Origin of the sequence: Eubacterium sp. 1001713B170207_170306_E7, assembly GCF_015547515.1 — a bacterium.
In the GTDB taxonomy this organism is placed as follows: Bacteria; Bacillota; Clostridia; order Eubacteriales; family Eubacteriaceae; genus Eubacterium.
In genome coordinates this window covers 346030-387634 of sequence record NZ_JADMVE010000005.1, presented here as the reverse complement: position 1 = coordinate 387634, position 41605 = coordinate 346030, and the positions used below count along the sequence as shown (strand labels likewise).

The window sequence follows — 41605 nt, the reverse complement described above, 5'->3', positions numbered from 1 at the left end:
GCGTTTTTTATCCTTTGCTGATTTGCATCAGCTGGAATTTCAGGTTTTATGGTACTATTCTCTTTTCTATGACCCTTTTCCAAACCGTGTTTCTTTTTGGAAAATTATATGTTTTCCCGCAAGTACTTTTCTCACGAGAGAACTTTTATAGTATACCATCAATCGTTTTTGTTTGTCAAGCTTTTTCTAAAATTTATTTTTTAAATTTCATTTTGCTGAAACTTTAAAAACGTTGTGGCTGCTGCTCTCTCAAGACAGCTTAATTATTATAGCGCTCACCACACTTAGTGTCAAGCACTTTTTTTATTTTTATACTTTTTAATTTCTGTTGAAAATCAAAGGCATAAAAAAGCCCCGCGATGTCCTATCCTCCCAGGCAGTTGCCCACCAAGTACTTTCAGCGCTAAAGGGCTTTACTTCTGTGTTCGGTATGTAAACAGGTGTTTCCCCTTTGCCATCATCACGAGACTTTTATTATTATAGTTTTCCAGCGCAGTTTTGTCAAGCATTTTTTAATTTTTTTTATTTATATTTTAAACCGGTATCCTGCTCCCCAGACTGTTTCAATATAACGGGGTTCCCGGTTGTCTTCTTCAATTTTCTCGCGAAGCCGGTTTACATGAACGGTGACGGTTGTGGTATCACCAAGCGCATCCATCCCCCATATTCTTTCAAAAAGGGTTTCTTTATTAAATACAATGTTGGGGTTCTCAGCCATAAACAGAAGAAGATCAAATTCCTTATTAGCCAGCGTTATTTCATTGTCCTTTAGATAAACCCTTCTGGCGTTCTTATCGATTTTAAGCCCGTTTATTTCGATTATATAGTGGTTGGCTTTTTGCCCCTGGCTGGTCAGTCGTTCAAATCTGGTGATATGCGCCTTGACCCGGGCTACCAGTTCCGCTGGGCTGAAGGGCTTAACCATATAATCATCTGCGCCCAAGCCAAGTCCCCGTATCTTATCAACGTCATCCCTTTTTGCTGAGACCATTATAATTGGCGTCTCCTTTTTTTCACGGATCTTTCTGCAGATCGTAAAGCCGTCTGTGCCAGGCAGCATTAAATCCAATACAATCAAATCAAAGCTGCCCTTCACGGCAGAGGTTAGTCCGGCATCGCCGTCGCTGGCAAGCTCGACCTGAAAATCGCTGATTTCCAGATAATCTCTTTCGAGCTCTGCGATTTTCCGATCATCCTCTATAATCAGAATCTTCTTCATCTTGGTCCTCCGTTATCGGTAAATGTATGATCATTGCCAGACCGCCCAACGCTGATGGTTCTGCGTAAATGCTGCCGCCAAAGCCCTTAATAATCTCCCGGGTAATGGACAGTCCCAGGCCGCTGCCTTTTTTCTGGCTGCTTCTGGCGGGGTCGGTCCGGTAGAAGCTGTCAAATATCTTCTCAAGCGCATCCTTTTCCACACCGGGGCCATTGTCCTCGAAACGCAGCACTGCTACTCCGGCTTCTTCCGTCAGGCTTATTTTTATTTTTGTGTTTTCTTCCCCGGCGTATTTGAGGCTGTTTTCAAACAGGTTCCAGAGCACCCGTCCAAACTGTGCCAGGTCGATGGTCACCAGTCTTTCATATTCTATCTGGCTGTCCAATTGAATTTCGACAGCTCGGTTCTTTACCTTTAGGCGTGCATCCTCGCAGAAATTTTCGACACAGGCTCTGGCCGAGAGGATTTCCAGTTGAAAATCCATTTTCCCCATGTCCAGCTTTGAGAACAAAAACAGGCTGTCTACCAGCTCTTCCATATCACAGGCAGTGTCGTAAATGGTGTGCAGGTAACGCTGCTGCTTTTCCGGGGTATTGGCCACACCATCGAGAAGACCGCTGGTATATCCTTTAATGGAGGTGAGGGGTGTCGAAAGATCATGGGAAATCCCTGCTATCAGTTCTTTCCTGGAGTTCTCGTAGCGCTGCTGCAGTTCAACTGATTCTTTAAGACGGATACGCATTTCTTCAAAGTCACCACATACCTCGCCAAGCTCATCCTTACTGTAAACCTCCACAGGCTGATCCAGCACGCCGTCACGGATCTCCCGGGCGCCTTTCTGAATACGCTTTATCGAATGAATCATGGTTTTGTAAAGCTTTCCTGCCAGCAGCAGCCCGGTCAGCACCACAATAATCACCGCGGCACCGGCTATCCCTGCCGCGCTGATCTTAATGGTTCGTTTAATATTGTCCCAGGTATCCCAGATCGCGTATGAGCTCTCCCCAAACTCCATCTCACCACTGACAACAAGCAGACGGATTGTCTCGCCTTCCTGATTGGTAACAGGCATCAGATAGACAAGCCCCCTGTCATTCCTGAGAAATATCGGTTGATTCTCAAGCCCCGGCGTTCCGGCAATCTCACGGGCCTCTGCCTCGATTTCATTAACCGTAACACCTTTGGTAAGATAGGGCATTTCTCCCCCTGTTACGGCAATCGACGCTCCGAGCTTTTCCAAAGCGTCCGCCAGGGCAGTCAGGTCGGTCTTATCTTCCTTATCCTTTCCGGAAATTTTTTCGCACATGGAATCAAAGGCCAGCTGCAGCTGATAGGTCGAAACAGTGCCATCCACCTTAAACAGCATATCAGCCTGGTTTTCGGGCAATATGACCATGAGAAAGCCAAACACTGTACCGCCAACAATGGCCAGAATTAAAACGACCGGAATGACGATCATCATCATATTTGAAAGAATCAGCTTTTTTCGTATGGACCAGTCTCTCAGCCCCATGGTGTGTCTCCTTTATTTAAAACGCAACGTTGGTTTGGTGGCGTTCCACTTCAAAACGCTCGATAACCAGACGCTCGAAATCATCCTCCATATCAATAATACCGGCTTTTTCCTTGGCGATTTCCACCTGCTGCCCGGGCGTTTCAATGCCGGGCAGATCCGGCAGCAAGAGCGCACGGTTCACGCCTTTTTCTACAACAATGCCATAAACACGCGGATCCAGTTCCTTTAAGTCTTGGATGTACTCTGGTTTTCCCAAAATATCCACGGAGATTTCCAGTTGATAAAGCTCCTGTGGTTCGACCGGAAGAAAACGCGGATCATAGGCGCAGGCTTCGATGGCATTGCGCACAATTTCCTCTGCGATATTTTCTGTCACGGCCTGGGAGGTCCCCATGCATCCCCGCAGCTCGCCCGCTTTATAGATGGAGACAAAAACACCGGCCTGCTGGTTTTGAAGCGCGGCTTTTGCCTCCTGATCCATGGTCTCATCCAGGTATTTTTTCCAGTTAAACTTGCGACCCTCCTCTACCCAGGTATCAATGGTCAGCCGGGCCAGCGCCAAATACGTATCTTCTGCCTTGAGCCGTTCCTCATGCTGCCTGACCATATCCTGCTCATACCGGGTAATGAGGCTTTCATTGATCGGATCCTTTTCCTCCAGCGCAAAATCAATAAAAGCGCTCAGGTAACCGACCCCAAAGGGCCCTTCATAGGAAAAGAGATGCGAATGGGTTTTTATACTGTCGGTTGCTCCCAGAGCCATGACAATCGGCCGCAGTCCGCACTGGCCGGCCGGCTCATAAATTTTAGGCGGCAGGATTAATATGGAATAATAATCTTTTTTCTCTAGGCCCTGTGTAATCTTTTCGTCAAATACCGGACCCATGGCGTTAAACTGATACGGGCCTTCATCTTTAAGACAATGGGATAAATCTGCGCTTGACAAAATGACAGCATCCTTTCCGTAAGCTTCAATGGCTTCGCGCAGAACACGCCCGGTTCTGAACAGCTCAATAAGGCTGAGTTCTCCAATGGTAATGTGCACCAGTTTATAATCCTGATAATATTTTTCGATATAGTAAAGCGGAACCATACATCCGTGGTCCAGCTTCCGCTCAATGTCGAACTCCTCAGCTGTTTTCTGGTTCAAAAAAATACTTTGACAGTCTGACTGGGCAAAACGACGGTTTATTTCCTCCAGAAGGCCCATGTCGCAGCGCTTTTCCAGCCGGATTTCCGGCGCGCCGTAATCTGCCATATCCCCTTCGAGCCTGGTTTCATAAATGACACTGACGCCATCCTGAAAGACATTTCCGTGGGGCGTGATGCAGATAATCACTTTTGGTTTGATTTCCGCTATCTTTAACGCCAGATCACGCATACCGCGGACGGTCTTTTCCGCCATCAGTTCTCTGCCGCCGCCAATCTCAGGTATAAGCGCCGGCGGATGCGATGCGATTCCGATTCCTTTTAAATACATATGATGGTTCTCCTTCTATGATTATTTTACAGATTCTCTTTATTTATAAAAACATTATAACCAACCCGCCATCTCCCTACAACTCTTTATTTTTATCAAGGAATTTTAATGCTGCTTATGGTAGAATAACTTTATTAAAATGATCAACAAGGAGGTTAAACCTTTTATGTCAGATATGCTGAACCATTACTGCTGCGGACGCAAGGCACTAAACGCGCTTCCAGACCACAGCGACATGAACGCCATTATTCTTAACCATTACGACGCATACCGTCTGGGTACTCAAGGCCCGGACTTCTTTTATTACCACCATCCCATGCCCTGGAAAGGTACAAAACCCTTACACCGCTACGGTAATCTGATCCATAAGAAAAGGGTCGACGCTTTTTTCTATTACGGTTTTAAATATGCTTTTACCAACGAACGGGACCGGGACGTTATCCTGAGTTATCTTGCGGGCTTCAGCTGCCACCATTCTCTGGACGTGGCGACCCATCCCTATATCTTTTATAAAACCGGCCATTGTGACAGCACTCTCCCGGGGAGCCGGATCTATTCTTATTACCACAAATATTTTGAGGTTCTGCTGGATGTTGCCCATTACCAATATGAGTACCAGAAGCTCGGCTGTTTCTTTTCTCTGGAAAAGCTCTTTACGCCAAGTCCAAGAACCCTCAATGCTCTGGAACAGTTTTTTACCTTTATTATGAAGTATATCTACGGTGAAACCACACCCCGTGACTGTATCAAGGACACGGTAGCAGACACCGCTCAGCTGGCCAGACTTTTTTCTGACCCCAATAACCGGAAAAAGCATTTTCTTCAGCCTGTCGAAAGGCTGATTCAGGAGGAACGGCTGGTTACCCGTGTCTTTTATCCGCTTTATACAAATGAGTACCTTGTACTTAATGTCGCAGAGGAGCCCTGGAAGCATCCCTGTACTGGGGAAACTTTTACGGACAGTTATCCACAGCTTTTCAAACAAGCCGTAGGCGACACTGTGCGCAAGATCAAGATGATGGACGCCTTCCTGGCCAATGACAAGGTCACTGTCTCCGAGGTTCATGAAATGTACGGAAACAAATGCTATGACCGGGCGCTTCCATGCGGGTCTGATTTGGAAATGACACATTTTGATATCATTTTTGAAAAGCACCCACAGCTTTAGCCCAAGTTATGCACAGATTGTGCATAACCCAAAGAGGACATCCTGCACAGCTTATCCACAAATACAGCGTAAATTGTGGATAAGCTGTGGGCAATTCTTCAGCAGAACACAAAAGGCCGGGAATTACAATTTTGTAATTCCCGGCCTTGTTCTGTCGCTATTCGATTGTTCTTGTAAAAGAGAGGGGGATTCTCTTACAATGCTTATGATACGCCCCTGCCCTTAATTCTAACTTAAACATTTTTCAAATTATAGAAAGAGTTGATCCCGCCGTAAATGGCTGTCTGTCCCAAATATTCCTCGATCCGGAGCAGCTGGTTATATTTTGCCACACGGTCTGTCCGGGACGGCGCGCCGGTTTTTATCTGGCCGGCATTCATGGCAACTACCAGATCCGCAATGGTCACATCCTCTGTTTCACCGGAGCGGTGTGAGACGATAGCCGTATAGCCTGCGCGTTTTGCCATTTCGATGGCGTCCAGCGTTTCTGTCAGAGTACCGATCTGGTTAACTTTAATGAGAATCGAATTGGCAACGCCAAGATCAATCCCTTTTTTCAACCGTTCGGTATTTGTGACAAAGAGGTCATCGCCAACCAGCTGAATCTTTTTGCCAAGGCGTTCGGTCATAATTTTCCAGCCTTCCCAATCTTCCTCATCGAGGCCATCCTCAATGGAGATGATGGGGTATTTGGTGATCAGGCGTTCATAGAAGTCAATCATTTCTTCAGTGGTCAGCTCCTTGCCTTCACCTTTTAATATGTATTTTCCATTTTCCTTATTGTACATTTCAGAAGCCGCAACGTCCATGGCCAGACGCACATCGTCTCCCGGACGATAGCCGGCGGCCTGGATACCTTCAATAATAGCTTCAAGGGCTTCCTCATTGGATTCAAGGTTTGGCGCAAATCCGCCTTCATCACCAACGCTGGTGACCAGTCCTTTTTTCTGCAGCACTTTTTTCAGATTATGGAATATTTCTGAACCCATGCGCAGCGCTTCAGAAAAGTTTTTTGCGCCCACTGGCATGATCATAAATTCCTGAATATCCACATTATTGTCGGCGTGTTCTCCGCCGTTCAGAATGTTCATCATCGGGGTCGGCAGTATCTTGCCGTTGACGCCGCCCAAATATCTGAACAGCGGCAGCCCCAGAGATTCGGCGGCTGCGTAAGCATTGGCCATGGAAATACCCAGGATTGCATTTGCGCCCATTTTCCCTTTATTCGGGGTACCGTCAATGGCGATCATGGCTTCATCCAGAGCGACCTGGTCCAAAGCGTCCATTCCCACCAGATGTTCGGCCATATAATTAACATTTTTAACGGCTTTTAAAACGCCCTTTCCCATATAACGGCTGTTATCACCATCACGCAGTTCCACCGCTTCAAAAGCGCCGGTTGAGGCGCCGGATGGCACCATGCTTCTGCCCATGGAGCCGTCTTCCAGATAAACATCCACCTCAATCGTGGGATTTCCTCTTGAATCCAGCACCTCACGTGCCATAATATCTTCAATATATGTACTCATTCTTTTTCCTCCTGTGTTAGTTTCCTATTTCGCTATCTTTAATTATACCCACTTTTCCTTTGATTATCATTAAAATTGTTATTTTTGACTAACTCTTTACACAAAAAAATCCTCCTGCCCATACAGGAGGATCGTCTATTTAAAATATATCTGTTATCTTTCAGGGGCCACGGCGGGTTCGCCTTCTTCATCCAGCAGGACCGTTAACCCTGCGCCGCCTTCACCATAACAGTAAAGATAAGTAATACCAGTCTCTGTATCTTCTATGATCTTCGTTCCCGCGCCATCGTCGGATACTTCATGTAAAATAACCTTAAAACGGTTTGACTTATTCTTTTTATTTTTCATCTTGAGTTTTGTGCACACTCCTTACATTTTTTAATATTATATCAGAGTCTCTATGCTTTTTCGAGATTTTTCTGAAATTTTACTGGTTATTCACTGATGTTTAAGCGAAACTTAAACCTGAAAAGCCTATTCAAACCGGTTATCGATGATTCTGACAGATTTCTTTTCTGACCGCGGCAGCGAGCCGATAAAGCCTGCCTCCGGGATAACCGTGATGCCAATTTTAGATTTGAACTGGTAATTGACCTCTCTCTGGATATCCTCCTTATCCACCCCGTTCTCGACTTCAAACCGCAGATGAACCACATCCTTGCCGTTTTCATTCGCCACAATGGCCTGGTATTCTGAACTGACGCCATCAATCTCCTTTAACAGTTCGTCGATCTGTCCCGGATAAATGTTGACGGCCTTTACCTTGACCATATCATCGGTTCTGCCCACAATACGGTCGTGTCTCGGATGCTCCGAGCCGCAAGGACATGGGCCTGGGATAAAGCGGGTGATATCATGGGTGCGGTAGCGCAGCAGCGGTCCGCCTTCTTTGTGCAGAGTCGTGAGCACCATCTCGCCATAAGCGCCTTCCTCCACCGGCTCCAGTGTGTCGGGATCAATGATTTCCATAAAGAGGTAATCATCCCAATAATGCATGCCGCAGTGGTGATGGCAGTCAATGGAAATACCCGGCCCATAGATTTCGGTCAGACCATAAATATCAAAGATTTCAATCCCCAGCTCATCTACGATGCGCTTACGCATTTTATCGCCCCAGCGTTCTGAGCCGATGATGCCCCGCTTCAGCCTGATCTGATCCTGAAGCCCCTGTTTCGCCACTTCCTCCGCCAGCACCAGCGCGTATGAGGAGGTGCTGGCCAGAACCGTGGTCTGCATATCCACCAGCATCTTCAGCTGCTTCTGGGTATTGCCCGGCCCCATGGGGATAACCATGGCGCCAAGGCGCTCCGCCCCTGCCTGAAAGCCGATGCCCGCTGTCCACAGGCCATAGCCCGGCGTAATCTGGATGCGGTCTTTATTGTCCATACCTGCGTAGCGGTAGCAGCGTTCAAACATAATGGCCCAATCCTCCACATCCTTTCTGGTATAAGGAATGATGACAGGTTGTCCTGTGGTACCGGAGGAGGAATGAATCCGGACCACCTCTTCATCCGGTACAGCCTGAATTCCAAGGGGATACGCCTTTCTGAGCTCATCCTTATCGCTGAAGGGCAGCTTTCTGAAATCCTCCATGGTTTTAATGTCTCCGGCCGCAATGCCGTTTTCTTTGAATTTTCTCTGGTAAAAGGGGCTGGAAGCCTCCAGCCGGCTGACTAAGCTTTTTAATTCTTCTAACGGTTCTCTGATCATCTCTATCTCCTTGCTCGTTCTACAAATAAAAAAGACACATCCTTCTCTGTATAAAGGATGCGTCTGTTATGACCCACGGTACCACCTTTTTTCGCATTGCTGCGCACTTTATCCAAGGTGCCAACACACCTTCTCCGGTTAACGCCCTCGAAACGTTGTGAAATACTCGATTGCTCTTTCATCACACCCTCAGATGCCCATTATGCCCTGCTCGTTTATTACCGGTTTCCACCATTCCGGCTCTCTGTTAACACGTCACACGCTTTACTCCATCTTCAACGGTTTTACATTTGTTTACAGTATACCGTTCGGCCTGTTTCTTGTCAAGTTTAATCCTGCAATCGGATGATTTTGTTGGTGACACATACCCTCAGGTTCAGTTTTTTTCGGCCGCAGCCCTCGAAATCAATGGTTGCCATGTCTTTTTTTATTTCCAGAATAACGCCGCCGCCAAAGCCCTGGTGTACAACCGCCGCACCGGGCGTATAAGCCGAGCAGTCCACTTCCTTCAGTTCTGCCTTTCGGACAATGGCGACGTCAAAAATACCAAAGCCTTTCCCCTGGCCGGAGGGCCTTTTTCCAATAACACCACCCGTGATTTTTTCGCGCTGCGCATCCGGGGCTTTTTCCCCCAGAAAAACACGGACAAACTGTGATACCGGCCGACGGTTGTGCCGGCTGTTCTTTTTTCCCACCGAGATAAATTCTAGCTCGCGCCTAGCGCGGGTCACGCCCACATAAAAAAGACGGACCTCCTCACAGAAAAGGCGCCGGCCCTCCTCGCTGTCATCGAGCGCTGCCATTGATGGAAATTCCCCTTCCACCGCGTCGATGATAAAGACCTTTTCAAACTCCAGCCCCTTGCTGGAGTGAATCGTCGAAAAAGTCACATCGGTCTTTTGATGAGAGGATGCTCCCCGCAGCGCCTCCTGCAGGGTATCCAGCCGCTTTAAAAAGCCGTCCATGGTGGGTTCCCTTGCCGCCAGTGTTTTTAAAATATCCAGCTTCTGGTTCAACTGCTCCTCACGGTAGCCGCAGGAAACGCGGTAATCCAGATGTTCCCGGTAGCCCATCTTCCAGACAATAAAATCCAGCCCCTCCTGGGCGTTCATTGCGGCCAGCCGTTTAAAGGCCTCCCGGATATTTTCCACCTTTTCCGCGAGCCATTCGGGAATTTCGTCGAGGGACAGCAAGGCCTCAAAGACGTCCTGCCCCGGTTCTCTAAACCTTCCAACCTCCGTCACATTCCTTCTGGAGATGTTGCAGTTCATTTTGTAATAAATTTTTTCAAAGGTCTCATAGTCTGTTGGATCTGCGGCAAGGGCTGCAAAGCTTCGGATATCCTGCACGATGAAATGTGTAAAAAACAAAGGATTATGCTCCTTGACTGCATAAGGCACCCCCTCCCGCTCGAAGAGGTCTACCAGCGGGATAACCGACTCGTTATTGCGGTAGAGCACCGCGGTTTCCTTCCCCTCATTCTTAACCGATTTGAGAATGAACCAGTATTGCTCCTCCACAGATTTTACATACTCATGAACCGCGGGCACGCCCTTTTCGTTGTCTGTCCGCATATTTTTGACATAGCGTTCCTTGTTGAGCTTGATGAAGCGGTTGGCCGCATTCACAATCTGCTGTGTGCTGCGGTGGTTGGTTTCCATGAGCAGCACCTCCCCATGAGGATAGGTTTCCTTAAAGCTCAGCAGCCCGTCTGGATAAGCGCCGCGGAAGCCGTAGATGCTCTGATCCTCATCACCGACCATAAAGACGTTGCCGTCCGCTCCTGCCAGAAGGCGGATAATTTCATATTGGATTTTAGAGGTATCCTGGGCTTCATCGATATTGATATATTTATACTGACTGGTAAAGAGCTTCAGGAGCTCGGGATTTTTCTTAAGGAGAAGCCAGGCATATTTGAGCATATCATCAAAATCCATGAGATGCCGCCTGCGTTTATGGTCTTCATAAGCCTTAAACAGCTTTGCAAAATCCACATCGCCTACCTTCATTTTTTCGATTTCTTCCTCAGAAAGCAGCATATTCTTACAGTAGGTGATCGCCGACACAATGTCCACAATGTCGTTTTCAGCTGGGTAGCTCTTGAACAGCTCCTGAAAAAGCTCTCTGATAATGCTGCCGGTATTCTCGACAATCTGAAAGGCCCGGCGGTGGTATAAGCGCTCATAATTTCGGATAACTGACAGCGTAAAGCTGTGAATTGTGCTGAAGCGCAGCCCTTCGGCCCCTTTTTCTCCAAAAATATTCAGATAACGACGGCTCAGGTCACGGGCGCCTGCCTTGCTGAAGGTCAGCGTCAGGATGGACTCTGGCGGGATCTTCTTTACCCGGATCATATAGGCGATGCGGCAGATGACCACTGTGGTTTTTCCGCTGCCCGGCACAGCCAGCAGCAGCGTTGCTCCGGAGGTTCTGCCAACAGCCTCGCGCTGCTGGGCGTTAAGCTGCAATTTGTATTTTTTCATAAAGGCTTCCAGATTTTCCATGGCTAACTGATTTTCTCAAGCAGCTCAATAACCGCTTCTGCCGCCTGGCGCATCTGCTCAGTATTTGAAACCGCCGCCGGGTTATCGCCCTTCTGTGCCCCATAATCGCCAAAGCCTGCGTGGTTTCCCCCAGCAATCTCGGCCATGACAGGTCTTCCCGGATAGATTTCTTCCGCTGCCTGTACCTTGCCCAGATCCGCTACACCGTCATCGCTGCCCCAGAGCGAGACCACTTGGACATCTGCGTCCTTGATGCTGTCATCCGCCGGATAGGCGGCCAGAAAAAAAACACCCTTTACCTGCGTTTCTCTCTCTGCCAGCTCAGGCGCCATGGCTCCTCCCAGAGAATGTCCGCCGACTGCCCAGTTTTCGATTTCCGGGTGCAGAGCCATAATCCTGCTTCCCTGCTCCGGTGAGAGTACCGCCAGATTCATGGGCATTCTGGCTATATATACCGGATAACCCTGCTCCGCGATTTCCAAAGCCAATGGCGCGTAGGCCTCAGGCGCTACAAAGGCTCCGGGATAAAGAATGACCCCAGCTGCACCTTTCCGGCTTTCAGGCTCAAAAGCAACGGTCCCGTTATCTTCTACCGTGACACGGCTGTTTCCCTTCAGGGCTTCACGGGCTTCCGCCTCTGGCTGGTAGGTCATGCGGTTGACCGCGATTCCGCCGGCCGGCAATAAGAACAGCAGTGCTGCCGCCACACCGGCGAGCGTTTGTTTTAATCTTTTATGCTTCATATGATTTCCTTTTGTGACTTTAAAATTTCTTAACTTGACAACTTTTTTTGTCAATGATATACTTTTTGACAAGAATTCTTGTCAAATTAATTCTCTGGTTTCTCTATTATACCCGATATCCAAATCGCTGACAAACCGGAACCGAAAGGAAACAACCATGATCACAATAAACAACGTCACAAAAGCCTACGGAAAAAACAAAGCCAACAATGACCTCAACTTTACCGTTAATGACGGCGAAATCGCCATATTGCTGGGACCAAACGGCGCTGGAAAATCTACGATTATCAAATGTATCTGCGGGCTGCTCCGGTTCGAGGGAACCATCGAAATTAACGGGGCACCCTGCCGCTCCCTGGACGCCAAGCGCCAGCTGGGTTATATCCCGGAGCTTCCCGCCCTTTACGATATGCTGACGGTCGAGGAGCATCTGGAATTTATCGCCCGGGCTTACAGCCTCTCTGACTGGAAAGCAAAAGCTGACGCCCTCATCGAACGCTTTGAGCTTGACGACAAACGCAAAAAGCTGGGTAAGGAGCTGTCAAAGGGCATGCAGCAAAAGGTCAGCATCTGCTGCGCCCTGCTCTTTAGCCCCAGTGTTATCATCTTTGACGAGCCCATGGTAGGCCTTGACCCTCATGCGATCAAGGAGTTAAAGCTGCTTTTCTCTGAGCTCAGGGATCAGGGCGTTTCTCTGCTCATCAGCACACACATGATCGACTCGGTGGAGGATTATTGGGATGTGGCTCACATTATGATGAACGGCGAGATCCGGGCGACCCGGAGAGCCGAAGCTCTCGCTGAAGCCGGCGAATCTCTGGAGGCACTTTTCTTCAGCATTACCGAAGGCGAGGCTTAAAATGTCGAGTATTTTTTATCTTTGGAAAACAACTTTTAAAAACAGACTCCTCGACCTGAAAAACCATCCCAGCCATCTGGTTTTAGTGATTCTCGCGGTTCTGTTCTTTGGGTTCGCCCTTGTGACCACAGTGTTTACCCCCGGGGACAGCATCCCCCTCGCGGAAAGCCAGAATCTTCCCCTGATGGGCGCTGTTCTCATTGGTCTCTTTCTGTTCCTGCTGGTCACCCAGATACAAAAGGGCCTGTCCTCCGGGGGCAGTTTCTTTACCATGGCAGACGTCAACCTGCTCTTTCTGGCACCGGTTTCTCCAAGAAAGATTCTGGCCTACGGTTTGGCTAAGCAGGTCGGCATGTCGCTGCTGCTGGGCTTTTTTATCCTGTTTCAGGGGACAACGCTGCGGACCATGTTCGGCGTCGGCACGCCCGGCCTCATCGCCCTGTTTGCGGGCTACTGTTTATTTCTGGTAGTCGGGGAAATTCTGGCGCTCGCCATCTACTCCTACACCAGAGGCGATGATAAACGACGACGCGTGGTGAGAGCCGTGCTCTACTGCTTCGGTTTCCTGATCGCGGCGCTCTTCCTAAACGCCCTTTTTGAAACTCAGAATTTCTATACGGCGCTGCTGAACACAGCGGACTCAAGCCTGATGGAATACATCCCGGTTCTCGGGTGGACCAAGGGCTTCACCATGGGACTGATCGCCGGCGACTTTTTAAGGGCTCTGATCTTTCTGGTTCTGCTCATCGCCCTGATCGGCCTGATCATTCTGTACATCTGCCGCAGTGAATCGGACTATTACGAGGATGTGCTTCAATCGGCCGAAAAGACCTACACCACTAAGACCGCCGCCAAGGACGGACGCATCAGCGACACGAAGGACGCGTCCAAGATCAGCCGGAAAAAGACCGGTATCGGCCGCGGCCACGGTGCTTCTGTTTTCTTTTTCAAGCATCTGCTCGAAAACCGCCGCTCGGGTTACCTGTTTTTAAACCAGTTTACCCTGATCTGCACCGTGATCGCTATCCTGGCCAGCCTGCTGGCAAGGGAACATATCAGCCTGATGCTGATCTTTGGCATGCTGTGCTATCTCCAGGTTTTAACCGGAGCCATGGGACGCTGGGTTAAAGAGGTAACCCTGCCCTACATTTATATGATTCCACAGAGCCCGTTTAAAAAGCTGGTCTTTGCCAGTCTGGAATCTCTGGTGGACAGCTTTGTCAGCGGTCTGATTATCTTTATCCCCTGCGGTTTGATTCTGGGTGCTCCGGCAGCTGAAATCGCCGCGGTCATTGCGGCCCGGTTGGGGCTGGCCGCCCTTTTATCCGCTGGGAACATTCTGATCGAGCGTATTCTCGGCAATATGCACAGCAAAGTGCTGGTCGTAATGCTCTATTACCTGATCCTCGTTATCCTGCTGATTCCCGGCGCCATCGCCGGTGTAGCCGTCGGCTTTATCGCTGGAAGCCTGGCTGCCGGATTGTTTACAGACTGCGTGGTCAACGTGCTGATCGCTCTGATCATTCTGGCGCTCTGCCGCAATCTGCTGCACACCATGGAAATGAATATTCAATAGAACATAAAAAAAGATGTGCTTTTCAGCACATCTTTTTTTGCATTAATGAGAACATTGTCACTGGCACCGTGGCGCTCGGTATCCAGTGGTACTACTTGGTTTGTGTAGTTCTTTGGAGAGCTCATTGATACATTCGGCTTCTTTATTATAGCGCCCGCGCCCTGCTTTTTAAACCCATTATCGCAAGAATCACGTTTTAAAATTGATGTCACTGTGACACTTAAAGCTTTTCCCCGCTGATTTTGCTGATCTGGTCATAGACCCACTCTTTGTTTTTGCTGTCATAGGGGAGCTGTTCCCAGTATTTATCCACCATGGAATAGAAGGTGTTCACCGCTGCAAACTCCTCTGTAACGATTCGTTTGGAGAGGTCGTTATCAAAATGGAAATACGCTGCTGCGCCGTCCTTTACCCATATATTCAGGTTTTCGATCAACTCTGCAGACGCAGGCGGACGCAGGGCGATCTGAACCTTCGGGTCATTCTTAACAAACTTCAGGAAGGAGACCAGCTCCTTAATGACGTGCTTGCCCGAGACCTCTACCTTACGTTTCAGCAGCGCGGAGAAAACCGGTACTTCAATCACCGGATGCTGCCCCAAATTTTGGATATAGTCAAGACTTAAGATTATCCGAGTGTATCTTTCCTTAGATAAAAACTGACCAAGACCTATCCGGCAATTATCATAGTAGTCGATAAGCCGGCGTTCCTCATCGCCGCTCAGACAGAGGTCCATCAGAATCCCCTCAATAATTTTTTTCCCTGAAGAGAGAAAGGACATGGATGTGGCGATTACATACTGATCGGTATCGTTTCGGTTAAAACCCTCCATGTTTTCCCGCTTGAAATCATTGCAGACCACCCGGCTTCCCAGGTTCTTCGTCAGAGGCTGGAAGCGCTCGAGATGCCTTTCCAGAAAATTATCAAACTGAATCTGGCTCATGGGGTCGGTATAAATGGCAGAATAGGTATCGCCGTTTACATCGTTTATCCCCGCCAGGGTCTGTTTGCCCTTAATGCTGAAGATATAATCGTAAAAGGGCCTTTCCGCATCGTAACTGTAGTAAGCTTCAGCGTTTGTGGACAGCAGTATGGGCAGCCAGTATTCAAACATATTATAGACTTCTTCCTGGGGACGGTTTAAATAAATCATGGTAATGAGCTTTGTCTTATTTTTATCCGCGTCCAGAAAACGCTTCTGCACCTTTCGTGTATCGTTATTGCTTTGTCTGAAAATACGCGAATCCGCATCATATCCCCAAAAGGTCTCCCCCTTAGGCAGCGATGCCAGCGTATTAAACATATCATCCAGAGCATCCATTTTTCCAGTGACACCCTTATAAATTTTGTAGGTTGCAGTGTACAGGCTGTTGCCGCTTTCCTTATCCATGTATTTTGCTTCAAACTCTTTATCCACCAGCCACCGTGAGATACAGTTTTTGATATCCTGTTCTGTATCTACGGCTACGCCTGGTTCCAAAGAGGCGAAGAAGCGTTCCAGCGTGTGCAGACCCCGTTTGTCGTTAAACTTCATAATTGCCTGGACAATTTCCTCAAAATAAGGCGATTTTGGACTCAGCTCAACACGTCCATTTTTCCACCGGCTGATAATGGTTCTGTCGACGTGGACAGCCCGTGCAAGCTGTGCCCCCTGAATGTAGAGCATATCCATCAGATAAGCCAATGGTGTGGCGGGTTTCCTTGCCATTTCCCTGCCTCCTTTATTTATTATTAATTTACTTATTTATATACACTAAATGGCCATTTTAAAACAAAATGACGACATATTCTCCATTTAAGTCATTTTTAATTTTAATTTTTTCAACAAATGCACCATCTTCTCTATTTTAATCCATTGCATCCAAAAGTGCAAGCGTAATTCATGTACTAAAAAAAGAGCACCCGGAAGGGTACTCTTGGATTTATCTGTCTATGCGCCGTAATAAATCTGATCCAGAAGCTCGCTGAACTGTTCTCTGGTCGGTGACAGCGGGTTGGTCTGAGTACAGACATCCTTCATGGCTTTTCCGATAATAATATCCTTGCTTGCCTTAAAGTCTGCCTCGTCAATGCCCTGCTCCTTGAGTGATGTGGGAATCTTGATTTCCTTGCAAAGGGTGATGATGCTGTTGTACAGCATTTCCGCTGCGTCGCCGCTGACATTTGGAATACCAATGGCACTCAGGAGACGGTTATAAAGATGCTGCGCTCTGCCGCACTGTCCGTTGAAGCGGACAACATAGGGCAGTCCGATGGCATTGGCCAAACCGTGCGGTAAATGCCACTGCGCGCCGACAGCGTGGGCAATACTGTGGGTAATCCCCAGGCCTGCGCTGTTAAAGGCAATCCCAGCCATACAGGACGCGATCTGCATACTGGCCTTGGCTTCCAGATTGCCGCCGTTCACATAGCATTCGTACAGGCTTTTAAAGACCAGCTCGGCTGCCTTGGCCGCATAGCAGCGTGAAAACGGGTTGTTATTGGTGGAAACATAGGCTTCGACCGCATGGGTTAAAACGTCCATGCCTGTCGCCGCTGTGGCTCCTGGCGGAACGCTCTCGATTAATTTGGGTTCAAGAATCGCGGCGTCCGGCATCATGAGAATATCGGTAAGCGGAATCTTGGTGTTGTTTTTCTTGTCGGTAATAACCGCATACTCCGTTACTTCGGAGCCGGTACCGGCCGTTGTCGGCATGGCGATGAAGTATGGTTTTTTTATGTAGTCTTCCTCAAAGAACATTTTTTTGAAATTATAGCAGTAATAGATAATGGCCTTTGCCGAGTCGATGGCAGACCCACCGCCAAGGGCAATCAAAGCATCTGGCTTTTCCATCAGGATGTGTGTCAGTCCCTTTTCCACGATTTCTGTAGACGGGTCTGGTTCAACGTCGGAGAAAACATGGTATTTAATGTTATGCTTATCTAAAACATCTGTCAGCATTTTCAGCAGGCCAAATTTAACCATCCCCTCATCCGTTACGATGCAGACCTGTTTAAAGTCATGATTTCCAACCTGTTCTATGGCGCCAATACCGTAGTAGATGGCCGGCTTTACCTGAAAAAACCGTATATCGTTCAATTTGCTCATATTACCCTCCTTAGTATATTCGCTCAATAGTTTGCATAATTCGTCAATTTGTATTATATCAAGTTTTTTGATGAGCGGAAAGACGATCACAAAATTTTGTTGTAAATGAACCAGTATGTATCCGTCCGCCAAAAGTTTAACAAAGTTTTTTCTTTAAGCTTTTATCCTGAAAACCTTTTTGGTTTTACTTGACATTGATTTTTTATTTCGATACACTGAGATTACCCTTATTTCCGGCTTGAAAAAGCAGGAAATAAGGGTATGTACCAGGTATCAATACTACTGATTAAAAGGAGCATCCCATGATTAAACACCTAAAGCCCTATCTCGTAAAATACCGGCTTCCGTCACTTCTGGCGCCAGTCACGGTTATCGTCGAGGTTCTTCTGGAAATCCAGATTCCTTTTTTAATGGCTAAAATCGTGGATCAGGGCATCACGACGCGTGATCTGAGCTACGTTTTTCAAATCGGTGCCATCATGGTGCTGGTGGCCCTCTGTTCATTGCTTTTTGGCGTTCTCTCCGGGCGTTTTGCCGCCAGGGGGGCCATGGGCTTTGGCAGTGAGATCCGCAAGGCAGTTTTTGACAAGATTCAGGAATTTTCTTTTGCGAATATCGACCGTTTCAGCACCCCGTCGCTGGTCACCCGCCTGACGACCGATATTACCAACACGCAGATGGCTTACATGATGGTTATCCGCGTGCTGGTGCGCGCACCAGTTATGCTGGTCAGCGCCACCATCATGGCCGCGGCCATCAACGGCGATCTCGTCCGTGTTTTTCTCATTGTTATTCCCATTCTGGCCGTTGCCCTGGCAGCGATGTCCACCCTGGCCTTTCCGCGTTTTAATGCCATGCTCAAAAAATACGACGGGCTCAACGCGCAGGTCCAGGAAAATCTCATCGCCATCCGTGTCGTCAAGGCCTTTGTGCGGGCGCGGTACGAAAAAGAAAAATTTGCCGAAGCCAACAACAGCTTGATGCGGGCATCCCTGGCCGCTGAAAAAATTATCATCCTCGGCATGCCCATCATGATGCTGACCATGTACGCCACCATCATCGCGATCCTATGGTTTGGGGGCAATATGATCATCGGCGGCACTCTGCTGACCGGAGAACTCATCAGCTTTATTTCCTATGTGACGCAGATTCTCATGTCCTTAATGATGATCGCCCAGGTTTTTATCATGATCGTCCTCTCCCGCTCCTCGGTCGCCCGCATTGTTGAGGTACTGGAAGAGCCCATCAGCATTACCGATGAAAATGCCGCGCCGTCTCTTACAGCCGTGGACGGCAGCATCCAATACAAAAATGTTTCTTTCAAATACCAGGAGGACGCGGCTGAAAACATTTTGTCCGGCATCAGTTTCTCCATCGCCTCCGGCGAGACTGTCGGTATCATCGGAGGAACCGGCTCGGCAAAAACAACGCTGGTTCAGCTCATCCCAAGGCTTTATGACGTAACCGGCGGACAGGTCTTGGTCGGCGGCCATGACGTTCGGGATTATACCCTGGACCACCTGCGTTCAGCTGTCGCCATGGTGCTCCAGAAAAACGTTCTGTTTTCAGGGACAATCAGGGACAACCTAAAATGGGGCGATGAAAACGCCACAGACGAAGAGGTCATCGCTGCCGCCAAAGCGGCCTGCGCCCATGACTTTATCATGTCCTTCCCGGAGGGCTACGACACCTATCTGGGCCAGGGCGGCGTGAACGTGTCCGGCGGACAGAAGCAGCGTCTCTGTATTGCCAGGGCGCTCCTGAAAAAGCCTAAAATTATCATTCTGGACGACAGCACCAGTGCGGTGGACACGGCTACTGACGCCGCCATTCGCGAGGGCTTCCGTCAGAATCTGAAAGACACCACAGCCATCATTATCGCCCAGCGCATTTCCTCTGTCAGCGACGCGGACAAGATCATCGTGCTGGACGAAGGCCGCATCGACGCCATCGACACCCACGAAAACCTTTTAGAAAACAATGCGATTTACCGCGAGGTCTTTCATTCACAGCAGAAAGGAGTGGAGGAATAATGCCAAAGAAAAAAAGCGTTCAGAAACCCAAAAATATCAAAAAAACACTGTTCCGTATTTTCGGCTACATGGCAAAACGCAGGTTACTGCTGGTCCTTGTCATACTCTTTGTCTTTATCAGCTCCGGCGCCACCGTGGCCGGCACATACTTTTTAAAGCCCATCATCAATCAGGGAATCGTGCCGCTCATCGGCAAGCCCCTCACACCCGGCGCACTCATGCCCTTTGTCCAGATGCTGCTGCTTATGGGCGGCATTTATCTGGCCGGTGCGGCCTGTGCCTATGCCTATAACCGGATGATGATCGTGATCTCCAACGGGACCCTGAACGCTGTGCGGCGAGATCTTTTCAACAGCATGGAGGATCTCCCGATCAAATATTTCGATACCCACACCCACGGTGAGCTCATGAGCCGTTATACCAACGATGTCGATACCCTGCGCGAAGCCATCGCCATGAGTCTTCCCCAGATGCTGACCGCCACGGTCACTGTGGCCGGCACCTTTATCATGATGCTGATTTTGAGTCCGCTGCTGACCTTGATTGTCATCGGTATGCTTGTGGTCATGTACTTTGTGATAAAAATTGTAGGAAGCCGCAGCGCACGGGGCTTTAAAGCCCAGCAGAAGGCTCTCGGCGAAACCAACGGCTATATCGAGGAAATGATTGAGGGACAAAAGGTCATTAAGGTTTTCTGCCACGAAGACATTGTCAAAAATGATTTTGCCGAGCTCAACGACAAACTGAGAAACGCCTCTACCCAGGCGCATACCTACGCCAATGTGCTCATGCCCATCATGGGAAATCTTTCCTATGTGCAATACGCCTTAACAGCTGCTTTTGGGGCTGTGCTGGTCATTATGGGGAGCATGGACTTAGGCTCCATCGCCTCCTTTTTACAATATACGCGTTCCTTTTCCCAGCCCATCACCCAGATTTCTCAGCAGTTTAACGCCCTGCTGACCGCTCTGGCCGGAGCTGAACGGATCTTTGAAGTCATCGACGCCGAACCGGAAAAGGACGAGGGCTATGTAACCCTCGTCAATGTCTGTGAGGCCGATGACGGCACACTGACCGAGTGCAAAGAGGTGACAAACACCTGGGCATGGAAGCATCCCCATCACGACGGTACGCTGACCTATGAAAAGCTACGGGGCGACGTACGGTTTCATGACGTCACCTTTGGCTACAGCGACGACAAAATGGTACTGCATAATGTCTCGCTTTTTGCCAAGCCCGGCCAGAAGATCGCCTTTGTCGGCTCAACCGGCGCAGGAAAAACCACCATCACTAACCTTATCAACCGCTTTTACGAGGTACAGGAGGGTAAAATCACCTACGATGGCATCAACATCAAAAAAATCCGGAAGGTTGATCTGCGGCATTCCCTCGCAATGGTTCTTCAGGACACTCATCTGTTCACCGGCACTGTGGCCGATAATATCCGCTATGGACGCCTAAACGCCACCGATGAGGAAGTCCACGCCGCCGCCGAGCTGGCCAACGCAGACTTTTTTATCCGACATCTGCCCCAGGGCTACGACACCATGCTGACCTCCGACGGCGCTAACCTGAGCCAGGGCCAGCGGCAGCTTCTGGCCATTGCCCGGGCAGCAGTCGCCAACCCTCCGGTGCTCATTCTCGACGAAGCCACCAGCTCCATCGATACCCGCACCGAAGCCCTCATCGAACGTGGAATGGATAAACTCATGGAAGGACGGACTGTTTTCGTCATCGCCCACCGCCTGTCAACCGTTCGAAACGCCGACGCCATCATGGTGCTGGAGCATGGGCGCATCATCGAGCGCGGCGATCACGAGGAATTATTAAAACAAAAAGGAAAATACTACCAGCTCTATACCGGACAGTTTGAGCTGGATTAAAAAAAGAGGCCGTCTGGCCTCTTTTTCAGATTTTGTCATAAAATTAAAACATACTTAATCACACACCCCGCATTGATCACCAGTCTCCAAACGTTACGCGGACAGCCAGCTCTTGTCAGAGAGTCCTCCGGCACATACGAGATCTTACTTACTGCTGCTTCCTTCCGGACCTGACAGGGTTCATAAGTTCATATTGCGAAGGGTCCAACCGTCAACACCACTTACCCGCGGCAGACTTCAAATTCTGGCACCTCTTTGGGGAATTCAGCCCTGCTGTAGCGGATTGCAGGTTACAGGGCACCGCTAGTTCCCCGCCTAGTGTGATTAAGTATGTTTACTGCGAATACACAGTGAATCTACAATATTTCATATTATACAGAACAACCTCTTTACTGTCAAGAACTTTAAGCAGAAACAAGAATTGTCCGCTGCTCTGTCTTTGCCGCAAAAGCCCCATTCTCCGGTCAGAGAATGGGGCTTTTGATTATATCTCTTCTTCCAATAAAGCCTTTTGTCCTTTTTCTTCTGTTTTTTCTCTTTTCATCAGCAGTCCGGTAACCGGCTCAATGGCCACAGCCACTAAGATGCCGCAGGCCAGTCCCAAAATAACGCCAGCCAGATTCTGTCCTCCCTGGGAAAAGGTTACTGTCAAACCGGCAAAAACAAGCGGCACTACGTTGAGCCAGGTTTTTGCCAACGGGATCATGTGTACCGCGCAGACCACAAAGGTGATAAGCAGTGTGCACGTGCCTGTCACCAACCCCACGTTCAGGCCAAGATTTCTCAGAAAGCCGTCCATTTGCAGGTACAGTAAAGCCCATACCACGCCGCAGACCATGCAGCATAAATAGTTTGGTGTCTTTTTAAGCTCTGCACCCGACGCAAAAGTAACTCCCAGTCCGATAAAAATCGGCCACATGAGATTTCCAAAAGGACTAACCTGATAAATGCCCAGAACCGCACCGGCCAGCACGCCAGATACTAAACTCATTTTCAGCAGATAGCTGGTATTCGTATTCATTTTCATCCCCCTAACTGATTAAAAAAAACACATAGCTGTACACAAGCTCTTCCATTCCCTGGAGGCTGTCCATAGCATACTCTGCCGCTACTTCTGGTATCTCGTATTTTTCAAGCGTTTCTTCCGGATTTCTGTAGTATTCTGATTTCATTTGATCTCCCCCTATGCGTAAACAGCATACTCTCTGACAAATCGGAGCACTGCTTTTAAATTTTCCGGATTAATGTCCCGGATCGTCAACAGATTTTTGTCCAGCGCAAAAATATACTTTCCGCCCGGCGCCAGAATATCCACGACTTCCTTTGCCTTATCCAGACATTCCTGTTCTGTTCCGGTTTTCAGCACGCCCATTGGATAAAAGCCCGCCAGGATGTGTTTTTTCCCAAGCTTCTCCTTGACTGCTGCCGGATCGCCTTCTTCAAAAATCATCATTGTGTTTTCTGGCAGCTCAAGAAGATAATCGTAGTAGCGGGACCAGTCCTGCTCAACAAAAATGGTGGCTCCCACGCCTGCTTCATCGAGCGCCTCCACATATTTTTTAAAACTCGGCCAGTAAAAGCGCTCAAAATCCTTTGTCCGCATATATGGCGCCATGTGCAGCGGAATAAAAGTTCTCTGATACCGGCTTGAATTCGGCTTGATTCCGGCCTTCACCATACACGGCAGCAGCGCCTCGCAGGCGGCCTCCACCTTATCCGGGCACCGCCTCATATCCTTGCTGATACCCGTAAAGGAACGAAGCTGATCCGACAAAACATCAAAAGGTGTACAGGCGGCTGTACAGGCCATATTATAAACAGCCTTCCCGTGTTTTTCCGCAATTTTCAGGTACCCTGCATCGAGCTGATCCATCACTGAATAAAAAGTGAACATTCCCTTTGCAAAAGCCGCCTTTCCCTCAAATCCCTCTTTGCCAAATTCGCTGTAAATTTGCGGCAGCGCCCTGTCACAAATGGTTTTTAACGGATCGGCAATCAGATCATCGTACTCCTTTTCGCTCAGACTCGTCACCTCTGGGTGCTGCAAAAAGCCGTCGCCCCCCATGACGAAATTCTTTGCTCCCAGCATTTTGTACATCTGCGGAATACGGACCATCGTCGCAAAAATCGAATCGGTGTCAAAATCTCCGGTTGTCATTTCAATGGCTTCCAGATTTTTTTCTATGCTGTATTGTTCTCTTCTCAAATCAAATCCGGCATATCCCAGGCAGAATGAATTGTCTCCAGAGCTGAGAATCGGGACTCGTTTGGGCATTTTTCCATCAAAAACATCTTCAAACAGCTGGTTCTTTTCTGCTGTTTTCTCTTGAATACTCATATTTTTCCCCTTAAATTTTATATTTACTTGCAAGTAATTACCTGTGAGTAAATATATCAGAATTTTAAAAATTTGTCAATATTAATTTGCAACGCATTCAAAATTATGTTTTAATATTTAAGTAATTAGTCGGAGGTAAAATACAGTGAAGCGTAAAGAAAATGGCAACACCAAGCAGAAAATATATGAAACCGCAAAGCGGCTCTACATCGAGCACGGTTATTTTAATATTTCCAACAAACGCCTTTCAGAGGAGTCCGGCATCAATCAGGGACTGATCACCTACTATTTTAAAAGCAAAAAAAATATAGCCCTCTCTGTTTTGACAGAGGACTATTATATTCTTTCGGGTTATTTAAAATACTTTATCACCCCCGAGGATGATCCCTTGATTTATATCGTCACCTTTATGAATGTCACCTTTCAGATTCGGAAACATGACCCAAAGGCCCGGCGCTTTATTTCGGATGTCATGCAGGAGGACCTGCTGGAGGAATTCGCGCTGGTCAACCAAAAGGAGGAATATCTGACGCTTCTCAAAAAAAGCAAAGGCTCTTCCGAAAATCCGGACACACAGCTGAAGCTGGTGCTGGCAACGGTGTATGGCACGCAGCGCACGATACAGCGTCTGATCAATGAAAATCTGGAGCTGAGCTATGATGATTATTTCCGGTATATGATCGAGGTTCTGCTTTTCGCCCTTAACCTTCCAGAAAAACCGGATATGCTCGACACCCTTATCCGTAAATCCAACAGCGCCACAAAACAGCTGTTTGACACTTATCCTCACCTTCTGAATGAGGCTGATTATCTTTACAAAAAATAAAAAAAGAGCTCTCGCTCTTATTCTCATATTATGGCGGACAGGGAGGGATTCGAACCCTCGGTACGTTATTCACGTACACACGCTTTCCAGGCGTGCTCCTTCAACCAGCTCAGACACCTGTCCGCAGATGCAGCTGCTCTCTTTATGAGACGCTATGTTATTGTAAGCACATTTAATAATTATAATGGCAAAGCATGCATTTGTCAATCCTTATTTCTCTAATTTTTTCAAAAAGCTGCGCGGCAGACAAATTTAGATTAAATAAAGACAGCAGGCGGATAATTATGGTAAAATACAATTAAAGGACAGTGAAATGCTTGAATATTTAGACTCGGTGGATGCTGTCAAGCAGTGGCTGCTCAGCTTTGGCGGCTGGACACCGTTTATTTATTTTTTATTTCAGATTCTCCAGGTTATTATCGCGCCGATTCCGGGCGGCACGACCACTTTAGTGGGCGGTGCGCTTTTTGGCTGGATAAAGGGCTTTCTGCTCAGTGAAGCGGGCATTATGATCGGAACAGCGGCGGCCTTCGGCATTGCGAAAAAGCTGGGCCGGCCGGTTATCTTAAAGTGGGTTCCTTCCAGATGGACGGATAAGCTGGATAATATCCGCGATTCCCGTTTGAACATGGTGCTGTTTCTGATCTTTCTGTTTCCCGGATTCCCCGATGATATTTTCTGTTATCTGGCCGGGCTTACCAAGATGAATTTTAAAACATTTATGCTCATTGCGGTGCTGGGGCGTACTCCGGGATTTTTGATGACAACACTCATGGGTGCAGGAATCATGCAGGATAACCCAATCCGTCTGATGATCGCTCTCGGGCTGTACGGCGTCTTTGCCGGCGTGCTGATTTTTAACAAAAAACGGATGGAAACCTATCTGGAGAACAGTAAAAAACACAAAGGAGATCATTCTTAAATATGGACAATAAAGACGCCAAGCAGTGTCACCGGCTGTTTCTCAGCGAACTGGCCACCATGGTGGTCTGTGGCTATCTGGTATATCTGCTCTCCACCACCCTGGAGGGCGGCCTCGATATCCGGCTCATGCTGCCGGGAGGCATTTTAATCTTCACTTTGCTCCAGGGCTGCGGTTACTGGCTGTACCGTGACCGGGCGGCCTCCGGCAATCCGGTTAACCGGGCGGCAGTTCTTCGGATTTTCTCCCTGCTCAAACGGGTCACGCCTTTTGTAATCGGGCTTTACCCTTTACTCTTATTCGTGCTGCTGTTTGCGGACCGCAGCGCACTATTTGTCCCCTTTAACCTTTTCGGCCTGATCCTGCTGTTTTTTTCGATTGCCGAATATGTTAATTATTATCATTTCAGTATGAATATCTGGAATTTCAAAGCGCGTACCCCGTCGGACTTATCCGAGGAGCTGGCTGCATTTAACCAAAAGGAGGAATAAAACATGCGCATTATTATTGACGGTGATGCCTGCCCCAAGGGCGTTCGTAATATTTGTGAGGAAACTGCCGCTTCCTACAAAATTCCGCTGCTGATGGTCGCTGATACCGCCCATGATTTCGAAGGTGATGATGACTGCGAGGTAATCCGGGTGGATCAGGGCCGCGATGCCAGCGATTATAAAATCGCCGGGATGGCTGAACCGCAGGACATTATTATAACCCATGATTACGGACTGGCTGCCCTTGTTCTCGAAAAGGCCACCGCGGTTCTCAGCCCGTCGGGTTTTGTGTACAGCTCCGCCAATATTGACGAGCTGCTCTACCAGCGCTTTTTAAACCAAAAGCAGCGCCAGGCAGGCCACGCCACCAAAATAAAAAAACGGACGCCGGAGGACGACGCCGTTTTCAAACGAATGCTCATGACCTTTGTGGCACCTGTTGAGCTGATTCAGGAATAGTTTAATCACCCACCCCAAGATCTGTGTTGTTTATCAGCACACAGATTTTTGGGTTTTTTTGCAGTTCGGGCAGGCTGTATTCGGCAAACCACCGGAGCAGCTCGGGATCGGCCTTTACAGGGGTGCTGTTGTCATTGAAGATATTGACATAAACGCGCGAGAAATATTCTGTGGCTGTGGCAATATCCTGCTCAAACTGATCGGGTGACTGTCCAGTCATACCAAACAGCAGGCAGCATTCATCATAGATTTCCGCGATGGATTCCGGGGGCAGGTCATAACCCATCCCTTTCAGCATGATTTCCTCCCGGTATTGCTCGTCAAAGGTCTCGATCCCGATACGGGGGTGGAGGCAGATCCCTTCCTTTGCCAATTCATCCTTCAGGGCGCGGGTTTGTTTGTGAAGAAGCCAGTGGCTTTCCATGTGCAGATGACAAATGGCTTTTTGTCGGCAAATTTCAAGCACACGCTTTCTTGTCACACCCGGCAGTTCAAAGTATGAGCCTGAGTTGAGCACCACAAGACGTCCTAAAGCGCCTGTTACCTGGTCGAGCACCCGGTCATTCAGGGCTATGGACACCGAATCCGGGCCGCTGTCCATATGGTAATCACAGAAGCTGCATTTTTTCCAGAAGCAGCCCCGCCCCATGAGCAGGACGATCTCCTGGGGCAGAGCATCTTCGGGCAGCCGGCTGTAGCGTTCTTCAAATTTCATGTCAAAGCCCCAGTGCCGCGGCCCACTCTTCCTCTTTAAAGCCCACCAGCACCTTATCCTCAAAAATCAGTTCCGGCCTCTTGACAAGCATGCCGTTGGTGGATAAAATTTCCACCATTTCTTCCCGGGTCATGGCTTTTACCTTATCCTTCAGGCCCAGCTCACGGTAGGCTGTACCGCTTACGTTAAAGAATTTTTTCGGCTCTCCGCCGTATAACGCCATCCACTTTAATAATTCTTTTTTCCCGGGGTTTTCCTTCACAATATCCCGCAGCTCATAGTCTGCGCCATTGGCTTCTAAAAAACGTTTGGCTTTCTGACAGGTTGAGCATTTAGGGTAACATAAAAAAATAGGTTTCATTTACTTTCTCCTTGCATGATATACTCACGGTGTCCGCTCTCGGCTTCAATTTCTTCTTCCCTGACTTCAAATCCCAGCTGCCTGTAAAAATTAACAGCGCAGGTATTTTCCACATAGGCGGCCAGGGTAATCCTTCCTTTATAGTGCTTGAGGGCGTATTCCACCAGCCCACGGCCAATACCCTGATGCCAGCAGTCTGGCGCGACAAAGAGCGCGCCAATGTGGCGGCCCCCGACCACAGCGATAAAGCCGCTGATCTCACCGCTCCGTTCGTCCACATAGACTTCGGACTGGGGAATGTAGTCTTTTCTCACCACATCGGCGTGGCGTTTCCAGTAATCCTCTGAAATAAAGGACTGGCCCTCAATACAGGCGTCCAGCCAGATTTCCATGACCCGGTCAAGGTCTGCTTCGGTCATTTTCCGGATCATTTTAATACAGCTCCGTTCCCTCTGAGCGCAGCTTGCGCTGCCACTCGCCATAGAGCATTTCCAGCTCGTCGCTGTAGTCCTTGCTGCCCTGGTCGTCCTCGTCGTATTCCAGCTTTTCCAGAATCACCACCTCAAAGGCGTCCTTTCCAAAGCGCTTCCAGTCCCTGTTCAGGTCGCGGCTGCGCATGAAAGTTTCCATATTCAGCTGAAAAACATCGCTGTTTATCTTTCCCTTAATGTTATTGGTCGCTTCTAAAAATGCTTTGCCTGTTTCAATATGGCGGATGGCAAAGAGCCCCATTTCCGGACGATAATTTTTGTACTCTTCCTTCAATTCCTTTTTACGGTCCATATTCATTTTAATACCCCATTTCTTTTAAAATGCGTGACAGGTTTGTCAGACGTTCGCCCAAAAGCTCGCCGTCTTCCGCCAGTGCCTGCGCAAAAAGCTTGATATCCGCATCAATCATTTCATTATCCGTATCGACCGCGATGGTCATGGCGTCTCCCTGGAGGCCCACCCGGTCGATGACTGGATTTTCCGGGTCATAAAGCTTATCGTGACGGTAGGAGTCTTCTCTGAAGTACTGCTCTGCCCGGCAGATCAGGATCGCCAGGTCGATGACCCGGTGCAGCGGCAGCTCCTCGGACTGGCGCGACCATTTTTCCCCGGTGTAACGCCAGACCTTTGCAGAGGCGTCCACCCGGCCCCGGTCGTTCCACTGGGCCAGTCCCAGCGAAAGACCCTTAGCATCGCTGTCGTAGGCCTTTCTGCCGTCAATTTCCTCATAGTTTTCAACTTCTATAACAGGTTTATGTTTTAAATGTGTTGGTATCTTCATTTTGTTTATCCTTCATTTTTATTTAGTAATTTACTAAATTTAGTAAATTACTAACTCCAATTATACGCGCATTTTAAAATTTGTCAAGTTTCTTAAAGGCCCATTTTTTCAATTTCGACCACCTTATCGGCCCACTCACGGTAAAACGCTGCCTCATGGGATACCAGAACGACGGTGCCGTCAAAATCCTGAAGCGCCTCCTGAAGGCTTTCCTTTGCCAGGTAATCCAGATGGTTGGTGGGTTCGTCGAGAATCAACAGGTTGCAGGGTGACAGCGTGAGCCTGCACAGCTTTACCCAGGACTGCTCACCGCCGCTCAGGGTGGTGATGGGCTGGAGCACATGCTCAGCCTTGACGCCGCAGCGTGACAGGGCTGAGCGTGTCTGCTTCTGTGACAGCTTCGGAAAAGCTTCTGTTATGATCTCCAGCGGTGTCTGCCCTTCTCTCTCCCATTTTAAATCCTGTTCATAATAGCCGATGACCACATTTCTGGCAAACTCAAACCTTCCAGAAATGGGCGGGATTTCCCCAATCAGGGTTTTCAGCAGAGTCGATTTCCCAATCCCGTTAAAGCCGGTGATGACCACCCGCTGGTTTTGCTCCAGCACAAAATGCAGCTTTGGCAGTAAGGGATAGTAATACCCAACTTCAAGATCCTTAACCTCCAGAACCCGCTGAGCGGTGATGCCGGTGGATTTAAAACGGATAATGGGCCTGGTAAGGCCGGCCGGCGGCGCCATACGTTCGATTTTATCCAGCTTTTTCTGGCGGCTTTTGGCCATGGCGGCTGTGGACGCCCGCACCTTGTTTTTGGCAATGTATTCCTCGGTCCGCTCGATAAGCTTTTTCTGGCTTTCATACTGGCGGATGTATTCTTCCCGTTTCTGGCCTTTCTGTTTCAGAAAAGCGCTGTAGTTGCCGTGGTATTTGGTAATGGTGCCAAACTCGATATCCCCGATACAGGTGGTGACCTGATCCAGGAAATCAAAGTCATGGGACACAAGAACAAAAGCCCCCTCAAAGCCCGCGAGATATTTCGCCAGCCATTCCACATGTTCTTTGTCCAAAAAGTTGGTGGGCTCGTCCAGCAGCAGCACTTCTGGCTTTTCGAGGAGCAGCTTTGCCAGGATCACCTTTGCGCGCTGCCCGCCGCTCAGCTTTTCAAGCACCTTGTCCATGCCGATGGCCGTAATGCCAAGGCCGGCGGCCACACGGTAAATATGGCTTTCAATAGCATAGAAGTCCTGGTCCTCCAGGGTTTCCTGCAAATTCGCCGCCTGGTTAATCAGCTTTTCGCTGGAATCCTCCGCCATTTTTTCATACAGGCCGTTCAGCCGCTCCTCCATCCGGTATAAGTCGGCGTAGGCCTGCTTCAAATAGTCAAAGACAGTGATACCCGCATCCACCTGGGCGTACTGGTCCAGATGGCCCACTGTGGCCTTTGGAAACCATTTGATCAGACCGTCGTCCGGGATCACCTCCCCGATCAGGGTTTTGATCAGGGTACTTTTCCCTGCGCCATTCTGTCCGACCAGTCCCATGTGCTCTCCGTTATGCAAATCAAAGGAGGCATCGTGATATAATACCTTGTCTCCATAGCTGTGAGACAGATTTTTTACTTCCAGTAAACTCATTGTGATCATTCCTTTCAAATCTTATAAATTCCAATAAAAAAGAGAGCGCACAGCGCTCTCTGCCTGAGGGGTTTTCTCCCGCTCCAAACAAAAAGGCTGCGGATGAAAGCATCATCCACAGCCCGTTATCCTGAATTGCTGTCCCCGGTAAAAAGCGTACACAAAACAAAGCCGCCAGAGGCCGCCCGCAAACACTTTTGACCGATGAACTGATGGAGGCTACGCCTCCGGATTAAGCTCCGCACAATGTCTCATCGTTATCCATTTGTTCGGAGCTTTTGCAATAGCAAGTGTCATGATTAAAAATTCCCTTCGTTAAATCGAACGGTATTGATTATACTCCCAAACCGGTTTTTTGTCAACCTCAGCTGGCCATCTCCCGGCGCTTGGCTGTTTTGGGATTAAGAATAAATTTCTCCAGTGCATAGGCTACGCCGTGCTCGTCATTGGTTTTTGTTATAAAGTCCGAGATCTCCTTAACCCGGTCAATGCCGTTTTCCATGGCAATGGCCAGTCCGGCATGCTTGAGCATTTCATAATCGTTATTGCTGTCTCCCATGGCCATGACCTCGGTGCTTTTAATGTCCAGGTGGCGGCATAAATGCCTTAAGCCATCCCATTTATTGGCTGTCGGATTGTTGATCTCCAGATTATTTTCTACAGCTGAGGTAATCGTCAGATCAGTGGTATCCTCCAAAACGTTTTTGAGCTCGCTCCTGTTTTCCATATGACTGAAAAAGATGTTAAACTTTTCAACCGAGTGGCTGTATAAAAAGTCAAAATAGTCTTCCGGGTCGGCTACGGTGTGACGGGTTTCCCTGAAGAAATCCCAGTAGGCCTCGGGCACATGAAACTTGCTCAGATCTTTCATGCACTCCTCAATCACAACGGTTTTTCCTTCCACATAGGCTTCGATCATCAAATCATACTGCTTGAGTACCTTCAGCACTGTATCTAAATCCTGCTTTGTCAGGGGATTTTCATAAAGCGTTATTTTCCGGTTCAGGTCGGTTACCTGCGCACCGTTTGATGTAATGGCGTAGGAGACTCCATCGATGTCTGTGATTTCTTCGGGCAGTTCTCCAAACACGCGTCCGGTTGTCGGCACGACAATGATTCCCTGTCTGACGGCCTTTTCAATGGTCACAATTGTCTCACGCGCCAGTGTGATGTCACTCTGAAGCGTGGTGCCATCCATATCCAATGCTACTAGTTTAATTCCCATCGCTTTGTTCTCCTTGATTTTTATTCCACCATGATTCTATCACTTTTCCACGATAATAAGAAGCTGGTTTTCGTTAAAAAGCACCTGAAAACCGTTGCCAGTTTACATCAAACCTTTTCAAAATGGGTCTGGATAAAAAATCATGCATTAAAAAAGCAGGCCTTTGCCTGCTTTTTTATCAGTTTTCTACTTTATCAAACTTCTGCACCTTAAAGGTATGCTCGCCGTTCGGGAACACCACTTCCAAAAGCTTTTTGTTGTCGGTGAAATTCATCTCGGTGAGTACCGGCTGGTTCGCTCCGTTGACGCCCCATCCAATGATATAAGCATCCTTTTCGTTGTCAACCTTCTGGGCGCTTCCAAATTCGGAGGAGGTGTAGCCGTCCATGCTGTATTCTTTAAAGTCAATGACCTTTTTGTTGGTCTCGTCCAGCTTATACTTGAGCACTCTGGTTTTTCCTGTACTCTGGCCATTGTCAAAGACGACCAGATAACCATCGTCGGTTAAGGATAGGCTGCTCTGACCAGCGGTTTTCTGATTGTCGGCCAGGCCGAATTCGTCGCCCTTACCGGAGAGCTTCCAGAGAATATCTCCGGTGCTGCGGTCAATCTTCACAATGGTACTGGCGTTTTTAAAGGATACGATCAGGTTATTGTCTGACGGGTCCAGTATCATGGCATTGATATGCAGGTAATCCTGGGGCTGGATATTACTGTTGGCAAAATCATTGCCCTTTTCGCTGAGCGCGTACAGCTCCGGATGATCGGTGGATTTCCAGGTGAATACCGGCTTGCCGTCCTTCACTTCCTGAATCACGGCTGCCACTACCTTTGAGCCGAGCGGGCTGGGGTTGAGCTCTGCCGGGATATTATCCACGGTTTCTGCCACGTAGGATTCCGTGATCCAGTTTTTATCTCCTAAAAGCACAAAATCATGCCCGTCGACCGGATCGCCCATAACCTTTTTATCATGATTGGTTTCATCGGGGTTCAACAGCGAGATACGGGCGCCGTCACGCTTGACTTCCTTGTATTTTTCGTCAAGAACCACACGCGTGCCCGGCAGGTAATCGGTCAGACCCATGGTGCTGACGTCCGGGTCAACAATCTGATAGCTGTAACGGATATCGCCGTTTTCCAGCTTATGCTGTCTGAAATCCGTGAAAATCTTGCCATCCGCCTGCTCTGGCGTCAGGGCAACATACCAGGTAACATTGCCGTTCTGGTCCAGTTTATACATGGCTGCTTTTTCGGTATCAGTCACATAAAAGTCGCCTTCATAGGGACTCTGGCCGGTGGCCAGCATTTCCGGCAGCTGCTTGGAAAGGGTTCTTAAATAAATCGTGCGGGTATCCTTACCGTTGGTCACGACCATTTCCAGCACTTCGTTGCTGTCGATTTTCTTGACGGTTACCTTTGCTTTCTTGTTGGTCTGGAGCTTGGCCTCGTTGACCTCAATGGACGCTCCAGCATCATTCATCAGAATAAACTCATTCTCATGTTCCGTTGTCAGGCTGGGGATATCATAGGTTGCCCCGTCCTCATTCAGCGGAATTTCCACCGCGTAGCCATTCACACTGATGTGGACAATTCTGTCCTGCAGCAGCGTAATATCTCTCCCAGCATACGCCAGAGCCACGCTGACCATAATGATAAGCACAAGCGCCAGGCCCGCTGCCGCTGCGAGAACCTTTGCTGATTTGTTCATAGTTTACCTCCTCAATCACTTCCGATAGTATAATATCAACGTCATATTTATATGGATAACACCCGCCTGTAAAATCAGCCTTTGCCGGCGGCAGGCGCTTCCTCACACAGAGCGTGCAGCTCTGTATTGATCCTGTTTAAGTCCGTCTCATTTGCCAGCGCCACAATGGTGTCGCTTGGCCTGATTTTGGTGTCTCCCTTGGGGATCAGTTCTTTTTCACCCCTGCGGACAGCCACCAGCAGACAGTTTTCCGGCCATTGGATTTCCCAGATGCGCTTCCCGACCAGCCCGCAGCTGTGATGCACCGAGACGGCGATCAGCGTCTTGTTGCTGGTCTCCGGTACGGGCTCTTCGCCGCGTCTGGCAACAATGCGGTCAAGCAGCATTTCATAGACCGGTTCCGATTTGAGCGCCGCCGCGGTGATCTCCGCCGTGATGGCGACAACCGACAACGACAGCAGGTGGGTAAAGGAGCCCGTCATTTCAGAAATCAATACAATCCCTGTAATAGGTGCGCGGACAATGGCGGTAAAATACCCGGCCATGGCCAGAATGATAAAATTGTTGATAAGCTGCGGGTCCATTCCTATACCCCGGACAACGACCATACCATAAAAGCCGCCGATATACGCCCCCAAAACCAAAAGCGGAAAAAAGATACCGCCCGGTGCGCCGGAGCCAAAGCTGAACATGGAAAAGATAAACTTTACCACCAGCAGCAGCAGGATCATGGTCAGGGGAAGATTCCCCGGTACCAGAAGCTCGATCATCATATGTCCGCCGCCCAGTACCTGAGGCAGCGTAAAGCCCAGAACTCCAGCCATCAAAAACGGGATAACCGGCCGCAGCTCTGCCTTTAAAAAGGTCATTTTGGCGTACAGATCCTGAGTACCTGCCAGCACCTTATTGTAAAAAGCGCCGCCCGCTCCCAGGATAATCCCCAAAAGAATGATAAAACCATAGTATTTCAGAGGAATCGAGGAATCCACCTGGAACTGGAATACTGAGCCCAGACCAAAAACATATTTTGAAACAAAGTCCGCCGTGACAGAGGCCGTCATTGCGGAAAAAAGTACCGTTGCCGAAAAATTTTTATGGACCTCCTCCAGAGCAAACATGATACCTGCCAGCGGCGCGTTAAAGGCCGCGGCCAGTCCTGCGCTTGCTCCGCAGGTCATCAGATAGCGTTCTTCAATGTTAAGGCGTTTGAAAATCCGCGAAAAGCCCTTGCCGCCCATGGCGCCAAGCTGCACAGACGGGCCCTCACGCCCGAGCGATAAGCCGCCGATAATGCAGAGAATCCCTCCTATCAGCTTACCGACAATCACCTTGAGCCAGGGCTCCTCAAAATATCCCTGAAGCTCCCCCTCTACCTGGGGAATCCCGCTGCCCGAGATCATCGGTTCCCACCGGACCATCCTCCCGACAATTACCGCCATAACGATAAGGGCGGCAAACCATGCCGCAATGGCCCAGTGGTGTTCACCCGCGTAGGATAAAATAAAGCTCATATTCTGCTCTGAAAAGTTTAAGGCCAGCCGGTAGATAATCGCGATACCTCCTGCGATCATGCCGACAAATATCCCCTCCAGAGCCAGAAGGTATTTCATATTACGCGTGTGGGCTATTAAATTTTCCGTGCTGTTTTCAACAGGCTTAAACACATCTCTCACCTTTAAATTTCCTTAGAAATCTTTATAAGTTTACCATAATTTGAAAAAATATACAAATAATGAGGCCTTTTTCCCCCTTTTACAAATGGTTTTTCTTAAAAAATTTAATACAAAAATAAGAGGCTGCCGCCGGCGCACCGGGACAGCCTCTCAAAATAAGGAAAAGAAATGTGTGTTAAGCTTTTTGATCAGGACGCCAGTATATTTTCAAGCACCTGCACCTCGTCGCCGGTCACGCCCATGCGGCTGCCGTCTTTGCCGAACAGCATGGCGTCGCTGCGCTCAAAGGCCAGCTCCACCTGCGGCGGCAGGGCATTCCAGCAGGTTGGTGTCTTGACATTAACCTTGCCGAAGCGTGTCTCCAGGTGATAGATAGACTCCCCGCCCAGCTCCTCCTTTGACAGGACAGAGGCCGGCAGGCGGAAGGCGTCCTCCCGGCCGGTACTGCCGATTTTGATATTTTCCGGCCGCACTCCAAGGTAAAAATGATTCATGTCGATGATATTGGCCGGCGGCGCACCGATAAACTGCGCCACAAAAAGATTGGCCGGGTTGGTGTAAATTTCTTTCGGGGTTCCCTTCTGCATAATCTCACCCTGGTTCATGACCACGATATACGTCCCCATGGACATTGCCTCTACCTGGTCGTGGGTGACGTATAAAAAGGTGTTCTTAACCTTTTTATACATTTCAATGAGCTCAAAGCGCATCTGTGTTCTGAGCTTGGCGTCCAGATTGGACAGCGGCTCATCCATGAGAAAAACCCTCGGGTCCTTGACAATGGCCCGGGCCAGCGCCACGCGCTGCCGCTGGCCGCCGGACATCTGGGCAGGCAGCTTTTCCGCCTGGTCGGTCAGGTCAACCATTTTCAGCACGTCATCCACCATCTTCCGGCGTTCTTCCTTTGGGATTTTCTTAATCTTCAGCCCATACTCCACGTTTTTAAAAACGCTCATGTGGGGATAAAGAGCATAATTCTGAAAAACCATGGCGATCTCCCGATCCTTTGGCTCACTGCTGGTTACATCTTTGTCATCGATAAAAACTCCGCCGGAGGTAGGCGTCTCAAGGCCCGCGATAATGCGGAGCAGCGTTGACTTCCCGCAGCCTGATGGCCCCAGCAGAATGGTGAAGGAGCCGTCCTCTATTTCCAGAGAGATATCCTTCAAAACCTTGGTTTTATTGAAATCCTTCACGAGGTGTTCTATGGCTATTTTTCCCATACTTTATGCTCCTTTCACAAGCCTTTCTCTCAAATCGGCGGTCTCACCGGCCGACAAACCCGCTTCCTGAAAATAGTGTCCTGCACTTTTAAAGCGGCGCTCCAGATAGTTCAGTGTTGTTTCCATATATTCAGGCTCTGAGCCCAGAAGCCGGGCTGCCACCAGGTCCATCGCTTCACTTTTGGGCAGGTTGGCAGGCTGCATCTGCCGGAATTTTTTCCGCATGAGCCCTGCGCTTTTGGCGTAGCTGTCCACAATGAGCGGGCGTTCCACGCCGGCCAGGCCAAGCAATAACGCTGCGGTCACTCCGGTGCGGTCTTTGCCCGCCGTACAGTGGAATACCACGCCGCCTGGTGCGTCTAAAATAATCTGGCCGATTTTTTTAAATCCGGCGGACTGGTTTTCCAGCAGGCTGATGTATAAATCCGTCAGCGCTGGCAGCTGGGTGATGTCCTCCAGACTGGCAGCGCTTTGATCCATGAGGGACAGCGTGATATAGTCAAAATCCGCGTCCGAGGCCACCACATCCGGCACCGCGCTTCTTTCCTCTGGTGTTCTCAGGTCAATAATTGTGGATATTCCCAAATCCTTCATACAGGCAATATCCCTTTTGGACAGCTCTCCCAGCGCATCGGAACGGTAAGCCACCTCATAGCAGGTCGCGTCCCCGGCTGCCGGAAAACCGCCAAGATCCCGGAAGTTGTGGCAGCCGTCCAGTTCAATCTGATATTCTTTATAGTTAAGCATCTTTATTTAATCCCCCATTTCACAAAAGAGTCAACAATCTGCCGCTGCATAAAGAGGTAGAGCAGCAGAATGGGAATACATGAAATCGTGGTGGCGGCCATCAAGGCGCCCCACATGTTGGTGTCTGAGCTGACAAAGGTGCGCAGGCCGATCTGTATCGGCGCGTTTTCCAGCTTTGAGGTAATGAGCATGGGCCACATGTAGTCATTCCAGGAATTGATAAACAGTAAAATTCCCAGAGAGGCTACCGACGCTTTGATATTTGGCAGAATAACGCGGGTCAGAATCCCCCACTCACTGTCGCCATCCATCCTGGCCGCGTCGATGAGCGCCCTTGGAAAGGCTTCAAAAACCTGAAAAAGATTGAGAATGGCAAAGGCGGTGGCCGCGGTGGGCAGCACAATGCCCAGCAGGTTTTCCTTAAGCCCCATATTGACAATGGTCACATAATTCGGAATCATGATGGCCTGCACAGGTATGAGCCAGCAGAGGCTCAGAAGCCCATAGATCAGCTTTTTGCCCCTGAAGTCCCACCGTGTCAGCGCATAGGCAGCCAGCAGGCTGGTGCAGAGCTGCAGAACGGTCATCAAAACGGACATGACAATGGAGTTCCCGAGCATCCGCCAGATGGGCATGCTCTCAAACGCATAGAGATAATTATTGAGGGTCGGCGCTGTGGGCAGCAGAGCCGAGCCAAAAATCTCCGCCTCATTTTTAAAGGAGGAAACAATCATCCAGTACAGTGGAAATACCGCGATAAAGCTGAGCAGGATCAGCAGCGCGTGCTTTATTCCGCTCGAAGCCTTACGGCCGGCTTTTATGGTTGTCGCTTTCATACAGGCCTCCTAATTATCATAAAATACAAATCTGGACGAGAGCCGGTTTAACATTAGAGCAATGATCCCGAAAATAATAAAGAAAATCACCGCAGAGGCTGAGCTCATGCCCACGTTCAGGGAAGAAAAACCATACTTGTACATCTCGTAATAAATATTGGTGGTGGTGCCATAAGGCCCTCCCTGGGTCAGCAGGTCGATATAGGCAAAGGTCCACTGGCTGGCAAAGAGAATGCTCATCATCAGCATAAAAATCACAGTGGGTGAGATCAGCGGCAGGGTGATGGTCGTAAACTGGCGCAGCTTGGAGGCCCCGTCGAGGCGGGCCGCCTCAAAGTAATCCCGGTTAATGCCTGTCAGCGCCGCTGAAAACATCAGGGTGCTGAAGCCGATCATCTTCCAGCCTGTAATGAGCAGAATCGTCATGCGCGCCACACCTTCTGTCAGAAAGAAGGAAATGTTCGTACCGCTGATGCCCAGCCCCACAATAATCTGATTGATGAGTCCGCTGCTCGGGTTCAACAGCCAGCGCCAGATGGTCGCTGTGGCAACCGGCGCCATAATCATGGGAATAAAAAACAGGGCGCGGTAAAAATTCTTGGCCTTTGATGGCAGATCATTGGTGGCCGACGCCAGGAACAGCGGGATAATCACCGAGAAGGGCAGCAGCCCCACAATATAAAACACCGTGTTGCCAATGGAGGTGAAAAAATCCTTGCTGGTGAGCAGCTTGGTAAAATTGGACAGGCCTACAAACCGCGGCGCTGTTCCCGGCACCATGCCCCAGCTGTGAAAAGCATAGTAGACCGTTTCCGCCAGAGGCCTGTAAAGCCAGAAGGCAATGAGCACAAGGGCGGGCAGCAGAAACAGCCAGGGTTTATAGTTAAACCTGAATTTTGGTCTCGGCCTGATCCGCTCTTCTGCCCTTTCAATATCCGGCGCCAGGGTATAAACCTGGGCCGGAAGCTTTAAAAAATTTTTCATCTGTGTATCACCTGATCATTAATTGTTTTTCAGGAGGTCATTCATCTGCTTCGCCGCATCTGACAGAACAGACTGAACATTGCCCTCCGTGATGGACTTGACGGTCGCGTCGAGGAACACCTGGTATTCCTCCTTTGCTCCGGTACCGGGCCAGATGGTCACAGGCTTGATTCTTTCAAGCTGCTTCAGATTTGTTTTGACAATGGGGTTGGCATCCACAAAATCCTTAAGGTAAGCCGGGTCCTCGGTAATGTCCATTCGCAGTGGCAGATAGCCGATTTCAGAGGTGATGATCGTATACCCATCCTTGCCGGTGGCGTATTTGATAAACTCCCACTCGGCCGCGGACTTGGTGGGATCGTCTGAACGGACCGCCAGACAGCTTCCAGAGTTGACCGGAACAGAGGCTTTACCGCCAAACTGCGGCATTTCCGCGCCCAAAAGCTCCCAGCCTCCGGCCTTTGCCGCGCTCTGGTAACCGCTGAGCAGTGAGGTGGACTGGAGATTTATGGCGACGTTGCCGGCCATAAAAGCATCCATGACATCCTTATCGCTGCCCTTTACAGCCGCGCCGCTGCTGTAGAGCTTATTCCACATTTCATAAGCCTCAACCGCCTCCGGGCTGTCAAACTTCGCCTCGGTTTTATCACTGCTCAGCACCTCGCCGCCATTCGAGAAGATGAGGCCCTCGCTGATCCAGCCATTATCCGGCGCCAGGCCAAAGCCGTCCTTACCAGTCTTTTCCTTGATCTGTACCGCTGCTTTGTAGACATCGTCCCAGGTTTTTGGAAGGTTGGTGGTGTCCAGCCCCGCCTGCTCAAAAAGGCCTTTATTGATATAGAGGATCGGAGTGCTGAAGGTAAAGGCCAGGCCGTACATCTGTCCGTCAATTTTTCCAAGCTCCAGCGCATTAGGGATCATCTGGCCCGTATGCTCTGCCAGCTCATCCGCTGGAAACAGCTCCTCGTAGGATTTAAAGCCAAGGTTCAGACGGGAAGCGTCCAGCATTCCAAAAGCGTGCTGAACAATATCCACCTCCATGCCCGCAGCGATATCCGCGCTGTTCTGGCTCATGTTGTTGTCCACAACGCCTTTGACGACCACCCCTTTTTCCTTACCGACCGTTTCGTTAAAGCTGCTGATCAGATGCTCCATGCCGGATTTCATGGTTGGGTAACCCAGGCTGTAGGAATAAAAGGTGATCTCGGTGGGATTATTGGGGTCAAGGTTTCCAGCCGACGCATTGATGCCGGAGGCGCTCCCGTTGCCTCCGGCTCCGGTACTGCCGCAGCCCGCCAGGGTCGTTCCCGCAACCGCCGCGGATAAAACAACCCCTAAAATTCCTTTAACAAATTTATTCATTTCAATACTCCTTTTCATTATGCCGCTTACGCGTTTTTCATCAGCTGTCCAAGTGCTTCCAGAGGAATGGGCTCTGTAACAGGCCGGTCATTCGGCGGATAAGTCAGGGTCTCGACCCGCATGGTCCGGTCTGTTACCGTGCAGAGGTTAAAGCCCGCCGCCGGGGTCATGTACATGCCCTTTTCGTTGACAGCCACGCCGAAGGCCGTGCTCTCAGCCGTGTAAGCCGGCACGCCGTAAAACGTGGTATTGATATTTTCATGGGTGTGCCCGCTCAGCAGTCCCAGGATATTTTTTCCTCTGATAATTTCGCCGAGCCGTTCAGAGCCCTCCACGCCAAAGGCGCTGACCCGCTCATCCGCCCATTCGTCAAAGGCCGGATGGTGAAAAGCGATGATATGTCCGCGGGGCATTTCCTTTTCCAGTGCCCTTTCAAGGAATTCAAACTGCGCTTCGTCAAAGCGTCCGGAATGATGTGCAGCGTCACAGCCCACACTGGAATCCAGCACGATAAGCTGAAGCCCGTCAATTTCTTTTGCATAGTACACCGGTGACGTGTCAGGTGCGCTGTTTTCATAGCCCTCATGAAAGGCCGCCACCCGGTCATGATTTCCCAGAACCGGATAAACCGGTGTCCCGTCAAAATATTCATCCAGCAGCATTTTCAGGTAGCGGTATTCGTCGGAACCGCCCTCGTGAACCAGATCCCCGGTCAGAAGAACAAAATCCAGGTTACCGGCATTTTCTCTGAGCCAGGCAGAAATTCCCTCAAGAACCTCACAGGGCTTTTTTTCCATGTTGCTCACCATATCCTTAAACATCGAGTTACTGTAGTCCTTGAGAATATGCAGATCGGATAGATGCGCAAAAGTAATTGTATTCATTATTTTCTCCTTTTTAAATATTTATTGACTTGAATACTTGTTTTTCTACCGTAATTATTATATGATAATATCAAACTTACCGTATCGGACACCTGTAGTATACTACTCGTATTCGATATGAAATATCACAAACCCGTTAATTTAACGTTAATAATCGGTTAATGGAGAAAATTTATATGAAAATTCAAAACAGAGAAGAAGACGCCTACAGGCAGCTCAAGGAAAAAATCCTGGGCGGCGAACTGATCCCCGGCGATATCTTATCCGAGGCCTCCCTGTCCCAGCGGCTCGGCATGAGCCGGACGCCTGTGCGTTATGCCCTAAAGCAGCTGGAATATGAAGGCTTTATCACCTATCACAAAAACCGTGGAATCTCTATCCGGGAAACCTCCAGCCACGAAATGGTCGATATTTTGGAAATGATGATCCTGTTTGAACACTGCGCTGTCAAAAAAGTAAAAAAAGGCGAAACCATCTTTGATATTCCCGCCCTGAAGCGCCTTGGCGACGAAGCCCAGATACTCCGCAACGAACGCCAGTATGCGTCTTATATTGAGAAAACCCATCAATACAACAGCTGCTTTATCGCCAGCGCAGGCAACAGCCAGCTGACCGTGGTGTACCGTACCTCCTGGG

General features: G+C 49.2%; 38 protein-coding genes, 1 tRNA gene, 1 rRNA gene and 1 other RNA gene (1 of these 41 cut by a window edge). 10 read left to right on the top strand and 31 right to left on the bottom strand.

The window, feature by feature from the left end:
- Positions 1-351: 351 nt before the first annotated feature.
- From rrf to amrA, 4 genes are all read right to left on the bottom strand, one after another.
- A 5S ribosomal RNA gene (gene rrf, locus I2B62_RS14605) occupies positions 352-468 on the bottom strand.
- Positions 469-526: 58 nt separating this feature from the next.
- The gene (locus I2B62_RS14600) at positions 527-1219 is read right to left on the bottom strand and encodes a response regulator transcription factor (RefSeq protein WP_195269805.1); all 693 of its coding nucleotides are present in this window, start codon (positions 1217-1219) and stop codon (positions 527-529) included.
- Positions 1191-2732, bottom strand: coding sequence for a HAMP domain-containing sensor histidine kinase (locus I2B62_RS14595; RefSeq protein WP_195269804.1), 1542 nt, complete (start codon positions 2730-2732; stop codon positions 1191-1193). Before I2B62_RS14595 ends, I2B62_RS14600 begins: the two co-directional genes overlap by 29 nt.
- A 16-nt stretch (positions 2733-2748) precedes the next feature.
- On the bottom strand, positions 2749-4215 hold the full coding sequence (gene amrA / locus I2B62_RS14590; protein ID WP_195269803.1) for an AmmeMemoRadiSam system protein A: 1467 nt from the start codon (positions 4213-4215) through the stop codon (positions 2749-2751).
- A gap of 166 nt (positions 4216-4381) precedes the next feature.
- Between amrA and I2B62_RS14585 the strand changes: the two genes are divergently transcribed.
- On the top strand, positions 4382-5383 hold the full coding sequence (locus I2B62_RS14585) for a zinc dependent phospholipase C family protein (protein WP_195269802.1): 1002 nt from the start codon (positions 4382-4384) through the stop codon (positions 5381-5383).
- A 233-nt stretch (positions 5384-5616) separates the two neighbouring features.
- On the opposite strand, the gene eno is transcribed toward I2B62_RS14585, so the two are convergent.
- The 5 genes from eno to I2B62_RS14560 form a co-directional block, all read right to left on the bottom strand.
- Positions 5617-6912 carry a phosphopyruvate hydratase gene (gene eno / locus I2B62_RS14580; RefSeq protein WP_195269801.1) on the bottom strand — a complete coding sequence of 432 codons (1296 nt, stop codon included), beginning with the start codon at positions 6910-6912 and terminating at the stop codon, positions 5617-5619.
- Positions 6913-7065: 153 nt separating this feature from the next.
- A complete protein-coding gene (locus tag I2B62_RS14575; protein WP_013382635.1) occupies positions 7066-7260 on the bottom strand; it encodes a DUF6440 family protein in 195 nt (64 codons plus the stop codon).
- Between the two features lie 126 nt (positions 7261-7386).
- Positions 7387-8622, bottom strand: coding sequence for a phenylacetate--CoA ligase (locus I2B62_RS14570; RefSeq protein ID WP_195269800.1), 1236 nt, complete (start codon positions 8620-8622; stop codon positions 7387-7389).
- Positions 8623-8951: 329 nt separating this feature from the next.
- Positions 8952-11105, bottom strand: coding sequence for an ATP-dependent helicase (locus I2B62_RS14565; protein ID WP_243259535.1), 2154 nt, complete (start codon positions 11103-11105; stop codon positions 8952-8954).
- 23 nt (positions 11106-11128) lie between these two features.
- Positions 11129-11869, bottom strand: coding sequence for an alpha/beta hydrolase (locus tag I2B62_RS14560; RefSeq protein ID WP_195269798.1), 741 nt, complete (start codon positions 11867-11869; stop codon positions 11129-11131).
- 157 nt (positions 11870-12026) lie between these two features.
- Between I2B62_RS14560 and I2B62_RS14555 the strand changes: the two genes are divergently transcribed.
- Complete coding sequence (locus tag I2B62_RS14555) at positions 12027-12728, top strand: ABC transporter ATP-binding protein (RefSeq protein WP_195269797.1); 702 nt, start codon at positions 12027-12029, stop codon at positions 12726-12728.
- Between the two features lies 1 nt (position 12729).
- Positions 12730-14304 (top strand): putative ABC exporter domain-containing protein, encoded by a 1575-nt coding sequence (locus tag I2B62_RS14550; RefSeq protein ID WP_195269796.1) that lies wholly within the window; start codon positions 12730-12732, stop codon positions 14302-14304.
- Positions 14305-14524: 220 nt separating this feature from the next.
- Here I2B62_RS14550 and I2B62_RS14545 read toward each other — a convergent pair whose 3' ends face one another.
- Both I2B62_RS14545 and I2B62_RS14540 read right to left on the bottom strand, forming a co-directional pair.
- Positions 14525-16012 (bottom strand): hypothetical protein, encoded by a 1488-nt coding sequence (locus tag I2B62_RS14545; RefSeq protein ID WP_195269795.1) that lies wholly within the window; start codon positions 16010-16012, stop codon positions 14525-14527.
- 222 nt (positions 16013-16234) lie between these two features.
- Positions 16235-17392, bottom strand: coding sequence for a 1-propanol dehydrogenase PduQ (locus I2B62_RS14540; protein WP_195269794.1), 1158 nt, complete (start codon positions 17390-17392; stop codon positions 16235-16237).
- Positions 17393-17694: 302 nt separating this feature from the next.
- On the opposite strand from I2B62_RS14540, the gene I2B62_RS14535 reads away from it, so the two are divergent.
- Together I2B62_RS14535 and I2B62_RS14530 are read left to right on the top strand one after the other, a co-directional pair.
- Positions 17695-19425 carry an ABC transporter ATP-binding protein gene (locus I2B62_RS14535; protein WP_195269793.1) on the top strand — a complete coding sequence of 577 codons (1731 nt, stop codon included), beginning with the start codon at positions 17695-17697 and terminating at the stop codon, positions 19423-19425.
- Positions 19425-21308 (top strand): ABC transporter ATP-binding protein, encoded by a 1884-nt coding sequence (locus tag I2B62_RS14530; RefSeq protein ID WP_195269792.1) that lies wholly within the window; start codon positions 19425-19427, stop codon positions 21306-21308. Before I2B62_RS14535 ends, I2B62_RS14530 begins: the two co-directional genes overlap by 1 nt.
- A gap of 58 nt (positions 21309-21366) precedes the next feature.
- Here the strand turns inward: I2B62_RS14530 and ffs are convergent.
- The 4 genes from ffs to I2B62_RS14510 all read right to left on the bottom strand — a co-directional run bounded on the left by ffs (position 21367) and on the right by I2B62_RS14510 (position 23646).
- Positions 21367-21632: signal recognition particle sRNA large type (gene ffs, locus I2B62_RS14525), an RNA gene on the bottom strand.
- A 160-nt stretch (positions 21633-21792) separates the two neighbouring features.
- On the bottom strand, positions 21793-22329 hold the full coding sequence (locus I2B62_RS14520; RefSeq protein WP_195269791.1) for a DUF1097 domain-containing protein: 537 nt from the start codon (positions 22327-22329) through the stop codon (positions 21793-21795).
- A 10-nt stretch (positions 22330-22339) separates the two neighbouring features.
- Positions 22340-22480 (bottom strand): hypothetical protein, encoded by a 141-nt coding sequence (locus I2B62_RS14515; protein WP_195269790.1) that lies wholly within the window; start codon positions 22478-22480, stop codon positions 22340-22342.
- An 11-nt stretch (positions 22481-22491) separates the two neighbouring features.
- A complete protein-coding gene (locus tag I2B62_RS14510; protein WP_195269789.1) occupies positions 22492-23646 on the bottom strand; it encodes a uroporphyrinogen decarboxylase family protein in 1155 nt (384 codons plus the stop codon).
- A 145-nt stretch (positions 23647-23791) separates the two neighbouring features.
- Between I2B62_RS14510 and I2B62_RS14505 the strand changes: the two genes are divergently transcribed.
- A complete protein-coding gene (locus tag I2B62_RS14505) occupies positions 23792-24472 on the top strand; it encodes a TetR/AcrR family transcriptional regulator (RefSeq protein WP_195269788.1) in 681 nt (226 codons plus the stop codon).
- 31 nt (positions 24473-24503) lie between these two features.
- On the opposite strand, the gene I2B62_RS14500 is transcribed toward I2B62_RS14505, so the two are convergent.
- Positions 24504-24595: transfer RNA gene (locus I2B62_RS14500), tRNA-Ser, on the bottom strand.
- A 190-nt stretch (positions 24596-24785) separates the two neighbouring features.
- Between I2B62_RS14500 and I2B62_RS14495 the strand changes: the two genes are divergently transcribed.
- The 3 genes from I2B62_RS14495 to I2B62_RS14485 are packed head-to-tail and all read left to right on the top strand — an operon-like array spanning position 24786 to position 26344.
- Complete coding sequence (locus I2B62_RS14495) at positions 24786-25394, top strand: TVP38/TMEM64 family protein (protein ID WP_195269787.1); 609 nt, start codon at positions 24786-24788, stop codon at positions 25392-25394.
- 2 nt (positions 25395-25396) lie between these two features.
- Positions 25397-25885, top strand: coding sequence for a hypothetical protein (locus I2B62_RS14490; protein ID WP_195269786.1), 489 nt, complete (start codon positions 25397-25399; stop codon positions 25883-25885).
- Between the two features lie 3 nt (positions 25886-25888).
- Positions 25889-26344 (top strand): DUF188 domain-containing protein, encoded by a 456-nt coding sequence (locus tag I2B62_RS14485; protein WP_195269785.1) that lies wholly within the window; start codon positions 25889-25891, stop codon positions 26342-26344.
- A gap of 1 nt (position 26345) precedes the next feature.
- On the opposite strand, the gene I2B62_RS14480 is transcribed toward I2B62_RS14485, so the two are convergent.
- From I2B62_RS14480 to I2B62_RS14410, 15 genes are all read right to left on the bottom strand, one after another.
- On the bottom strand, positions 26346-27059 hold the full coding sequence (locus I2B62_RS14480; RefSeq protein ID WP_195269784.1) for a radical SAM protein: 714 nt from the start codon (positions 27057-27059) through the stop codon (positions 26346-26348).
- Between the two features lies 1 nt (position 27060).
- Entirely contained in the window at positions 27061-27420 is a 360-nt protein-coding gene (locus I2B62_RS14475; RefSeq protein ID WP_195269783.1) for an arsenate reductase family protein, read from the bottom strand.
- A complete protein-coding gene (locus I2B62_RS14470; RefSeq protein ID WP_195269782.1) occupies positions 27417-27851 on the bottom strand; it encodes an N-acetyltransferase in 435 nt (144 codons plus the stop codon). The genes I2B62_RS14475 and I2B62_RS14470 overlap by 4 nt, the downstream gene beginning before the upstream one ends.
- 1 nt (position 27852) lies before the next feature.
- Positions 27853-28209: a GIY-YIG nuclease family protein gene (locus I2B62_RS14465; protein ID WP_195269781.1), complete on the bottom strand. Its 357-nt coding sequence runs from the start codon at positions 28207-28209 to the stop codon at positions 27853-27855.
- A gap of 1 nt (position 28210) precedes the next feature.
- Entirely contained in the window at positions 28211-28693 is a 483-nt protein-coding gene (locus I2B62_RS14460) for a DUF6530 family protein (RefSeq protein WP_195269780.1), read from the bottom strand.
- Between the two features lie 92 nt (positions 28694-28785).
- A complete protein-coding gene (locus tag I2B62_RS14455) occupies positions 28786-30327 on the bottom strand; it encodes an ABC-F family ATP-binding cassette domain-containing protein (RefSeq protein WP_195269779.1) in 1542 nt (513 codons plus the stop codon).
- Between the two features lie 364 nt (positions 30328-30691).
- A complete protein-coding gene (locus tag I2B62_RS14450; protein WP_195269778.1) occupies positions 30692-31552 on the bottom strand; it encodes a Cof-type HAD-IIB family hydrolase in 861 nt (286 codons plus the stop codon).
- 178 nt (positions 31553-31730) lie between these two features.
- Positions 31731-33260: an aryl-sulfate sulfotransferase gene (locus tag I2B62_RS14445; protein WP_195269777.1), complete on the bottom strand. Its 1530-nt coding sequence runs from the start codon at positions 33258-33260 to the stop codon at positions 31731-31733.
- Positions 33261-33334: 74 nt separating this feature from the next.
- Positions 33335-34933: a ClC family H(+)/Cl(-) exchange transporter gene (locus I2B62_RS14440; RefSeq protein ID WP_347707825.1), complete on the bottom strand. Its 1599-nt coding sequence runs from the start codon at positions 34931-34933 to the stop codon at positions 33335-33337.
- A 188-nt stretch (positions 34934-35121) separates the two neighbouring features.
- On the bottom strand, positions 35122-36156 hold the full coding sequence (locus tag I2B62_RS14435; RefSeq protein WP_195269776.1) for an ABC transporter ATP-binding protein: 1035 nt from the start codon (positions 36154-36156) through the stop codon (positions 35122-35124).
- A 3-nt stretch (positions 36157-36159) separates the two neighbouring features.
- Entirely contained in the window at positions 36160-36903 is a 744-nt protein-coding gene (locus I2B62_RS14430; protein ID WP_195269775.1) for a tyrosine-protein phosphatase, read from the bottom strand.
- 2 nt (positions 36904-36905) lie between these two features.
- Positions 36906-37739, bottom strand: coding sequence for a carbohydrate ABC transporter permease (locus I2B62_RS14425; RefSeq protein WP_195269774.1), 834 nt, complete (start codon positions 37737-37739; stop codon positions 36906-36908).
- Positions 37740-37748: 9 nt separating this feature from the next.
- The gene (locus tag I2B62_RS14420; protein ID WP_195269773.1) at positions 37749-38723 is read right to left on the bottom strand and encodes a sugar ABC transporter permease; all 975 of its coding nucleotides are present in this window, start codon (positions 38721-38723) and stop codon (positions 37749-37751) included.
- An 18-nt stretch (positions 38724-38741) separates the two neighbouring features.
- Entirely contained in the window at positions 38742-40085 is a 1344-nt protein-coding gene (locus tag I2B62_RS14415) for an ABC transporter substrate-binding protein (protein ID WP_195269772.1), read from the bottom strand.
- 26 nt (positions 40086-40111) lie between these two features.
- Complete coding sequence (locus I2B62_RS14410) at positions 40112-40969, bottom strand: metallophosphoesterase (RefSeq protein ID WP_195269771.1); 858 nt, start codon at positions 40967-40969, stop codon at positions 40112-40114.
- Between the two features lie 176 nt (positions 40970-41145).
- Here I2B62_RS14410 and I2B62_RS14405 point away from each other — a divergent pair, with 176 nt between their 5' ends.
- Positions 41146-41605, top strand: partial view of a GntR family transcriptional regulator gene (locus tag I2B62_RS14405; protein ID WP_195269770.1) — the 5' portion only. 197 nt of this gene lie beyond the right edge of the window; the window shows 460 of its 657 coding nt (coding positions 1-460); it begins with the start codon at positions 41146-41148; its stop codon lies off the right edge, out of view.

What these genes read in the sequence shown, in the direction of transcription:
- I2B62_RS14600 (WP_195269805.1), bottom strand. Translation starts at nt 1,219, where the DNA reads ATGAAGAAGATTCTGATTATAGAGGATGATCGGAAAATCGCAGAGCTC.
- I2B62_RS14595 (WP_195269804.1), bottom strand. Translation starts at nt 2,732, where the DNA reads ATGGGGCTGAGAGACTGGTCCATACGAAAAAAGCTGATTCTTTCAAAT.
- amrA (WP_195269803.1), bottom strand. Translation starts at nt 4,215, where the DNA reads ATGTATTTAAAAGGAATCGGAATCGCATCGCATCCGCCGGCGCTTATA.
- I2B62_RS14585 (WP_195269802.1), top strand. Translation starts at nt 4,382, where the DNA reads ATGTCAGATATGCTGAACCATTACTGCTGCGGACGCAAGGCACTAAAC.
- eno (WP_195269801.1), bottom strand. Translation starts at nt 6,912, where the DNA reads ATGAGTACATATATTGAAGATATTATGGCACGTGAGGTGCTGGATTCA.
- I2B62_RS14575 (WP_013382635.1), bottom strand. Translation starts at nt 7,260, where the DNA reads ATGAAAAATAAAAAGAATAAGTCAAACCGTTTTAAGGTTATTTTACAT.
- I2B62_RS14570 (WP_195269800.1), bottom strand. Translation starts at nt 8,622, where the DNA reads ATGATCAGAGAACCGTTAGAAGAATTAAAAAGCTTAGTCAGCCGGCTG.
- I2B62_RS14565 (WP_243259535.1), bottom strand. Translation starts at nt 11,105, where the DNA reads ATGAAAAAATACAAATTGCAGCTTAACGCCCAGCAGCGCGAGGCTGTT.
- I2B62_RS14560 (WP_195269798.1), bottom strand. Translation starts at nt 11,869, where the DNA reads ATGAAGCATAAAAGATTAAAACAAACGCTCGCCGGTGTGGCGGCAGCA.
- I2B62_RS14555 (WP_195269797.1), top strand. Translation starts at nt 12,027, where the DNA reads ATGATCACAATAAACAACGTCACAAAAGCCTACGGAAAAAACAAAGCC.
- I2B62_RS14550 (WP_195269796.1), top strand. Translation starts at nt 12,730, where the DNA reads ATGTCGAGTATTTTTTATCTTTGGAAAACAACTTTTAAAAACAGACTC.
- I2B62_RS14545 (WP_195269795.1), bottom strand. Translation starts at nt 16,012, where the DNA reads ATGGCAAGGAAACCCGCCACACCATTGGCTTATCTGATGGATATGCTC.
- I2B62_RS14540 (WP_195269794.1), bottom strand. Translation starts at nt 17,392, where the DNA reads ATGAGCAAATTGAACGATATACGGTTTTTTCAGGTAAAGCCGGCCATC.
- I2B62_RS14535 (WP_195269793.1), top strand. Translation starts at nt 17,695, where the DNA reads ATGATTAAACACCTAAAGCCCTATCTCGTAAAATACCGGCTTCCGTCA.
- I2B62_RS14530 (WP_195269792.1), top strand. Translation starts at nt 19,425, where the DNA reads ATGCCAAAGAAAAAAAGCGTTCAGAAACCCAAAAATATCAAAAAAACA.
- I2B62_RS14520 (WP_195269791.1), bottom strand. Translation starts at nt 22,329, where the DNA reads ATGAATACGAATACCAGCTATCTGCTGAAAATGAGTTTAGTATCTGGC.
- I2B62_RS14515 (WP_195269790.1), bottom strand. Translation starts at nt 22,480, where the DNA reads ATGAAATCAGAATACTACAGAAATCCGGAAGAAACGCTTGAAAAATAC.
- I2B62_RS14510 (WP_195269789.1), bottom strand. Translation starts at nt 23,646, where the DNA reads ATGAGTATTCAAGAGAAAACAGCAGAAAAGAACCAGCTGTTTGAAGAT.
- I2B62_RS14495 (WP_195269787.1), top strand. Translation starts at nt 24,786, where the DNA reads ATGCTTGAATATTTAGACTCGGTGGATGCTGTCAAGCAGTGGCTGCTC.
- I2B62_RS14490 (WP_195269786.1), top strand. Translation starts at nt 25,397, where the DNA reads ATGGACAATAAAGACGCCAAGCAGTGTCACCGGCTGTTTCTCAGCGAA.
- I2B62_RS14485 (WP_195269785.1), top strand. Translation starts at nt 25,889, where the DNA reads ATGCGCATTATTATTGACGGTGATGCCTGCCCCAAGGGCGTTCGTAAT.
- I2B62_RS14480 (WP_195269784.1), bottom strand. Translation starts at nt 27,059, where the DNA reads ATGAAATTTGAAGAACGCTACAGCCGGCTGCCCGAAGATGCTCTGCCC.
- I2B62_RS14475 (WP_195269783.1), bottom strand. Translation starts at nt 27,420, where the DNA reads ATGAAACCTATTTTTTTATGTTACCCTAAATGCTCAACCTGTCAGAAA.
- I2B62_RS14470 (WP_195269782.1), bottom strand. Translation starts at nt 27,851, where the DNA reads ATGATCCGGAAAATGACCGAAGCAGACCTTGACCGGGTCATGGAAATC.
- I2B62_RS14465 (WP_195269781.1), bottom strand. Translation starts at nt 28,209, where the DNA reads ATGAATATGGACCGTAAAAAGGAATTGAAGGAAGAGTACAAAAATTAT.
- I2B62_RS14460 (WP_195269780.1), bottom strand. Translation starts at nt 28,693, where the DNA reads ATGAAGATACCAACACATTTAAAACATAAACCTGTTATAGAAGTTGAA.
- I2B62_RS14455 (WP_195269779.1), bottom strand. Translation starts at nt 30,327, where the DNA reads ATGAGTTTACTGGAAGTAAAAAATCTGTCTCACAGCTATGGAGACAAG.
- I2B62_RS14450 (WP_195269778.1), bottom strand. Translation starts at nt 31,552, where the DNA reads ATGGGAATTAAACTAGTAGCATTGGATATGGATGGCACCACGCTTCAG.
- I2B62_RS14445 (WP_195269777.1), bottom strand. Translation starts at nt 33,260, where the DNA reads ATGAACAAATCAGCAAAGGTTCTCGCAGCGGCAGCGGGCCTGGCGCTT.
- I2B62_RS14435 (WP_195269776.1), bottom strand. Translation starts at nt 36,156, where the DNA reads ATGGGAAAAATAGCCATAGAACACCTCGTGAAGGATTTCAATAAAACC.
- I2B62_RS14430 (WP_195269775.1), bottom strand. Translation starts at nt 36,903, where the DNA reads ATGCTTAACTATAAAGAATATCAGATTGAACTGGACGGCTGCCACAAC.
- I2B62_RS14425 (WP_195269774.1), bottom strand. Translation starts at nt 37,739, where the DNA reads ATGAAAGCGACAACCATAAAAGCCGGCCGTAAGGCTTCGAGCGGAATA.
- I2B62_RS14420 (WP_195269773.1), bottom strand. Translation starts at nt 38,723, where the DNA reads ATGAAAAATTTTTTAAAGCTTCCGGCCCAGGTTTATACCCTGGCGCCG.
- I2B62_RS14415 (WP_195269772.1), bottom strand. Translation starts at nt 40,085, where the DNA reads ATGAATAAATTTGTTAAAGGAATTTTAGGGGTTGTTTTATCCGCGGCG.
- I2B62_RS14410 (WP_195269771.1), bottom strand. Translation starts at nt 40,969, where the DNA reads ATGAATACAATTACTTTTGCGCATCTATCCGATCTGCATATTCTCAAG.